This is a genomic window from Enterobacter asburiae, assembly GCF_008080435.1.
GTDB classification, from domain to species: Bacteria; Pseudomonadota; Gammaproteobacteria; order Enterobacterales; family Enterobacteriaceae; genus Enterobacter; species Enterobacter asburiae_C.
Genome location: NZ_VRKN01000001.1, coordinates 285625 through 343295 on the forward strand (window position 1 = coordinate 285625; position 57671 = coordinate 343295).

The 57671-nt window shown below is 54.5% G+C and carries 46 protein-coding genes, 2 tRNA genes and 3 pseudogenes (1 of these 51 running past the window's edge); 21 read left to right on the top strand and 30 right to left on the bottom strand.

Annotated elements, in window-relative coordinates:
- The 3 genes from oppB to FU672_RS01355 all read right to left on the bottom strand — a co-directional run.
- A protein-coding gene (oppB, locus tag FU672_RS01345; RefSeq protein ID WP_008502786.1) for an oligopeptide ABC transporter permease OppB crosses the window boundary here: on the bottom strand, positions 1-796 show its 5' portion. The gene continues 125 nt to the left of window position 1, outside the view; only the first 796 of its 921 coding nucleotides appear in the window; its start codon is at positions 794-796; the stop codon falls past the left edge of the window.
- 84 nt (positions 797-880) lie between these two features.
- The gene (gene oppA, locus FU672_RS01350) at positions 881-2512 is read right to left on the bottom strand and encodes an oligopeptide ABC transporter substrate-binding protein OppA (protein WP_023335974.1); all 1632 of its coding nucleotides are present in this window, start codon (positions 2510-2512) and stop codon (positions 881-883) included.
- A gap of 770 nt (positions 2513-3282) precedes the next feature.
- Complete coding sequence (locus tag FU672_RS01355; protein ID WP_023312098.1) at positions 3283-3930, bottom strand: YchE family NAAT transporter; 648 nt, start codon at positions 3928-3930, stop codon at positions 3283-3285.
- 478 nt (positions 3931-4408) lie between these two features.
- On the opposite strand from FU672_RS01355, the gene adhE reads away from it, so the two are divergent.
- Complete coding sequence (gene adhE / locus FU672_RS01360; RefSeq protein WP_148241859.1) at positions 4409-7087, top strand: bifunctional acetaldehyde-CoA/alcohol dehydrogenase; 2679 nt, start codon at positions 4409-4411, stop codon at positions 7085-7087.
- Between the two features lie 67 nt (positions 7088-7154).
- Here adhE and tdk read toward each other — a convergent pair whose 3' ends face one another.
- Complete coding sequence (gene tdk / locus FU672_RS01365) at positions 7155-7769, bottom strand: thymidine kinase (RefSeq protein ID WP_148241860.1); 615 nt, start codon at positions 7767-7769, stop codon at positions 7155-7157.
- A gap of 550 nt (positions 7770-8319) precedes the next feature.
- On the opposite strand from tdk, the gene hns reads away from it, so the two are divergent.
- Complete coding sequence (hns, locus tag FU672_RS01370; RefSeq protein ID WP_008502781.1) at positions 8320-8733, top strand: histone-like nucleoid-structuring protein H-NS; 414 nt, start codon at positions 8320-8322, stop codon at positions 8731-8733.
- A gap of 202 nt (positions 8734-8935) precedes the next feature.
- Here hns and galU read toward each other — a convergent pair whose 3' ends face one another.
- The 3 genes from galU to rssA form a co-directional block, all read right to left on the bottom strand.
- Positions 8936-9844, bottom strand: a complete 909-nt coding sequence (galU, locus tag FU672_RS01375) for a UTP--glucose-1-phosphate uridylyltransferase GalU (protein WP_045329415.1) — start codon at positions 9842-9844, stop codon at positions 8936-8938.
- Positions 9845-10044: 200 nt separating this feature from the next.
- Positions 10045-11058 carry a two-component system response regulator RssB gene (rssB, locus tag FU672_RS01380; RefSeq protein WP_063143897.1) on the bottom strand — a complete coding sequence of 338 codons (1014 nt, stop codon included), beginning with the start codon at positions 11056-11058 and terminating at the stop codon, positions 10045-10047.
- A 91-nt stretch (positions 11059-11149) separates the two neighbouring features.
- Complete coding sequence (gene rssA, locus FU672_RS01385; RefSeq protein WP_148241861.1) at positions 11150-12052, bottom strand: patatin-like phospholipase RssA; 903 nt, start codon at positions 12050-12052, stop codon at positions 11150-11152.
- 115 nt (positions 12053-12167) lie between these two features.
- Here rssA and FU672_RS01390 point away from each other — a divergent pair, with 115 nt between their 5' ends.
- The 4 genes from FU672_RS01390 (at position 12168) to FU672_RS01405 (ending at position 13879) form a co-directional block, all read left to right on the top strand.
- Entirely contained in the window at positions 12168-12626 is a 459-nt protein-coding gene (locus FU672_RS01390; protein ID WP_148241862.1) for a YchJ family protein, read from the top strand.
- A 46-nt stretch (positions 12627-12672) separates the two neighbouring features.
- Complete coding sequence (gene purU, locus FU672_RS01395) at positions 12673-13515, top strand: formyltetrahydrofolate deformylase (protein ID WP_148241863.1); 843 nt, start codon at positions 12673-12675, stop codon at positions 13513-13515.
- 159 nt (positions 13516-13674) lie between these two features.
- Positions 13675-13759 (top strand) — tRNA-Tyr (locus FU672_RS01400).
- Between the two features lie 35 nt (positions 13760-13794).
- A tRNA-Tyr gene (locus tag FU672_RS01405) sits at positions 13795-13879 on the top strand.
- A 76-nt stretch (positions 13880-13955) separates the two neighbouring features.
- Here FU672_RS01405 and FU672_RS01410 read toward each other — a convergent pair.
- The gene (locus FU672_RS01410) at positions 13956-14399 is read right to left on the bottom strand and encodes an Lrp/AsnC family transcriptional regulator (protein ID WP_148241864.1); all 444 of its coding nucleotides are present in this window, start codon (positions 14397-14399) and stop codon (positions 13956-13958) included.
- Positions 14400-14506: 107 nt separating this feature from the next.
- Between FU672_RS01410 and FU672_RS01415 the strand changes: the two genes are divergently transcribed.
- Positions 14507-15403: a DMT family transporter gene (locus tag FU672_RS01415; protein WP_148241865.1), complete on the top strand. Its 897-nt coding sequence runs from the start codon at positions 14507-14509 to the stop codon at positions 15401-15403.
- Here FU672_RS01415 and narI read toward each other — a convergent pair.
- The 5 genes from narI to FU672_RS01440 form a co-directional block, all read right to left on the bottom strand.
- Positions 15400-16077 (bottom strand): respiratory nitrate reductase subunit gamma, encoded by a 678-nt coding sequence (gene narI, locus FU672_RS01420; RefSeq protein WP_023312107.1) that lies wholly within the window; start codon positions 16075-16077, stop codon positions 15400-15402. The two genes, FU672_RS01415 and narI, sit on opposite strands and share 4 nt — an antisense overlap.
- On the bottom strand, positions 16077-16787 hold the full coding sequence (gene narJ, locus FU672_RS01425; RefSeq protein ID WP_148241866.1) for a nitrate reductase molybdenum cofactor assembly chaperone: 711 nt from the start codon (positions 16785-16787) through the stop codon (positions 16077-16079). Before narJ ends, narI begins: the two co-directional genes overlap by 1 nt.
- A complete protein-coding gene (gene narH / locus FU672_RS01430; RefSeq protein ID WP_148241867.1) occupies positions 16784-18319 on the bottom strand; it encodes a nitrate reductase subunit beta in 1536 nt (511 codons plus the stop codon). Before narH ends, narJ begins: the two co-directional genes overlap by 4 nt.
- Complete coding sequence (locus FU672_RS01435) at positions 18316-22059, bottom strand: nitrate reductase subunit alpha (protein WP_148241868.1); 3744 nt, start codon at positions 22057-22059, stop codon at positions 18316-18318. The genes narH and FU672_RS01435 overlap by 4 nt, the downstream gene beginning before the upstream one ends.
- Positions 22060-22439: 380 nt before the next feature.
- A complete protein-coding gene (locus FU672_RS01440; RefSeq protein ID WP_148241869.1) occupies positions 22440-23837 on the bottom strand; it encodes a NarK family nitrate/nitrite MFS transporter in 1398 nt (465 codons plus the stop codon).
- A 309-nt stretch (positions 23838-24146) separates the two neighbouring features.
- Between FU672_RS01440 and narX the strand changes: the two genes are divergently transcribed.
- A complete protein-coding gene (gene narX / locus FU672_RS01445) occupies positions 24147-25943 on the top strand; it encodes a nitrate/nitrite two-component system sensor histidine kinase NarX (RefSeq protein ID WP_148241870.1) in 1797 nt (598 codons plus the stop codon).
- Entirely contained in the window at positions 25936-26586 is a 651-nt protein-coding gene (gene narL / locus FU672_RS01450) for a two-component system response regulator NarL (RefSeq protein ID WP_008499531.1), read from the top strand. Before narX ends, narL begins: the two co-directional genes overlap by 8 nt.
- A gap of 3 nt (positions 26587-26589) precedes the next feature.
- Here the strand turns inward: narL and FU672_RS01455 are convergent, their stop codons facing one another.
- Positions 26590-27996 carry a YchO/YchP family invasin gene (locus FU672_RS01455; protein WP_148241871.1) on the bottom strand — a complete coding sequence of 469 codons (1407 nt, stop codon included), beginning with the start codon at positions 27994-27996 and terminating at the stop codon, positions 26590-26592.
- A 177-nt stretch (positions 27997-28173) separates the two neighbouring features.
- Here FU672_RS01455 and FU672_RS01460 point away from each other — a divergent pair, with 177 nt between their 5' ends.
- The 3 genes from FU672_RS01460 to FU672_RS01470 all read left to right on the top strand — a co-directional run bounded on the left by FU672_RS01460 (position 28174) and on the right by FU672_RS01470 (position 30852).
- Complete coding sequence (locus FU672_RS01460) at positions 28174-28527, top strand: DsrE/DsrF/TusD sulfur relay family protein (RefSeq protein ID WP_008499522.1); 354 nt, start codon at positions 28174-28176, stop codon at positions 28525-28527.
- A 106-nt stretch (positions 28528-28633) separates the two neighbouring features.
- Positions 28634-30418, top strand: coding sequence for a methyl-accepting chemotaxis protein (locus FU672_RS01465; protein ID WP_148241872.1), 1785 nt, complete (start codon positions 28634-28636; stop codon positions 30416-30418).
- A gap of 194 nt (positions 30419-30612) precedes the next feature.
- Complete coding sequence (locus FU672_RS01470) at positions 30613-30852, top strand: DUF1883 domain-containing protein (RefSeq protein WP_013096243.1); 240 nt, start codon at positions 30613-30615, stop codon at positions 30850-30852.
- Positions 30853-30882: 30 nt separating this feature from the next.
- Here FU672_RS01470 and FU672_RS01475 read toward each other — a convergent pair whose 3' ends face one another.
- Both FU672_RS01475 and chaB read right to left on the bottom strand, forming a co-directional pair.
- Entirely contained in the window at positions 30883-31578 is a 696-nt protein-coding gene (locus FU672_RS01475; protein ID WP_148241873.1) for a gamma-glutamylcyclotransferase, read from the bottom strand.
- A gap of 177 nt (positions 31579-31755) precedes the next feature.
- Positions 31756-31986 (bottom strand): putative cation transport regulator ChaB, encoded by a 231-nt coding sequence (gene chaB, locus FU672_RS01480; RefSeq protein ID WP_021240355.1) that lies wholly within the window; start codon positions 31984-31986, stop codon positions 31756-31758.
- Between the two features lie 270 nt (positions 31987-32256).
- Here chaB and chaA point away from each other — a divergent pair, with 270 nt between their 5' ends.
- Positions 32257-33357 carry a sodium-potassium/proton antiporter ChaA gene (gene chaA / locus FU672_RS01485; RefSeq protein ID WP_023312122.1) on the top strand — a complete coding sequence of 367 codons (1101 nt, stop codon included), beginning with the start codon at positions 32257-32259 and terminating at the stop codon, positions 33355-33357.
- 115 nt (positions 33358-33472) lie between these two features.
- Here the strand turns inward: chaA and kdsA are convergent, their stop codons facing one another.
- From kdsA to hemA, 6 genes and pseudogenes are all read right to left on the bottom strand, one after another.
- The gene (gene kdsA / locus FU672_RS01490; RefSeq protein WP_148241874.1) at positions 33473-34327 is read right to left on the bottom strand and encodes a 3-deoxy-8-phosphooctulonate synthase; all 855 of its coding nucleotides are present in this window, start codon (positions 34325-34327) and stop codon (positions 33473-33475) included.
- 36 nt (positions 34328-34363) lie between these two features.
- Positions 34364-35173, bottom strand: a complete 810-nt coding sequence (gene sirB1 / locus FU672_RS01495; protein WP_148241875.1) for an invasion regulator SirB1 — start codon at positions 35171-35173, stop codon at positions 34364-34366.
- A 41-nt stretch (positions 35174-35214) separates the two neighbouring features.
- A pseudogene (locus tag FU672_RS25065) lies at positions 35215-35304 on the bottom strand (siroheme synthase); the annotation flags it as partial.
- A gap of 2 nt (positions 35305-35306) precedes the next feature.
- A complete protein-coding gene (prmC, locus tag FU672_RS01505) occupies positions 35307-36137 on the bottom strand; it encodes a peptide chain release factor N(5)-glutamine methyltransferase (protein WP_148241876.1) in 831 nt (276 codons plus the stop codon).
- Positions 36137-37219 carry a peptide chain release factor 1 gene (gene prfA / locus FU672_RS01510; RefSeq protein WP_021240360.1) on the bottom strand — a complete coding sequence of 361 codons (1083 nt, stop codon included), beginning with the start codon at positions 37217-37219 and terminating at the stop codon, positions 36137-36139. Before prfA ends, prmC begins: the two co-directional genes overlap by 1 nt.
- Before the next feature lie 41 nt (positions 37220-37260).
- Positions 37261-38517, bottom strand: coding sequence for a glutamyl-tRNA reductase (hemA, locus tag FU672_RS01515; RefSeq protein WP_148241877.1), 1257 nt, complete (start codon positions 38515-38517; stop codon positions 37261-37263).
- A 201-nt stretch (positions 38518-38718) separates the two neighbouring features.
- Between hemA and lolB the strand changes: the two genes are divergently transcribed.
- From lolB to dauA, 4 genes are all read left to right on the top strand, one after another.
- Positions 38719-39330 carry a lipoprotein insertase outer membrane protein LolB gene (gene lolB, locus FU672_RS01520; RefSeq protein WP_023336000.1) on the top strand — a complete coding sequence of 204 codons (612 nt, stop codon included), beginning with the start codon at positions 38719-38721 and terminating at the stop codon, positions 39328-39330.
- Positions 39327-40196 carry a 4-(cytidine 5'-diphospho)-2-C-methyl-D-erythritol kinase gene (gene ispE, locus FU672_RS01525; RefSeq protein WP_148241878.1) on the top strand — a complete coding sequence of 290 codons (870 nt, stop codon included), beginning with the start codon at positions 39327-39329 and terminating at the stop codon, positions 40194-40196. Before lolB ends, ispE begins: the two co-directional genes overlap by 4 nt.
- 125 nt (positions 40197-40321) lie before the next feature.
- Complete coding sequence (gene prs, locus FU672_RS01530; protein ID WP_003856663.1) at positions 40322-41269, top strand: ribose-phosphate diphosphokinase; 948 nt, start codon at positions 40322-40324, stop codon at positions 41267-41269.
- Positions 41270-41393: 124 nt separating this feature from the next.
- Positions 41394-43073: a C4-dicarboxylic acid transporter DauA gene (gene dauA / locus FU672_RS01535; protein WP_148241879.1), complete on the top strand. Its 1680-nt coding sequence runs from the start codon at positions 41394-41396 to the stop codon at positions 43071-43073.
- Here dauA and FU672_RS01540 read toward each other — a convergent pair.
- Positions 43059-44117: a MerR family transcriptional regulator gene (locus FU672_RS01540; RefSeq protein ID WP_148241880.1), complete on the bottom strand. Its 1059-nt coding sequence runs from the start codon at positions 44115-44117 to the stop codon at positions 43059-43061. The genes dauA and FU672_RS01540 overlap by 15 nt on opposite strands.
- Before the next feature lie 121 nt (positions 44118-44238).
- Positions 44239-44514: a stress-induced protein YchH gene (gene ychH / locus FU672_RS01545; RefSeq protein ID WP_148241881.1), complete on the bottom strand. Its 276-nt coding sequence runs from the start codon at positions 44512-44514 to the stop codon at positions 44239-44241.
- A gap of 274 nt (positions 44515-44788) precedes the next feature.
- Here ychH and pth point away from each other — a divergent pair, with 274 nt between their 5' ends.
- Both pth and ychF read left to right on the top strand, forming a co-directional pair.
- Positions 44789-45373, top strand: coding sequence for an aminoacyl-tRNA hydrolase (gene pth, locus FU672_RS01550; RefSeq protein ID WP_134350590.1), 585 nt, complete (start codon positions 44789-44791; stop codon positions 45371-45373).
- Positions 45374-45499: 126 nt separating this feature from the next.
- On the top strand, positions 45500-46594 hold the full coding sequence (gene ychF, locus FU672_RS01555; protein WP_148241882.1) for a redox-regulated ATPase YchF: 1095 nt from the start codon (positions 45500-45502) through the stop codon (positions 46592-46594).
- Positions 46595-46896: 302 nt separating this feature from the next.
- Here the strand turns inward: ychF and FU672_RS24830 are convergent, their stop codons facing one another.
- Positions 46897-47076, bottom strand: a complete 180-nt coding sequence (locus FU672_RS24830; RefSeq protein ID WP_187360775.1) for a hypothetical protein — start codon at positions 47074-47076, stop codon at positions 46897-46899.
- Positions 47077-47095: 19 nt separating this feature from the next.
- Between FU672_RS24830 and FU672_RS01560 the strand changes: the two genes are divergently transcribed.
- The gene (locus FU672_RS01560) at positions 47096-50911 is read left to right on the top strand and encodes a S6 family peptidase (RefSeq protein ID WP_508610034.1); all 3816 of its coding nucleotides are present in this window, start codon (positions 47096-47098) and stop codon (positions 50909-50911) included.
- A 112-nt stretch (positions 50912-51023) separates the two neighbouring features.
- Here the strand turns inward: FU672_RS01560 and FU672_RS25430 are convergent.
- Positions 51024-51246 (bottom strand): annotated as a pseudogene (locus tag FU672_RS25430) (RHS repeat-associated core domain-containing protein); the annotation flags it as partial.
- Positions 51247-51498: 252 nt separating this feature from the next.
- Between FU672_RS25430 and FU672_RS01570 the strand changes: the two are divergent.
- Positions 51499-51609 (top strand): annotated as a pseudogene (locus FU672_RS01570) (DUF933 domain-containing protein); the annotation flags it as partial.
- Positions 51610-51664: 55 nt separating this feature from the next.
- On the opposite strand, the gene FU672_RS01575 reads toward FU672_RS01570, so the two are convergent.
- The 4 genes from FU672_RS01575 to FU672_RS01590 form a co-directional block, all read right to left on the bottom strand.
- The gene (locus FU672_RS01575) at positions 51665-52102 is read right to left on the bottom strand and encodes a hypothetical protein (protein ID WP_148241884.1); all 438 of its coding nucleotides are present in this window, start codon (positions 52100-52102) and stop codon (positions 51665-51667) included.
- 172 nt (positions 52103-52274) lie between these two features.
- Positions 52275-52757, bottom strand: a complete 483-nt coding sequence (locus FU672_RS01580; RefSeq protein WP_148241885.1) for an SMI1/KNR4 family protein — start codon at positions 52755-52757, stop codon at positions 52275-52277.
- A gap of 11 nt (positions 52758-52768) precedes the next feature.
- Positions 52769-57139 carry an RHS repeat-associated core domain-containing protein gene (locus tag FU672_RS01585; RefSeq protein ID WP_148241886.1) on the bottom strand — a complete coding sequence of 1457 codons (4371 nt, stop codon included), beginning with the start codon at positions 57137-57139 and terminating at the stop codon, positions 52769-52771.
- A gap of 3 nt (positions 57140-57142) precedes the next feature.
- Positions 57143-57583 carry a DcrB-related protein gene (locus FU672_RS01590; RefSeq protein ID WP_148241887.1) on the bottom strand — a complete coding sequence of 147 codons (441 nt, stop codon included), beginning with the start codon at positions 57581-57583 and terminating at the stop codon, positions 57143-57145.
- Positions 57584-57671: the final 88 nt, after the last annotated feature.

Genomic DNA, 57671 nt, shown 5'->3' on the forward strand with positions numbered 1-57671 from the left:
CGTTAACGAACAGCTGACCAATGCCAGGCAGGCCGTAGATTGTTTCGATAACCATAGAGCCGGTGATGATCCCGACGAATGCCGGTCCCATGTAGGAGAGCACGGGCAACAGCGCCGGTTTGAGCGCGTGGCGGAAGATAATCCGACGCATCGGCAACCCTTTAGCGCGCGCGGTACGAATGAAGTTCGAGTGCAGCACTTCGATCATTGAACCACGGGTGATACGCGCGATACTGGCGATATACGCCAGAGATAATGCCACCATTGGCAAAATCATGAACTTCAATGCCCCGCCGTTCCAGCCGCCACCAGGCAGCCACTTCAGCGTGATGGCAAATATCATCACCAGTAATGGCGCGACAACAAAGCTGGGTATCACTACCCCGGTCATTGCCACCCCCATTACGGCATAATCCCATTTGGTATTTTGTCTGAGCGCAGCGATAACGCCTGCGGTGACCCCGAAAACGATGGCCAGAATGAATGCCGCAGCACCCAACTTAGCCGAAACCGGAAAGCTGGACGCGACCAGGTCGTTAACGGAATAGTCTTTATATTTAAATGACGGTCCAAAATCACCATGGGCCAGCTGCTTCAGGTAATTGAAGTACTGGGTGGAGATAGGATCGTTTAAGTGGTATTTCGCTTCGATATTCGCCATGACTTCAGGCGGCAGCGTACGCTCACCGGTAAATGGACTTCCCGGCGCAAGACGCATCATGAAGAAGGAAATCGTGATGAGAATAAATAGCGTTGGAATCGCTTCAAGACAGCGACGTAGGATAAATTTCAACATTGCCCGTACCTTCTGGCGTGTGCCTATATTATGTGACGTTGGTTAGACACCGTGGGGCGAGCACGCCCGCCCCACTCATTGCCATTAATGCTTGATAATATACAAGTTTTTAACGTAGATATTATCCATCGGGTCTTTACCGGTATAGCCACCTACCCACGGTTTCACCAGACGGGCGTTAACGTAGTAGTAAACCGGAACGATCGCGGAATCTTTATCCAGCTGCTGCTCAGCTTTAGAGTACAGTTCTGTGCGCTGTGCTTCGTCAGTGGTTTTCAGCGTGTCGCCAATCAGCTTGTCGAACGCCGGGCTCTTATAGTGAGCGGTGTTGTTCGAGCTGTCGCTCAGCATGGTGTTCAGGAAGGAGGTCGGTTCGTTATAGTCCGCACACCAGCCAGCACGTGCCACATCAAAGGTGCCCTGATGACGGCTGTCGAGGAAGGTTTTCCACTCCTGGTTCTCCAGCTTCACGTTCGCACCCAGGTTCTTTTTCCAGATCGAGGCGACGGCGATAGCCAGTTTTTTGTGCAGATCGGAGGTGTTGTACAACAGGCTGAAGGTCAGCGGCTTATCTGCGGTGTAGCCCGCTTCGGCCAGCAGTTTCTTCGCTTCTGCGTTACGCTGTTCCTGGGTCTGTTTGAACCAGTCTGGCTCAGTCAGTTTTGCGCCATCGGTGTATGGAGGGGTATAGCTGTATGCCGGCAGATCGCCCTGGTTTTTCACTTTGTTCACGATGATATCGCGATCCAGTGCCAGCTTCAGCGCGGTACGTACACGTACGTCGGTAAACGGTGCTTTCTGGTTGTTGATTTCATAGTAATAGGTGCACAGGTACGGATCGACGTGAACTTCTTTAGGGATCTCTTTTTTCAGTTTCTGGAACAGTTCAATCGGCATGTTGTTATACGTCATGTCGATCTCACCGCTGCGATAGCGGTTAACGTCGGTCACTTCGGACGAAATTGGCAGGTAGGTCACCTGGTCAATCACGGTTTTCGCGTTATCCCAATACTGCGGGTTACGATCAAGCACCATACGTTCGTTGACCACCCAGTCTTTCAGCTTATAGGCACCGTTGGTCACGATATTGGCAGGCTGCGTCCATTTTTCACCAAATTTCTCCACGGCGGATTTTGGTACCGGGGAGACGGACGGGTGAACCAGCAGCTTATAGAAGTACGGAACAGGTTCGCTCAACGTCACTTCAAAGGTATTGGCATCAATCGCTTTTACGCCAAGGTCAGTAATGGGTTTTTTGCCCGCGATGATGTCATCAATATTGGCGATGTGGCCATATTGCAGGTAGCTCGCATACGGAGAGGCGGTCGTTGGATTCGCCAGACGCTGCCAGCTATAAACGAAATCTTCGGCTGTGACCGGTGTACCGTCGGACCATTTCGCATCTTTACGCAGATGGAAGGTCCAGACTTTGAAATCTTTGTTTTCCCATTTTTCTGCTACACCCGGCGCCGGGTGGCCGTCTACGTCTGTCACCAGCAGGCCTTCGAACAGGTCGCGGTTAACGTTAGACTCCGGAACACCTTCGATTTTGTGCGGGTCAAGAGACTGAACTTCCGCACCGTTGTTACGCACCAGCGTCTGTTTCTCAGCCAGTTGAACACCTGCAGGAACGTCCGCAGCCATTGCAGCGTTGCCCGCGATTAGCGCAGTTAAAATCCCCGCCGCTACCAGATTTTTTTTTGTGATGATGGACATTGTGTTGGTACTCCACTCATTATAATGACTGGCCTTCGCCAGCTGTGTAATCCCCTGTTGGGGCCTGTACAGCGCAGGAGTTTTTTTTGCTGCTGTCAGGTTCTTCTTTTACTGCTTGCTATCACCGACTTTTTTATTACTGACCGCTCGTATGGCCGTCTTGCGTCGATTCTTTACAGGCCTCCCCTGTTTGAGACCTGCGCTGGATATCTGAGAAGAGAACCATATGAAAATAATTCTCATCTGCTTGTTTTATGCTGCAAAATATTAGGCCGGAAAGTATCAAATGGCGTAAACGCGCGCCAATACATTTTGCAAATTTGTTAAGCAATTCTCTTTTACGGTGAGTACCGCATCGTTGAGGGCAGCCATGCCGGACATCGAACACCACCGAAAAAACATGATATTCAACAAGATAGAGAAATTTTTCTCTACAAGCGCGTCGCTGCGCTATCATCGAGTGATTTTGTACAAAAATTTAACAACTGGTTATTATTTAGCACATTCATCTAGGGGAATGTTGAAATTACTAATATCATTTCGGTTATCTCTCAGCAAGCCCCAGAGTATCATGTGAGTAAAATAACAGAGCGATCGCAGATTTTCTGCGCAGGCGGGTTTAAGGGGAATTAATAACTTGTTGAAATACAAGCAATGAACATTATCAGTAGAATTTATTATGATATGTGAGCATTTCAACTTTAGTTATAGGATTTACTGATAATGACGTAAAAAAACGGAGCCGTTGCTCCGTTCTTTCATACGAAATATCAGTGCAGCAAACCGGGGAAAATGCTTTTAATACCCGTCACGATGAATTCAATCCCTAACGCCATCAACAGCAGGCCCATGATACGCGTTATGACGTTAATGCCTGTCTGCCCCAGCAGGCGCACCAGCCAGGGTGCCATGCGGAATACGCCCCAGCAACAGAGCGCGAAAAGGGCAATGGCGACGGAAAAGCCAATCAGGTGCATCAGGCTGTGGTAACGCGTGCCCCAGACAATAGTTGAACTGATGGCGCCTGGACCCGCCATGAGCGGTAGGGCCAGCGGCACTACGCCAATACTTTCACGGATGGCGGTTTCTGACTTCTCCTGTTTGTTCTGTTTATCCTCGCCCAGCTTACCGCTGATCATGGACATGGCGATGGTCACGACCAGGATCCCACCCGCAATACGGAAAGAGTCAATCGAAATCCCAAAGAGCTGGAGAATAGCGTCACCCAGAAAAAGGGAGGTGAGCAATATGATAGCCACTGACAGGTTAGCGGTGAGGTTGGTCTTATTCCTGGCCGCCGCCGTCTGGTAACTCGTCATACTAATGAAGACAGGAATGATCCCCACCGGGTTGACCAGGGCAAACAAACCAATAAAAAATTTAAAATACGTTGGAAAATCAAAGAGCGTTTGGATCACGTTTTGCTCCGCTTATACACATGCCCGGGACTGACAATTTGTCATGAGAAATCGCGCTGAAGATACCCTTTTTATTAGCACACTTCACTCGAAATCTGTGCCAAAACGACATCATTTCAGGATGTTAAACATATGTAGAATCAATGATAGCGGCGCTTCCAATACTTACGTAATTATTTAACACTGGAAAAATCTCAACAAAATAACCCTGCTGAAAGGTATCAGCTTGGGGGAAAATTGACGCAGATCATGATTTCCGTACTCAGAAGTGAGTAATCTTGGTTACGCCCCCAGGGAGATCGCCTGACAAAAAGGGATGATGCTAAGGTAAGGCTCTTTTAGTAAATTAGTGTGCAGACGCAGAAAGTAACTCTTTGTTTTACTTTGTGTTACGCAAGTCGTATCGGCTCTGTCTATACTGTGTGACGTATCGAGCGCTGGTTTACTAAAAGAGTTTAAACATTATCAGGAGAGCATTATGGCTGTTACTAATATCGCTGAACTGAACGCACTCGTCGAGCGCGTTAAAAAAGCCCAGCGTGAATATGCCAATTTCACCCAAGAACAGGTTGATAAAATCTTCCGCGCGGCCGCACTGGCTGCTGCAGATGCTCGAATCCCTCTCGCTAAAATGGCCGTTGCCGAATCTGGCATGGGTATCGTGGAAGATAAAGTGATCAAAAACCACTTTGCTTCTGAGTATATCTACAACGCCTATAAAGATGAGAAAACCTGTGGCGTGCTGTCCGAAGACGACACCTTCGGTACCATCACCATCGCTGAACCTATCGGCATCATCTGCGGTATCGTTCCGACAACTAACCCAACGTCTACTGCTATCTTCAAATCACTGATTAGCCTGAAGACCCGTAACGCAATCATCTTCTCTCCACACCCACGTGCGAAAGACGCGACCAACAAAGCTGCAGATATTGTCCTGCAGGCGGCGATCGCTGCTGGCGCACCAAAAGATCTGATTGGCTGGATCGACCAACCGTCTGTTGAGCTCTCCAATGCGCTGATGCATCACCCCGACATTAACCTGATCCTGGCGACCGGTGGTCCTGGCATGGTTAAAGCCGCATACAGCTCCGGTAAACCAGCCATCGGTGTGGGCGCCGGTAACACCCCTGTTGTTATCGACGAAACCGCTGACATCAAACGTGCTGTTGCGTCTGTACTGATGTCTAAAACCTTCGATAACGGCGTGATCTGTGCATCTGAACAGTCTGTTGTTGTTGTCGATTCCGTGTACGATGCCGTTCGCGAACGTTTCGCCAGCCACGGCGGCTACATGCTGCAGGGCAAAGAGCTGAAAGCGGTTCAGGACATCATCCTGAAAAATGGCGCGCTGAACGCCGCTATCGTGGGTCAGCCAGCGTACAAAATTGCTGAACTCGCAGGCTTTACCGTTCCGGCAACAACCAAAATCCTGATCGGTGAAGTGAAAGTTGTCGACGAAAGCGAACCGTTTGCCCACGAAAAACTGTCTCCAACGCTTGCAATGTATCGAGCGAAAGATTTCGAAGACGCGGTAGAGAAAGCCGAGAAACTGGTTGCCATGGGCGGTATCGGTCACACATCTTGTCTGTACACCGACCAGGATAACCAGCCAGAACGTGTTGCTCACTTCGGTCAGATGATGAAAACTGCACGTATCCTGATTAACACCCCTGCTTCTCAGGGTGGTATCGGTGACCTGTACAACTTCAAACTCGCACCTTCCCTGACTCTGGGTTGTGGTTCCTGGGGTGGTAACTCCATCTCTGAAAACGTTGGTCCAAAACACCTGATCAACAAGAAAACCGTTGCTAAGCGAGCTGAAAACATGTTGTGGCACAAACTTCCGAAATCTATCTACTTCCGCCGTGGCTCACTGCCAATCGCGCTGGATGAAGTGATTACTGATGGCCACAAACGTGCGCTCATCGTGACTGACCGTTTCCTGTTCAACAACGGCTACGCTGACCAGATCACCTCTGTGCTGAAAGCGGCTGGCGTTGAAACTGAAGTGTTCTTTGAAGTTGAAGCTGACCCTACCCTGAGCGTTGTGCGTAAAGGTGCTGAGCTGGCTAACTCCTTCAAACCAGATGTGATTATCGCACTGGGTGGTGGTTCCCCAATGGACGCCGCGAAAATCATGTGGGTCATGTACGAGCATCCTGAAACCCACTTCGAAGAACTGGCGCTGCGCTTTATGGACATCCGTAAACGTATCTACAAGTTCCCGAAAATGGGCGTAAAAGCGAAAATGATCGCGGTAACCACCACTTCCGGTACCGGTTCAGAAGTTACGCCATTCGCGGTAGTAACAGACGATGCAACAGGTCAGAAATACCCACTGGCTGACTATGCACTGACCCCAGACATGGCTATCGTTGATGCGAACCTGGTCATGGAAATGCCGAAGTCACTGTGTGCGTTCGGTGGTCTGGATGCGGTAACTCACGCCCTGGAAGCCTACGTTTCTGTACTGGCGTCTGAGTTCTCTGACGGTCAGGCTCTGCAGGCTCTGAAACTGCTGAAGGAAAACCTGCCAGCGTCCTACAACGAAGGGTCTAAAAACCCGGTAGCACGTGAACGCGTTCACAGTGCAGCAACCATCGCCGGTATCGCGTTTGCGAACGCCTTCCTGGGTGTTTGCCACTCTATGGCGCACAAACTGGGTTCTCAGTTCCACATTCCTCACGGACTGGCGAACGCCCTGTTGATCAGCAACGTTATCCGTTATAACGCTAACGACAACCCAACCAAGCAGACTGCTTTCAGCCAGTACGACCGTCCGCAAGCACGTCGTCGTTATGCTGAAATCGCAGACCACCTCGGTCTGAGCGCACCGGGCGACCGTACTGCTGCGAAGATTGAGAAACTGCTGGCATGGCTGGAAAGCCTGAAAGCTGAGCTGGGTATTCCTAAATCTATCCGCGAAGCAGGCGTACAGGAAGCTGACTTCCTCGCTCATGTAGATAAGCTGTCTGAAGATGCATTCGATGACCAGTGTACTGGTGCTAACCCGCGCTACCCACTGATCTCCGAGCTGAAACAGATTCTGCTGGATACCTTCTACGGTCGTGAGTTCAAAGAAAATGACGTTGCCGCTGTGAAAACAGAAGTTCCTGTCATCAAAGCTGACAAGAAAGCGAAGAAAAGCGCTTAACTGACAGCAGATGAAAAAACCCGCCTTTATGGCGGGTTTTTTTATGTCTGAATAACAAGGGCTGATGTTATTTCCTGTTGTCGTGCTGAATGGCCGTAAGCGAGCCCACAGACAACGCTTCTTTATAGTGCTTACGGCAGACTGAAACATAGCGTTCATTGCCGCCTATCACCACCTGCTCACCATCGGCATAAGGTTTACCGGCCTGGTCGAGACGAAGCACCATACTGGCTTTGCGACCGCAGAAGCAGATCGTTTTCAGTTCGACAAGTTTATCCGACCAGGCGAGCAAATACTGACTCCCGGCAAAGAGCTCACCGCGGAAATCCGTGCGCAGCCCGTAACAAAGCACGGGGATATCAAGCTCATCAACCACCTCGGAAAGGCTATGAACCTGTTCACGCGTCAGAAACTGGCTCTCATCTACCAGGACACAGTGAATCGGCTGCGCAGCATGTTCTGTGCGAATGTCCTCAAACAGATCGGTTTTCGGGTTAAACAGCCTGGCAGGCGACGAGAGCCCTATTCTGGAGCTCACCTTCCCTGCGCCAAAGCGATCGTCAATTTCAGCCGTATAAACAACGGTACGCATCCCACGTTCATGGTAATTGTATGAGGATTGCAACAACGCGGTGGATTTACCGGCATTCATCGCCGAATAGTAGAAATAAAGTTGTGCCATTGGCCGTAAAACCCTAATCAATGTGTAATATTCCCGATGAGTCATTGTACCATATTTTGTCAGGTCATCAGCGATACAGCGCACAGAGGATGCGGCTCAGCGCGGAGTTCAGAACCTTCTGTTGGCGAAAATAATCCGTTAAAACATGAAGTAAACGCCTTCAGCCAGGCCAATATGTTATATGTTCAGCCAAACATAACACTTCTTTTTATAGTGGAATCACCGTTCATTAAAATTCACCATTTATTAACTATTTCAGGCTTAACATCACGGGTGGGAACTAATACAAAAGGCTGATATTTATCCGCCGCAACTATAATTCCTGCGGTAAATGTCACAAAAAAAAGAGGCAATCAACCGGGCAAAGCAGGTTTACGTGATAACAAGCGAGACTGTCGGGTGAGGAAATTTAAGTTAGCGTAATTAATAATAGCGGCATTATTTAGTATTTTTTGAATTCCTTACATTCCTGGCTATTGCACATCTGAATTTATGGCTCTATTATTAGGTCAACAAACCACCCCCCCATTATAAGTTTGAGATTACTACAATGAGCGAAGCACTTAAAATTCTGAACAACATCCGTACTCTTCGTGCGCAGGCAAGAGAATGCACCCTCGAAACGCTTGAAGAAATGCTGGAAAAATTAGAAGTTGTAGTTAATGAACGTCGCGAAGAAGAAAGCGCTGCTGCTGCTGAAATCGAAGAGCGTACTCGTAAACTGCAGCAATATCGTGAAATGCTGATTGCTGATGGTATCGATCCAAATGAATTGCTGAACAGCATGGCTGCAGCTAAAACCGGTACCAAAGCCAAGCGTGCTGCTCGTCCTGCTAAATATAGCTACGTTGACGAGAACGGCGAAACTAAAACCTGGACTGGCCAGGGTCGTACTCCTGCTGTTATCAAGAAAGCCATGGATGAGCAAGGTAAACAGCTGGATGATTTCCTGATCAAGGATTAATCACGCCACATTCAGAAAAATCCCGCGTAATGCGGGATTTTTTTTAAACAAAATTTGTCGCAAACATCCCCTTACACTCTGTCATAAAGCATTATTTAACAATTTTATCGACTGTACTTTCAGACAGGTTTTCGGGAGTAGTATAGGCATAAAAAAACCGGTGGGCAGCGCCTCACCGGTTTCGAACATCTGCTGCCCTGGCTTATTTCTTAATACCTGCGCTCTCTTTGAGCCAGGTTTTAAATTCTTCACCAAGGGTATTGTGGCGAATACCATATTCAACAAATGCCTGCATATAACCGAGCTTATTACCGCAGTCGTGGCTCTTACCTTTCATATGGTAAGCCTCAACGGTCTCTTTCTCGATCAGCATATCGATGGCATCCGTCAGCTGGATCTCATCACCCGCTCCTGGAGGCGTTTTCGCCAGCAGAGGCCAGATTTCCGCACTCAGGACGTAGCGACCTACAACGGCCAGGTTTGAAGGCGCTACGTCGGCTTTAGGCTTCTCTACCACGCCAACCATTGGCACGCTTTCGCCCGGCTCAAGGTTAACGCCTTTGCAGTCAACCACACCGTATGCCGTCACGTCTTCAACGGGCTCAACCATGATCTGGCTGCTGCCGGTTTCGTCGAAACGTTTGATCATCTCAGCCAGGTTATCCTGAGAAAGATCGGATTCGTATTCGTCCAGAATAACGTCAGGCAGAATTACCGCTACAGGCTCATCACCCACAACAGGATGTGCACACATAACAGCGTGGCCCAGACCTTTAGCCAGGCCCTGACGAACCTGCATAATGGTAACGTGTGGAGGACAAATAGACTGAACTTCTTCTAACAGCTGACGCTTAACACGCTTTTCCAGCATGGCTTCAAGTTCAAAGCTTGTATCGAAATGGTTTTCGATAGAGTTTTTTGATGAATGCGTAACCAGCACAATTTCAGTAATGCCGGCGGCGATACATTCATTAACGACATACTGGATTAATGGCTTATCAACCAGAGGCAGCATCTCTTTAGGGATCGCCTTAGTTGCTGGTAACATCCTGGTCCCCAATCCCGCTACCGGGATGACGGCCTTTCTGACTTTCGAATTTAGGGCAGCCATTCAAATTCTCCTGAGCTGTTCAAGTTTTGAACTTTTATGCAATAAATAACGCGTTGAGTATATCAGCCTCGCCTCGCAGTCCGGGTCTGAAAAGAACGCGTTGCCGATCAATTAGGATAAATACGCATGAAACTGGGCAGCGATAGTAGCACTCCCCGTAAAACACAGGTAAAGCAATCTTAAAATTAAGATCCAATTGCTTATTCCGTGGACAACATTAAGCGTAGCCGTCCCCCGGCACCCCAAATTTGGCACTGCCAGGAGGAACAGCGGTGGCTAATTTGATTAAGATACGCCGTTCCCAATGTCCCAAGCGGCACACCGTTACTCACCTGAATATGATGTTCACCGGTATTCAGTGAAGCATTGAGACCTGCTGAAACGAGGATCAGATTCTTTAAACCGCTGTGGTAATAGCCGACCAGCAGCGGGAACTGTCCCGGCAAATTGGCCTGACGAAAAAGCTGGTTTACCTGTTTGAGTAAACTGCCTAACTCAGGCAACCGTTGTCCCTGATGCGATAACTGTTCCTGCAGCAAACCATTAAATAGCGCACGAAGAAGCAACGCGGCTAATACACCATTATCCCCCGCACGGGTGACATCCAGAGAATAAAACGCAAGGTCGGAATCCGAAAGTGGTGCGATATCCAGCACCAGTCCTGGTTGGTCAGCCGCCACCAGCTGGCGATAATTTACGCGACAGTGTGAAATAGTTTGCTGTACGGGCGGCTGAAGTTCTTGCAACAGTTTCGCTGCGGCAGGCGGATTACTCACCAGGGCATCCCAGTCCTGGAAAAGACGCTCCTCTTCCTCTACCCGGGAATTAAACATATTCGGATAAAGGCACGCTAAGACCGTTTCTCGCAGCCGATTCAGATCCTTAACCGGTTTAAGCAGAATATCCTGTACGCCAAGACGTAATGCTTTGGCGATATCCGCCATATTCTCTGTGGCAGAGATCACCAGAATCGGCGTCTGGTTGCCTTCGTTACGCAGATGTTCAACCAGCTTCAGCCCATTCATGCGCGGCATTGCAATGTCGCAAATCATCAAATCGGGGGTAATGCTGATCATTTTTTCCAGGGCGTCGATGCCATCTTCAGCCAGTGAAGTGATTGCGCCCAGCGAGGATAACCACGAATCCAGTAGCGATCGGAAAACGGGCTCGTCTTCAACAATCAAAATGTGTTTTCCGGCCAATGGCTGCGTCATGGTTCCTCCCCTGGCTGACAGTAACTAAATAGTGGCATGCGATCGGCACTATCGCCTGTCAGATTTTGCTGAAGTAATCAAAAAAAGGTGCTTAACGTGCGGTCTGCACAAAAGGCAACAATTCGTCCATTTTCTTTTCGACGGCTAACGAGCCCGCTGCGATGGCGGCCTCAGCCCGATGGAAATCAAGGGTAGAGATTTGCGGACAGTAAGGCTGAATAAGAATATCCGGAGGGTCGCCAGCCATACGATTACGCTTAAGGCGATTCTCCAGTACCTGGATTGACGTGGTCATGATTTCTATCGCCGTCGGCGCGGCAAGCGAGCGACGTGCGGCCATACGCCCGATTCTGCCACGCAGGCGCTCATGCCAGGCCAGTTTCTCGCCCTCGGCATCTTCGCTCTGGAGATTGACCGGCATGAGGTCCTGTTGCATCAGGTGGGCGTCGTGCTGCAGGTCGACGGCAATCACGATATCCGCCCCCATTGCACGCGTCAGAGAAATGGGAACCGGGTTAACGACGCCACCATCGACAAGCCAGTAGCCGTTATGTGGGACAGGTGCCATGAGCCCCGGCATACTGCAGGAGGCACGCACAGCAAGATGGATATCCCCTTCGGTTAGCCAGAGTTCGCGTCCTGTACTGAGGTTCGTCGCGACGGCGCCGAAAGGCATCTGACAATCAGTGAAGTCTTCAAGAGGCATAACCTGGCGGAACTGGTTAAAAACGCGTTCGCCGCGCAATAGCCCACCACGCTGCCATGAGAGGTCCATCAGACGCAGCACGTCCCAGTAACTGAAGGAGCGCACCCACGTCTCGAGTTCCGGAAGCTTCCCGCACGCGTAAGCGGAGCCGACAAGCGATCCGATTGAACATCCTGCGACAATATCAACGTCAATGCCCATCTTGTTTAAGGCATTAATCACGCCGATGTGTGACCATCCCCGGGCTGCACCTGAGCCCAGCGCCAGTCCAATTTTAACCTTTCTCATTAGCCCTGTTTTACTTCCCCTGGATTCCTGACATAGCGTCAACGCAACAGCTCAGTTAACATAGTGCTACCCGAAGCGTTTTACGCCTTTAATTTTTTATTCCAGGAAGAGAATCGTGTCTCAACTCTGCCCTTGTGGTAGCGCTCTGGAGTATAGCCTATGTTGCCAGCGATATCTTTCTGGCGATCAGGTTGCACCAGACCCGTCACACCTCATGCGTTCACGGTACACTGCTTTTGTGATCAAAGACGCAGACTACCTGATCAAAACCTGGCATCCCTCCTGCCACGCTGCCGAATTCAGGCGGGACATCGAAACCGGGTTTGCGAACACGCAGTGGCTCGGCCTTACCGTCTATGAATCTTCAACCGGCAGTCATGTTGAAGAAGGTTACGTCAGCTTTGTTGCCCGTTTTACCGAGAATAATAAACCGGGCGCCATTATCGAGCGTTCCCGGTTCTTAAAGGAAAGCGGGCAATGGTATTATATTGACGGAACGCGCCCACAGTTTGGTCGTAACGATCCCTGCCCATGTGGTTCAGGTAAAAAATTTAAAAAGTGTTGCGGGCAGTAGTGCCTGACAACCCAGACTTCGCAAATACAAACAGGATTTCCAGGCGATGCAATCATTACAACGTAAAGTTCTGCGCACCATCTGTCCCGATCAAAAAGGACTGATCGCACGAATTACCAACATTTGCTACAAACATGAACTGAATATCGTGCAGAACAACGAGTTCGTTGACCACCGTACCGGCCGCTTCTTTATGCGTACCGAGCTGGAAGGTATTTTCAACGACACCACCCTGCTTGCCGATCTGGACAGCGCGCTGCCGGAAGGTTCCGTGCGCGAGCTGACCCCAGCCGGTCGACGCCGCATCGTGATCCTGGTGACCAAAGAAGCACACTGTCTGGGCGACCTGCTGATGAAAGCCAACTACGGTGGCCTGGATGTCGATATCGCCGCCGTCATCGGTAACCACGAGACGCTGCGTACGCTGGTTGAGCGTTTTGATATTCCGTTCGAGCTGGTGAGCCACGAAGGCCACACGCGTGAAGAACACGACGATCTGATGGCACAGGCTATTGAAGCGCATAGCCCGGACTACGTGGTGCTGGCGAAATACATGCGCGTGTTAACGCCATCCTTCGTGTCGCGCTTCCCTAACAAGATTATCAACATTCATCACTCGTTCCTGCCCGCCTTCATTGGCGCACGCCCTTATCACCAGGCCTACGAGCGCGGCGTGAAAATCATCGGTGCAACCGCCCACTACGTAAATGACAACCTGGACGAAGGTCCAATCATTATGCAGGACGTGATCCATGTGGATCATACCTATACCGCAGAAGACATGATGCGCGCAGGACGTGACGTTGAGAAAAATGTGTTAAGCCGTGCGCTGTATCAGGTGCTGGCCCAGCGCGTCTTCGTTTACGGCAACAGAACGATTATTCTTTGATCGACTGAGAAATGAATTGGTTAGCTTTACAGCTTTACGTGTAAAAATCAGGCAACCGGTACATTTTTGTTGTGGTATCGCTTTACAGGGGCGCCTCATTTGATATGATGCGCCCCGCTTCCAGCAGGAAGCAGGCCAGTAAAAAAAGCATTACCCCGTGGTGGGGTTCCCGAGCGGCCAAAGGGAGCAGACTGTAAATCTGCCGTCATCGACTTCGAAGGTTCGAATCCTTCCCCCACCACCATCTCTCAGCATGACCTCAAAATTTGAATTACCCCTGGTGGGGTTCCCGAGCGGCCAAAGGGAGCAGACTGTAAATCTGCCGTCATCGACTTCGAAGGTTCGAATCCTTCCCCCACCACCATTACTTCCCCAACATAAAAAACCGCGTCCGCCTTCGTAGGCTGGGTAAGGCGTAGCCGCCACCCGGCGACAGGCGACTACATCGGCGGCAAACGGCGCTTTACCGGCGAACTTTTCACAATCGACGTATTACACTGGGCATGCTCTGCCAGGCCGTCCAGCAACATATCCAGTTGCTCTATCGAGCGCACCACCAGCCTAATCACAAAGCAATCTTCCCCGGTGACTTTGTCGCTCTCAATACACTCCGGCATCGCCTGAATGTGCTTGTCCACCTTATGCAACAACCCCGGCAAAGGCCGCACGCGCACCAGCGCCTGCAGCGTATACCCCAGCGCCGCCAGATTCACCCGTGCGCCATACCCCTGAATCACACCGCGCTCTTCCAGCCTTTTCAGGCGCTCTGCGGTGCTGGGGGAAGTCAGACCGATGCGTCCGCTGAGCACCTTTAAAGACATGCGCGCATCCTCGACCAGACAGGCTAGAATTTGTCGGTCGATATCATCGAGAAGGTATTCCATCTTTTTCGCCTAATTTTAAAAAGCCATTAACCTATTTAACCTTATATCACCCCTGTAAAACCCGACAGCAATTTTCGACAATAGCGTCATTAATCAGGAGGTGGGTGATGCGTGATTTCCATAAAGGCGTCTGGCAAATGAGCCTGGCGATGTTAATTTCCGGCTCTATCGGTGCGTTTGTTTTACTCAGCGGCCTGCCGGTAACGGAAGTGGTGTTCTGGCGCTGTCTTATCGGGGCAATGGCGCTTTTTATTTTTATCCGGGTAAGTCAGAAGCCCTTTAGCCCCCTCACCCGCACCACGCTGCTGTTGGCCATTCTCGGCGGCGTAGCGCTCGTGGTGAACTGGCTGCTGCTCTTCGCAGCCTATGAACGGATCTCTATTGGTCTTTCTACCGTGGTCTATAACACCCAGCCGTTTATGCTGGTCTTGATGGGGATGTTTTTAGGGGAACGCGTCAGCCTGGTGAAATGGAGCTGGCTGGTCCTCGCCTTTGGCGGCGTGGTGATATTGCTCTCCAGTGAGCTAACCGGCGCGCATGGCAGTGAATGGCTCGCCGGAATCGGTCTGGCGTTGGCCGCGGCTTTCTTCTACGCGGTCACGGCCATTATTGCCCGCAAACTCAGATCCGTTGCGCCACAGCATATTGCCTTTATCCAGGTGCTGACTGGCGTCGTGATGCTTTTACCGTTTGCCAGCATGCCGTCATTTTCCGGTGATTTTCCCTGGCCGATCCTGCTGACGCTGGGCATCGTCCATACCGGCATTATGTACCAGCTGCTCTACAGCGCAATTCAGAAGCTGCCTACGCCCATTACCGGCTCCCTGTCGTTTATCTATCCGGTGGTGGCGATCGTTGTCGATAACCTGGTGTTCGGACACTCGCTGAACCTGACGCAGCTGGCGGGCGGAGCACTGATCCTCTTTGCTGCAGCGGGCAACAACCTGGGCTGGGACGAAAAAAAACCCCGCGAGTGCGGGGTGAGTATCAAAACGGTGAATTAGCGACGGGCGCGTACAATCTGGTATTTGCGCGTCAGGTACTCCACCGGCGCGCTCCAGATATGCACCAGACGAGAGAACGGGAACAGCACAAACAGCGTCATCCCCAGCACCAGGTGAACGCGGAAGATAAACGCCACGCCGTCCAGGTGCGCGGACGCTCCGCCGTGGAAGGTCACCACGGACTGCGCCCAGCCGACCAGCTTCATCATTTCGCTCCCGTCCATATGCTGCGCCGAGAACGGAATGGTCAGCAGGCCCAGCGCACACTGCACCATCAGCAGGGAGAGGATCAGAATGTCCGCTGCGGTAGTGGTTGCACGCACGCGCGGGCTGAACAGACGACGTTTCAGCAGCAGCAGGCCACCGACCAGGGTCATCACGCCGCAGGCACCGCCGGCAATCATCGCCATCTTCTGCTTCACCTCGATCGGTAGCCACGCTTCATACATCCAGTGCGGCGTCAGCATCCCAAGGAAGTGACCGGCAAAAATCCCCAGAATACCGATGTGGAACAGGTTAGAGCCCACATGCATCCCTTTACGATCCAGCATCTGGCTGGAGGCAGCACGCCAGGTGTACTGGCCGTAGTCGTAACGCAGCCAGCTTCCCACCAGGAACACGGTGCCCGCGATATACGGGTAAATGTCAAAGAAGAACATATTCAGGAAGTGCATTAGTGCCGTCCTCCGTTAGAGATATTCAAATATTGCGGGGCAACCGCGCCGGCAAAACGACGCTGGTGAGCGGAGATTTCAGACTCGCCGCAGTTCTGGTCAGCAAAGAATTTCACCTGCTCTTCTTCCCAGACCGCATCCAGCGCTTGTGGCGTATCATCGCGGGCTTCATCCGCGATTTTCTCCGCCACTTTTTCACTGTCGACCGCGGCGTTGGCCAGCTTCACCAGCAGATCGAACAGCACCGCATAGCGGCTCTCGCGCTGCTGAAGACGCGCACCGAGCAGCGCCAGGATCGGCGCGATGTCCTGCAGACCGCCCAGCGCCTCTTCTTTCGGCAGCTGCGCCAGGTACTCCAGATACAGCGGCAGATGATCCGGCAGCTCACGGCTGTCGAGCTGCAGGCCGTGCTGTTCGTACTGGGCCATCAGGTCTACCATCGCCTGACCGCGGTCACGGGATTCACCGTGCACGTGTTCAAACAGCAGTAACGAGGTCGCACGACCACGATCAAACAGCTGGCTGTAGTCCGACTGGGCATCCAGAAGGTCGCGCGCTAGCAGATCGCGGAGGAAGACGCTCAGCTTCTGGGCATCGTCTTTATCCAGGTTTTCAGATGACGCGAGTGCATCAAAGAGTTCCTGCTGATGCTGCGCAAGCGCAGCATCCGGGTACTCGAGCAGACGCGAAACAATGACGAGTTCAATCATTGGTGCGGCTCCGTTTTGCTGGTCACATCCATGGCATCGATGCGGCGGCTGTTGAACAGGTTGAATTTGCTGTCTGACCCGTGGCAACCGTCGCCAAAAGTAAAGCCACAGCCATTTTTTTCCGGGAAGGCTTCGCGGGCCAGTTCACGGTGGCTGCTCGGCACCACGAAACGGTCTTCGTAGTTGGCAATCGCCAGATAGCGGTACATTTCCTGCGCCTGCGCTTCGGTCAGACCGACCTCTTCCAGCGCGCGGGTATCGGTTACACCGTCTACGGTTTCCGCACGTTTGAAGTGACGCATCGCCAGCATACGTTTCAACGCGAGCAGTACCGGCTGGGTGTCCCCTGCGGTCAGCAGGTTGGCCAGGTATTGAACCGGGATACGCAGGCTTTCCACGTCCGGCAGGATGCCGTTGCTGCCCAGTTCACCTGCGTCAGCTACAGACTGAATCGGCGACAGCGGCGGCACGTACCAGACCATCGGCAGGGTGCGGTATTCCGGATGCAACGGCAGCGCGAGCTTCCAGTCCATCGCCATTTTGTACACCGGAGACTGCTGCGCCGCGTCGATGACGCTCTGCGGCACGCCGTCTTTCAGCGCCTGCTCAATCACCTTCGGATCGTTCGGATCGAGGAACACGTCCAGCTGACGCTGATACAGATCTTTCTCGTGCTCGGTGCTGGCGGCGTTTTCAATCGCGTCCGCGTCATACAGCAGCACGCCGAGGTAACGAATACGGCCTACGCAGCTTTCGGAGCAGACGGTTGGCATCCCGGCTTCAATACGCGGATAGCAGAAGATGCACTTCTCAGACTTGCCGCTCTTCCAGTTGAAGTAGATTTTTTTGTACGGGCAACCGGTGATACACATACGCCAGCCGCGGCACTTGTCCTGGTCGATCAGCACGATGCCATCTTCTTCACGCTTGTAGATGGCGCCGCTCGGGCAGGTTGCCACGCACGCCGGGTTGAGGCAGTGTTCGCACAGGCGCGGCAGGTACATCATGAACGTGTTTTCAAACTGGCCGTACATCGCCTTCTGCATGTTCTCGAAGTTTTTGTCTTTCGACAGCTTCTCAAACTCACCGCCCAGATCGTCTTCCCAGTTCGGGCCTTTCTCGATCTTGTCCAACCGCTTCCCGGTAATCAGTGAGCGAGGACGGGCAACCGGCTGATGCTTACCTTCCGCGGCGGTATGCAGATTCTGATAGTCAAAATCAAACGGCTCATAGTAATCATCAATGCCCGGCAGATGCGGGTTGGCGAATATTTTACCCAGCAGCATGGCACGGTTACCCATGCGCGGCTGAATTTTGCCGTTGATTTTGCGGATCCAGCCGCCTTTGTATTTTTCCTGATCTTCCCAGTTGGTCGGGAAGCCGGTGCCTGGCTTGGTTTCAACGTTGTTGAACCAGGCGTACTCGGTACCTTCGCGGCTGGTCCAGACGTTTTTACAGGTGACTGAGCAGGTATGACAGCCGATGCATTTATCCAGATTCAGCACCATGCCGACTTGTGAACGAATTTTCATTTTACGCTCTCCTGTACCTGGTCATTACCTTCACCATCTAACCAGTTAATATTCTTCATCTTACGAACCACCACGAACTCGTCGCGGTTCGATCCTACGGTGCCGTAGTAGTTAAAGCCGTAGGCCAACTGCGCATAACCACCGATCATATGGGTTGGCTTCGGCGTAATACGGGTGACCGAGTTATGAATACCGCCGCGCTGCTCTGTGAGTTCTGAGCCAGGAATGTTCACGATACGTTCCTGCGCGTGGTACATCATGGTCATCCCGGCCGGGACGCGCTGGCTGACGACTGCACGCGCAGTGAGTGAACCGTTGCTGTTAAACACTTCAATCCAGTCGTTATCCACAATACCCAGATCTTTCGCATCCGCTTCGCTCATCCAGACAATCGGACCACCGCGACCCAGCGTCAGCATCAGCAGGTTGTCGCTGTAGGTGGAGTGGATACCCCACTTCTGGTGCGGCGTCAGGAAGTTCAGCGCTTTCTCAGGGTTGCCGTTGGACTTCTCGCCCATCACGGCTTTCACCGAACGGGTGTCGATGGGTGGACGGTAAACCAGCAGGCTTTCACCGAAGTCACGCATCCACTGGTGATCCTGATACAGCGACTGACGGCCGGTCAGGGTGCGCCATGGGATCAGCTCGTGAACGTTGGTGTAGCCCGCGTTATAAGAAACGTGCTCATCTTCCAGGCCTGACCAGGTCGGGCTGGAGATAATCTTACGCGGCTGCGCCTGAATATCGCGGAAGCGGATTTTCTCTTCCTCTTTATTCGTCGCCAGATGCGTATGGTCGCGGCCGGTGAACTCGCTCAGTGCCGCCCAGGCTTTCACGGCAACGTGGCCGTTGGTTTCCGGCGCCAGGGTCAGGATCATCTCTGCCGCATCAATGGCCGTGTTCAGCATGGGCTGGCCTTTTGCCGGGCCGTCCGCTTTGGTGTAGTTGAGCTTACGCAGCAGATCCATTTCGCTCTGGGTGTTCCAGGCGATCCCTTTCCCGCCGTTACCGATTTTCTCCATCAGCGGGCCGATAGAGGTAAAGCGCTCGTAGGTTGCCGGGTAGTCGCGTTCAACCGGAATAATGTGCGGTGCGGTCACGCCAGGGATCAGGTCGCATTCGCCTTTTTTCCAGTCCTTCACGTCCAGCGGCTGCGCCAGTTCGGCGGCGGAGTCGTGCTGGATTGGCAGCGTCACCACGTCGGTCTCTTTGCCCAGGTGCCCAACGCAGACTTCGGAGAATTTCTTCGCGATGTCTTTGTAGATATCCCAGTCGCTTTTCGATTCCCACGCCGGGTCAACGGCCGCAGACAGCGGATGAATAAACGGATGCATATCCGAGGTATTCATGTCGTCTTTTTCGTACCAGGTCGCGGTTGGCAGCACGATGTCGGAGTACAGGCAGGTGCTGGACAGACGGAAATCGAGCGTCACCACCAGATCCAGCTTGCCGTCGAGACCGTTATCTTTCCACTCCACCTCTTCCGGCTTCACGCCGCCCTGCTTGCCGAGATCTTTACCCTGAATACCGTGCTCGGTACCGAGCAGATACTTCAGCATGAACTCGTGACCTTTACCGGATGAACCCAGCAGGTTGGAGCGCCAGATGAACAGGTTACGTGGATGGTTTTTACCGTTTTCAGGCTGTTCCGCCGCAAAGCGAATAGAACCTTCTTTCAGAGACTTAACGGTATAGTCCACCGGTGTCATGCCCGCTTTCTTCGCCGCTTCCGCAATGCGCAGCGGGTTAGTGCCCAGTTGCGGCGCCGACGGCAGCCAGCCCATGCGTTCAGCGCGCACATTGAAGTCAATCAGGTGGCCGCTGTAGCGGGATTTATCCGCCATCGGCGACAGCAGTTCCTGCGCGGTGACCGTTTCGTAGCGCCACTGGCTGGAGTGGTTATAGAAGTAAGAGGTGCTGTTCATATGGCGTGCAGGTCGCTGCCAGTCGAGGGCAAATGCCAGCGGCTGCCAGCCGGTCTGCGGACGCAGTTTTTCCTGGCCTACATAGTGCGCCCAGCCGCCGCCGCTCTGACCGACACAGCCGCAGAAGATCAGCATGTTGATCAGTCCGCGATAGTTCATATCGAGGTGATACCAGTGGTTCAGACCCGCACCGACGATGATCATCGAACGTCCATGCGTTTTGTCCGCGTTTTCTGCGAACTCACGTGCGATACGGGTAATGTGTGCGCGAGGAACACCGGTAATCTGTTCCGCCCAGGCCGGGGTGTAGGCTTTCACATCGTCATAGCCGGTTGCGCAGTTTTCATCGCCCAGACCGCGTTCCAGACCATAGTTCGCCATGGTCAGGTCATAAACGGTGGTGACCAGTGCGGTAGAACCGTCGGCCAACTGCAGGCGTTTAACCGGCAGTTTGTGCATCAGAACGTTTTTCAGTTCAACCTTGTTGAAATGCTCAGAACCTTCACCGCCGAAGTACGGGAACCCGACTTCAGCGATCTCGTCCTGGCTACCCAGCATGCTCAGGCGCAGCTCCGTCTCTTCGCCGGTGGTGCCGTTACGTTGTTCAAGGTTCCACTTGCCCTTCTCGCCCCAGCGGAAGCCGATAGAGCCGTTTGGCGCCACCAGCTCGCCGTTGCTGTTATACGCAACGGTTTTCCACTCAGGGTTATTGTCCTGGCCCAGCGAATCCACCAGATCGGCAGCGCGCAGCGTACGGCCGGCGGCATAGTAACCCTCACGCTCTTCCAGCATGACCAGCATTGGCATGTCGGTGTAGCGGCGAACGTAGTCGGTGAAGTACTGGCTTGGCTTATCAAGATGGAATTCGCGCAGCATAACGTGGCCCATCGCCATCGCCATCGCCGCATCGGTACCCTGTTTCGGCGCCAGCCACAGATCGCAAAGCTTGGCGATTTCCGCGTAGTCAGGGGTCACCGCCACGGTTTTGGTGCCTTTGTAACGGACTTCGGTGAAGAAGTGCGCGTCAGGCGTACGGGTCTGAGGAACGTTTGAGCCCCAGGCGATGATGTAGCTGGAGTTGTACCAGTCCGCAGATTCCGGCACGTCGGTCTGCTCGCCCCAGGTCTGTGGAGACGCAGGCGGCAGGTCGCAGTACCAGTCGTAGAAGCTCAGGCAGGTACCGCCGATAAGCGACAGATAGCGCGCCCCGGAGGCGTAAGAGACCATCGACATCGCCGGGATGGGCGAGAAGCCCGCCACGCGGTCAGGGCCGTAGGTTTTGACGGTGTAAACGTTGGAGGCGGCAATCAGCTCGTTCACCTCTTTCCATGAGGAGCGAACGAAACCACCGCGACCGCGAGCCTGCTTGAAGCTTTTTGCTTTGTCCGCGTCTTCGATGATGGACGCCCAGGCATCCACCGGATCGCTGTGCTGCACTTTCGCCTCACGCCACATCTTCATCAGGCGCTTGCGCATCAGCGGGTATTTCAGACGGTTCGCGCTGTAGAGATACCAGGAGTAGCTGGCGCCACGCGGGCAGCCGCGCGGTTCGTGGTTTGGCATATCCGGGCGGGTGCGCGGATAGTCGGTCTGCTGCATTTCCCAGGTCACCAGACCGTTTTTAACGAAAATCTTCCAGCTACATGAGCCAGTACAGTTCACGCCGTGGGTCGAACGGACGACTTTGTCATGCTGCCAGCGCTGACGGTAACCGTCTTCCCAGTCCCGGTTGGTATCCAGAACCTGGCCGTGCCCATCGGCAAAAGTTTCACCCTTCTGTTTGAAGTAGCGAAACCGGTCCAAAAATTTGCTCATCGGGTATCTCCTGTGTGGAGCCTGTGGCTCTCTAAATCGACATTGCTGATTTGCAGCGAAGGTAACGCCCTGAAAGAGGGGGAGAATTGATAACGATCAAGACGACGAGGGACTTTCAGGCGTGGAGTGGTTCCGAATACCACCAAAGCGGTATCTTCAAAAAAATTCTATCCGCATGAAATTTAGAGTTATTTCTGTTTTATCGTACAAAAAGCCAGTCAACATTTAACATCTCAGGTATTAAGGGGTAGAGCGACCTGTAAAGCGATGGCGATCGCAGCGTTACCCGCAGGCTTCCTCTGTAAACCCATCAGTATGTTGTAACTATTTTAAGCCCAAAAAAAACGCGGCCCGAAGGCCGCGTAAACGGATAATCACACTTACTTATTTTTCTTAGTATTACGGCCATATACCAGCCACGTAATCACAACGCAGGCGATATAGAAGACGAGGAAGACTTTCATGGCGCCCGCCGGAGAGCCGGTCAGGTCCAGAGAGATACCGAACGCTTTCGGGATAAAGAAGCCGCCAATCGCGCCGATGGCAGAGATAAAGCCCAGCGCCGCGGCCGTATCCGTCGCCGCTTCGCGCATCGCCTGCTCTTCGCTCCCGCCCTGCGCTTTCACGCGGTCCATGGTCAGCTTGCGGAAGATCACGGAGATCATCTGGAAGGTAGACGCACTCCCCAGCCCGGCCGTCAGGAACAGCACCATAAACACGCCGAAGAAGGCGATGAAGTTACCGCCCTGCCCGTCGGCTGGCAGCGTAAGGAACAGCAGCGCGCAGAAGACCGCCATCACGATGAAGTTCACCAGCGTCACGCGGGTACCGCCTAGGCGGTCAGACACCATGCCGCCCAGCGAACGCGCCAGAGCACCAATGAACGGCCCGAAGAAGGCAAAGTGCAGGATCTGAATCTCCGGGAACTGCGTTTTCGACAGCATCGCGAAGCCCGCAGAGAAGCCGATAAACGAGCCGAAGGTGGCCAGATACAGCAGCGCCATCACCCAGAGGTGTCCTCGCTTCAGCACCGGCAGCTGTTCGCTCAGCGATGCCTTCGACGCGGACAGGTCATTCATAAAGAACCAGGCTGCGAGGGTGAAGACCACCAGGAAAGGTACCCAGATCCAGGCTGCGTTTTGCAGATAGAGGGAAGAACCATCCGCCTGCTCAACGCCACCGCCGCCAAAGGCCGCAAAAATGGAGACCGAGATCGCCAGCGGAGCAATCAGCTGCATCACGCTGACGCCCATGTTCCCCAGACCGCCGTTAATCCCCAGCGCGCCGCCCTGCTTCGCTTTCGGGAAGAAGAAGCTGATGTTCGCCATGCTGGAGGCGAAGTTCGCACCCGCAAAACCGCACAGCAGGGAGATAATCACGAACACGCTAAACGGCGTAGAGGTATCCTGCACCGCGAAGCCAAGCCACACGCACGGGACGATCATGATGCCCGTACTGAACGCCGTCCAGCGACGACCGCCAAACACCGGCACCATAAACGCGTAAGGTACTCGCAGCAGCGCGCCTGACAGCGACGGCAGTGCGGTCAGCATGAACAGCTGATCGGTCGTAAACGTAAACCCAACTTTTGGCAGATTGACCGCCACCGCACTAAACAACATCCATACGCAAAACGCTAATAACAGACACGGCACGGAAATCCACAGATTCCGGCTTGCTACACGATGGCCGCGCTGTTGCCAGAACGCCGGATCCTCTGGACGCCAGTCTGTAATAACGGCACCATTTTCCCTTTCGGGAGCGGATGAGTGACTCATAGACACCTCTGATTCTCGAATGATGCTGCAAACATTAGGGTTTTAGGGCGGCGGTAAGTTGATATAAATCAAAGGAAAAGTGGGGGGATTTGCGGTGCAAAATAAGGCCTCACCCTTAGTGAGTAGGCTAATTCGGTAAAAAAGACGTGGTTTTTCACGGTACTGACGGTTCCTGGCTACCCCCACCTTCTTCCCTCTACTTCGCTGGCAATTTAGGGGTAATCCTTTATTGGTATGGGTATACTCCTGAGTATGCACCAGAATAGCGCCATTCCTGCAAGCAGGCCACGTCAGGAGCACGCCACCTCTATGTTAAAAAGATGTTTATCTCCGCTGACACTCGTGAATCAGCTAGCCCTGATTGTTTTGCTGTCCACCGCCATCGGCGTGACCGGCATGGCGATCTCCGGCTGGCTGGTACAGGGCGTACAGGGTAATGCGCATGCCATCAACGAGGCAGGCTCGCTACGCATGCAGAGTTATCGTCTGCTGGCATCTGTTCCCCTGACGCAGGACGATCGGCCCCTGATTGATGAAATGGAGCGTACGGTCTTCAGCCCCGAACTGGAAAACGCCGCTATCCGCGCCGGTCAGCAATCCCAGCTTAACGCCCTTCAGGGCTACTGGCACACCCAGCTGGCGCCCGGGCTGAAACAGGCGCGCAGCACAGAAACCGTTGCGCAGGACGTGGCGGGGTTCGTCTCACGCATTGATGCGCTGGTCTCCTCTTTCGACCAAACCACCGAATTACGCATCGACCGGGTGGTGATGGTGCACCGCGCGATGGCGCTGTTTATGGGTCTGCTGCTGATCTTCACCATCGTCTGGCTCCGCGCGCGGCTGCTGAATCCCTGGAAACAGCTGCTGGCAATGGCCCGCGCGGTCACCGCACGCGATTTTACCCAGCGCACGCACATCAGCGGGCGCAACGAGATGGCCATGCTCGGCCAGGCACTTAATACCATGTCGGCAGAGCTCTCCGAGAGCTACGCGGTGCTGGAGCAACGTGTTCAGGAAAAAACGGCCGGACTGGAGCAGAAAAACGAGATCCTCTCCTTCCTGTGGCAGGCCAACCGTCGTTTGCACATGCAGGTGCCGCTATGCGAACGCCTCTCGCCGGTGCTGAATGGCCTGCAAAATTTGACCCTGCTTCACGACCTGGAGCTGCGGGTTTACGATGTGGAAGACGAAGATAACCATCAGGAATTTACCTGCCAGTCCGATATGTCCTGTGATGACAAAGGCTGCCATCTTTGCCCTCGCGGCCTGCCGCTGCTGGCGTCCGGCGGCACCACCCTGAAGTGGCGCCTGACCGACAGCCACACCCAGTACGGTATTCTGCTGGCAACGCTGCCAGCCGGGCGTCACCTGAGTCACGACCAGCAGCAGCTGGTTGATACACTGGTTGAACAGTTAACGGCCACGCTGGCGCTCGACAGGCATCAGGAAAAACAGCAGCAGCTGATCGTCATGGAAGAGCGCGCGACTATTGCCCGCGAGCTTCACGACTCTATCGCCCAGTCGCTCTCCTGTATGAAAATGCAGGTGAGCTGCCTGCAGATGCAGGATGCGCAGATGCCGGAAAGCAACAAGCAGCTGCTCAGCCAGATCCGCAACGAGCTGAACACCTCCTGGATACAGCTTCGCGAGCTGCTGACCACCTTCCGCCTGCAGCTGACCGAGCCGGGCCTGCGCCCGGCGCTGGAGGCCAGCTGTCACGAATTTAGCGCCCGGCTGGGGTTCCCGGTAAAGCTGGACTACCAGCTGCCACCGCGGTTTGTCCCCTCCCACCAGGCCATACATTTACTGCAGATCGCCCGTGAAGCGCTGAGCAACGTGCTCAAGCATTCCGGCGCGACGGCGGTAACGGTCACCGTCAGCCAGCACAACAATCAGGTGAAGCTCACGGTTCACGACAACGGCCGCGGCGTGCCGGAAAATGCCGAACGCACTAACCACTATGGTTTAATTATTATGCGAGACCGCGCCCAAAGCCTGCGCGGTGATTGCCAGGTTCGCCGGAGAGAGACGGGCGGCACGGAAGTTGTCGTCACCTTTATTCCCGAGAAACCGCTCACAACTGCTCAAGGAGAAACCCATGACTAATCAGGAACCGGCATCCATCCTGTTGATCGACGACCATCCGATGCTGCGTACTGGCGTGAAACAGCTGGTCAGCATGGCACCCGATATTACCGTGGTTGGCGAAGCCAGCAACGGTGAACAGGGCATTGAGCTTGCCGAATCCCTCGATCCCGATCTGATCCTGCTCGATCTGAATATGCCGGGCATGAACGGTCTGGAAACCCTCGACAAGCTGCGGGAGAAATCGCTTTCCGGGCGCATCGTCGTCTTTAGCGTGTCGAACCATGAAGAGGATGTGGTCACGGCGCTGAAGCGCGGAGCGGATGGTTATTTGCTGAAGGATATGGAGCCGGAAGACTTGCTTAAGGCACTGCAGCAGGCTGCGGCGGGCGAGATGGTTCTCAGCGAAGCCTTAACGCCGGTCCTGGCCGCCAGCCTGCGGGCAAACCGTGCCACCTCTGACCGTGACGTCAGCCAGTTAACGCCGCGTGAGCGCGATATTCTCAAACTCATTGCCCAGGGGCTGCCGAACAAAATGATCGCCCGCCGCCTGGATATCACCGAAAGCACGGTCAAAGTGCACGTGAAGCATATGCTGAAGAAAATGAAGTTAAAATCCCGCGTTGAGGCCGCCGTGTGGGTGCATCAGGAACGCATTTTTTAAGGACTACTCCTCCGGCAGAAGCTTCCAGCGCGGGTCGTTGTCCGGCAATGCGACCAGCGGCTGCACGACGGTCAGCACGATCTCATTGGACGAGACGCGCTGGCCTTTCTCATCTTCCACCACCGCCGACAGGTGCCAGCGGTTTGTCGCCCCTTGACGGTCATCCCAGGCAGGCATAATCACACTCCAGCCATCGCTGCTGTTGCTTTTGGCCGGCGACGTCAGGCTCAGTACCTGCGTATCCCCCTGCCAGTGGATCTGACGAATGCCGTGTGTGCTGCGAACCTCAAGCTTCAGCATAACGGTCTCGCCCCCTTTCAGATCCCACGGCGGCGTTGCCAGCCAGACGGACAGCGTTTTACGCTGGCGGAACTCCATCACCGGCAGGCTATTGCGCTCCGGCGAGTCATAGCGGCTTCCGCGCAGGGAACGCGTGGCGGCAACTTCACCGGCGGAAAGCTGCTTAACCAGCGGCACGCCAAAGCGGTAGTTGAGCTTCAGTCCGAGGTTATTCTGGCTCTCGCCACTTTCGCCCTGCTTATGCGCGGCGGTCAAGGTGACCAGCGGAACGGGGGTATAGTTAAGCCCCAAATTCACCGCCACGGGATTGTGATAGCCGGTTCCGCTGTTGAAGAGGTCGACGTTATCGCCAAAGTATTGCTCGAAGCTGACGCTGGTATTCAGATGATGGAGCCACGGCAGCCAGGCTTTAGCGGTGACGTCATATCCACGCGCCATGCGCTGCTCCTGGACGTCGGTGCGCTCGCGCCAGCCGGCAAAGGGCTGATAATAGTTGGCTGACAGGCGCAGATTTTCCCCCCACATTTCCGCACCCAGCCCGGCACGCTGCAGGTTTTCATCCAGAAGGTTATCGTAAAAAGTGTTGTAACCCAGCAGCCATTTCCCGGCGACCCAGCGCTGACCGATTCCAGCGTTACTGACCAGGCCATCCGTCTGCTGGGTCAGGCCAAGCTGGCTCCAGCTCAGATAGCGGTTGTTATCGTTCCAGGGGATAAACCAGCTCCCGCTGCTGCCGTTAAATTTGCCATCGTTATCCACCAGTAAGTTCACGCTGGCGTTCCCCCAGGGCGAAAGCCAGGACTCAATCTGCTGGTTCACTTCGCCGCTCACCGCGTCGCGCACCTGACCAAACGCAAACTGACGCGCCTGCTCGCCCGTTGTCAGGCCGTTGTCGGTCATGCTGGCTTCACCGAAGGCTTTTGCCATTTCGGCCAGGTGTTTTTCCCCCTCGCCGGTTGGGGCGGCCATGCCGAGATCGGGCAGAGTGTCCCCATTATTATCAAAGGGATGTTCTGCCTGCTGGATAAAGGAATGCGGCGCACCGTGAACGGCTCCGGCCGCAAGAAGGGAGAGTAATAACAGAAAACGAATGCGGGACGATACAGCCATCAACGTCGGGATTAGCGCCTGAGTTTTATAAAAGACCCTCTTACCTTAACGTCATTGGGAAAGAATTGCAGCCTTACAGGACATTTCAGGAATATCCTGAAGTTTATTGTCGGCTGCAGGCAGCGTACACTCGCTAAACCCTATATTATTCGTGCCTTTATAAGAACAGGAGTCAACATGCAAAAGATTGTGATCGTCGCCAACGGTGCGGCCTACGGCAGCGAGTCCCTTTTTAACAGCCTGCGCCTGGCCATTGCGCTGCGTGAAAAAGAGAGTGACCTGGCGTTACGACTCTTTTTAATGTCGGACGCGGTCACCGCCGGGCTGAAGGGCCAAAAACCGGCAGAGGGCTATAACATTCAGCAGATGCTGGAGATCCTGACCGCGCAAAACGTGCCGGTGAAGCTGTGCAAGACCTGCACCGACGGTCGCGGCATTACCGGACTGCCGCTGATTGATGGCGTAGAAATAGGTACGCTGGTTGAGTTGGCCGAGTGGACGCTGTCCGCTGATAAAGTATTAACTTTTTAATAATAAACCCGTAAAAATATTATTTTCTTATGGACGCGGTTTCAGCATCAAGTTTACCTGCAGGGTTGCCGATAGGCATGGAAACAACACAGCAGGTATTTCACTTATGTTCAGATCGATTCGTGCACGCATCATCGTTGCGACGGCAGGCTGTCTGGTCGTCGCCCTTCTCCTTAATACCGTTATCAACTTCCAGGTCACACGTCAGGATAACCAGCAGTCTCAGCGCGATATCCTGACCAGCACCAGCGCCAGCCATAACATGGCGATTGCCGACTGGGTAAAAAGCAAGATGACGGTGATCGCCTCCGCGCAGACCGTTGCGCTGAGTGACGATCCGGTTCCGGTGTTTAAACAGCTTGCGCAGGCGGGTGGATTCACCAACGTCTATGTTGGCTACGCCAGCAAAACGGCGAAATTCTCTGAACCAGCGGGCGTTCCGGCGGATTATGACCCGACCATTCGCCCGTGGTATCAGCAGGTGGTCAGCACAGACGGTCCGGTTGTTACCGCGCCCTACGTTGACGCGGGAACCGGTAAACTGGTGGTGACCTTCGCCGTGCCGGTGAAAGAAAATGGTACCCTGAAAGCGGTTGTGGCGGGCGATGTGGCCATGGACAGCGTGGTGGCAAACGTGCGCGGGATCCATCCAACCCCTGCCAGCAGCGGGTTGCTTTTGAACAGTGACGGCAGCGTGATTGCCGCTAACGATCCGGCCCTGACGCTTAAACCGTTTGCAGAGACGATCAAAGGCATTGATTTTGCGGCGCTGAAAAGCGGTAACCCCGTCGACGGAACGCTGAACGACGCTGAAAAAACCTTCGTGGCGACAGCCGTGCCGGGCACAAACTGGCTGCTGGTCGTCGCGCTCGACAATGGCGACGCCACCTCCGGCATGCGTTCCCTGCTTAAAGCATCGGCGATTTCGCTGGTGATCCTGGCACTCCTGAGCGCGGCCATTGTTCACTTCCTGATTGCCCGCCTGCTGAAGCGTCTGTCCGACATTCGTGACGCGATGCACAACATTGCCAACGGCACCAACGATCTGTCGCAGCGCCTGCCGGACAACGGCGAGGACGAGGTCGCGCAGATTGCCCAGGCCTTTAACGCCTTCAGCGATAAGCTGTCGGTGGTGATGGTTCAGCTCCGTGATGCCAGTGAATCGGTAAAAAACGCTGCGCAGGAGATTGCCGCAGGTAACCAGGATCTTTCCGGACGTACCGAGCAGGCGGCATCCAGCCTGCGCGAGACGGCCAGCGCCGTGGAGCAGATCACCGCCTCCGTGACGCAGTCGAATGAATCGGCGGCAGAAGCCAACGATCAGGCGAGCAAAGCCTCAGCGGCCGCTGCGCGCGGCGGCGAGGTGGTATCGCAGGCGATCAGCACCATGCAGTCCATTGAAGTCGCGTCGGCAAAAATTGGCGATATCACCAGCGTGATTGACGGCATTGCTTTCCAGACCAATATTCTGGCGCTGAACGCCTCCGTCGAGGCGGCGCGTGCCGGTGAGCAGGGTCGCGGGTTTGCCGTGGTGGCAGGCGAAGTGCGTAACCTGGCGAGCCGTAGCGCTCAGGCGGCAAAAGAGATCAAATCCCTGATTGATTCCACCACCGACAGCGTGGCAACCGGCTCCCGTTACGTGCATCTGGCAGGGGAAAGCATGGATGAGATCCGCTCCAGCATCGGCAGCGTCTCTGGCATCATGCGCGAAATTTCCATCGCCACCAGCGAGCAGATGAAAGGCATTCACGAGATCAACCACGCGGTGACCCATCTCGACCGCATGGTCCAGCAGAACGCCGAGCTGGTGGTGGAATCCGCCGCCGCTGCGGGTGCACTGCAGAGCCAGGCGGGCGACCTTGCTGAAACAGCCGGCCATTTCCGTATTTAATTTTATTCCGGCGCGGGTTTACCGGGTAAAACCCGCGCCAGCTGAATGCTTTCAGGTGTTTTGTCATTTTTGTTTAAACGTTATGCCATTTTTTGATCAAAATCATCATCCCTCGCCCCCCGCTTTGGTGTTATGCAATGAGTAATTTGTGAACAATATCACGCTCGGGATGGGCAAAATCGACGGGGTAAAAAATGGCACTGGTAAAAACAAGTTTGAAACTGTTTGGCGGGGATACGGTAGTGGTGCGTTGCTCAGAGCGCTGTCGTATTCATCTGATGAGTGCGAAAGCACAAAAACAATCCCAGGCGGATATTCTGACCGTGCAGGATGATAAAGCGTGGCTTACTGTGCCGTATACCGGCACATGGGATGTGCTGATCGACAGCCACAGTCAGTCGCTGGAGCATTCCGTCAGCTACGTGGCCGCATAACATTAAACGCCCGGCAAGCCGGGCGTATTATCAGGCAAAACCTGCTCGCAGCGTGCTGTTGAGCGGGTTCCCTTCCAGCAGCGCCTTCACCTTCACCACCAGCTCATTCAGACAATCGTCCTTCATGCCGAGGCGGGTTAGCTCCTGATCGAGGGAGAAGAGATACTGCGCGTTGGTGCCCAGCGGCCCGCTCGCGGTGGCAATCAACGGGGCAATCACCTGCGTACGGGTATCCGCTTCATACAGTGGATGGCGCGGGTCCATAATAAACACCAGCGCATTGACGGTACGACCGTCGTCCAGTTCCAGCTTGCACCAGCTCGGCATATAGCAGCCGGTGATCATCTCGCGCTTCCAGAGCAGCGTGAGCTCCTCTTCCAGCGTGGCATCCGGAAGGCGATACGCTACGCCCGTGGTGCGTCCGCCCTCTTTCAGTGCAAGCATGCGCCCCGGCTGGCACGCACTACCGCGTCCGGCTGTCAGGCGCAGACAAAATGCGCGATGCCAGCCAGGCAGCGTTCCCGTTGCCGATTCGACAAATTCCAGAGCCGGGTTCCACATCAGGGAACCGTAGCCAAAAATCCATACCGGGCCATCATCCGGGCGGCAGGCAAGCGTGGCAGCGAGTGACGCCGCACGTTGTTCAGCTGACCAGAGAAGCGATTCCTCAATAGCACCAAATGCCGTCTTACAATCTGCCTTCATTAAGAAATCACGCGTTAACACTTTACACCTCCGCCACTGCATGCTTCCTTGCGACATCTGTAATTCGCCTTCCCGGCCTTAGGTGCTGGTCATTTTGCCAGCAGTTAAATAACGATAAGCAATTAGCGGACCAGTTGCAATACAACGGAAGTTCAACCGCCTGAAAAGTCAAAATGAAGGCAGCGAATTATTTCACGGCTATTTCTTTTTATGCCATTTATCGTCGTCTCCTTTCTCATATTCATGTTTTACGGCGGCCCAGGCGACTTTGTGCGCCGTTTCTTCACGGCTGGCATCATCCCGGCGATCGTCCTTATCTTTGTATTGTTCCCAGGCACTGTTAAACGCCTCTTTGTAGATATCCTGCGCGTGAGCGGGCAGCACGTTTTGCACGTTATCGGGTAATTCGCGTTTCGTTTTATAAGGCATCACTAACCTCTCTTTTGGTTAAAGAGATAAGTGTGGACGATGATGTGGCATGGTGCCACCCGGCGATCATTTATGAATATATGATATTTATAATTTATTGTTATTTAATAAATATTAAATAAAGACAGCGTATTATAGCCATCAAGAATGAAAATAATAGCAAAGGGTAAAATTAAGTAAAAAATAAAGGGTATTTAACAGAGATCTGTTAGTTTAATGACCTCAAAAATCTATCTATAATTACAAGCACCTGCATTGATGGAGAAGCACATGACAGCAACACACGAGGCGGTAAAGACCCGCCACAAGGAGACGTCACTCATTTTCCCGGTTCTGGCACTGGCTGTGCTGCTCTTCTGGGGAAGCAGTCAGTCACTGCCAGTGGTGGTTGGTATCAATATTCTTGCCCTGGTCGGCATCTTAACCAGCGCATTTAGCGTTGTTCGCCATGCGGACGTCCTGGCACACCGTCTGGGCGAGCCGTACGGATCGTTAATTCTCAGCCTATCCGTCGTTATTCTCGAAGTCAGCCTGATCTCCGCGCTCATGGCGACCGGCGATGCCGCGCCGACGCTGATGCGCGACACGCTCTACTCGATCATTATGATTGTGACGGGCGGTCTGGTGGGTTTCTCTCTGCTACTGGGCGGCCGCAAGTTCGCAACCCAGTATATGAACCTGTTCGGCATTAAACAGTATCTGATTGCCCTCTTCCCGCTGGCCATTATCGTACTGGTCTTCCCGATGGCGCTGCCGGGCGCGAATTTTTCTACCGGTCAGGCACTGCTGGTCGCACTGATTTCCGCCGCCATGTACGGCGTATTCCTGTTGATCCAGACCAAAACGCACCAGAGCCTGTTTGTGTACGAGCATGAAGATGACGGTGACGATGATGACCCGCACCATGGTAAGCCGTCGGCCCACAGCAGCGCGTGGCATACGGTTTGGCTGATCGTGCATCTGATTGCGGTGATTGCGGTCACCAAGATGAATGCCAACCCGCTGGAAACACTGTTAACCGAGCTGAACGCGCCGGTAGCGTTTACCGGCTTCCTGGTGGCCCTGCTGATTCTGTCCCCTGAAGGGCTGGGCGCGCTGAAAGCGGTGTTGAATAATCAGGTGCAGCGTGCAATGAACCTGTTCTTCGGCTCCGTACTGGCGACGATTTCACTCACCGTACCGGTGGTGACGCTGATTGCCTTTATGACGGGCAACGAGTTGCAGTTTGCGCTGGGTGCGCCGGAGATGATCGTGATGGTGGCATCATTGCTGCTGTGCCAGATTTCGTTCTCAACCGGACGCACCAACGTGCTGAACGGCGCAGCGCATATGGCGTTGTTTATTGCGTACTTAATGACGATTTTTGCGTAGCCTTTTTTGCCCAGCGGCGCTTCGCTTGCAGGGCCTACGGGTTTTGTAGGCCGGGTAAGCGCAGCACCACCCGGCAATATGCCCCATAAAAAAACCCGCCGAAGCGGGTTTTTTATTAGTTGCTGGTATCCAGCTCGTCGAAGCTCTTCACCAGATCGTCAATCGCTTTGATCTGTTTCAGGAACGGCTCCAGCTTATCCAGCGGCAGCGCAGATGGGCCGTCGCATTTCGCATTAGCCGGATCCGGGTGCGCTTCAATAAACAGACCTGCCAGACCGGTCGCCATACCGGCACGCGCCAGCTCGGTAACCTGGGCACGACGGCCACCGGACGCGGCGCCGAACGGGTCGCGGCACTGCAGGGCGTGGGTCACGTCGAAAATCACCGGAGACTGGTTAGAGACGTTCTTCATCACGCTGAAGCCCAGCATATCCACAACCAGGTTGTCGTAACCGAAGTTAGCACCACGGTCACACAGGATGATTTTATCGTTGCCGCCTTCGATAAATTTATCGACGATGTTACCCATCTGGCCAGGGCTGACGAACTGTGGTTTTTTCACGTTAATCACGGCACCGGTTTTCGCCATCGCTGCAACCAGGTCGGTCTGGCGAGCCAGGAACGCCGGGAGCTGAATCACGTCCACCACGTCTGCCACCGGCTGCGCCTGTGAGGCTTCATGCACGTCGGTAATCACCTTCACGCCAAAGGTCTGCTTCAACTCCTGGAAAATTTTCATTCCCTCTTCCAGGCCCGGGCCACGGTAAGAGTTGATGGAGGAGCGGTTGGCTTTGTCAAAAGAGGCCTTAAACACGTACGGGATGCCCAGCTTCTGGGTCACGGTCACGTAGTGTTCGCAGATACGCATGGCGAGGTCGCGGGATTCCAGTACGTTCATGCCGCCAAACAGTACGAACGGCAGGTCGTTTGCTACCTTGATATCACCAATGCTAACCACTTTTTGTTTCATAGGATCGCCTTATTCAGGTGTGAATCGGAATTAAGATTAATGCAGTGTAATTTGTTTGTGCGAGATCGCGTTGATCTGCGCACGAATCATTTCGCTAATAGGGTCTTCCGGACACTGCTCGACGAAATAATTCAAATCATTCAGCGCCACATGCTCACAGTCGAGCTGCGCATAGATCAGCCCGCGATCGCGAATTTCGTACGGGTCTTCCGGGTTGAACTGCAGCAGCACTTCACTGGCGCGCAACGCCAGCTCCATCTGCCGCTCTTCCATTAACGCAGACTTCAGCGTATCCAGCAGCTTGCGAATGACCTCTGCATTATCCGCCTCGTCAAGATCTTCGTTGAAGAGTTCAGCCACCGGGCTGATATTGCCTTTCAGCCACACGTCCAGCGTATGTTCATCCAGCGTGTCGCCGTTGAAGGGATTAATGAGCCACATTTCGCCGTCCAGCCACTCTGCACGCAGGATCATCTGCGTCGGGAAAATGACCGGGACCAGCGGAATATCCAGACGGTGCGCGACCCACAGCAAAATAGAACCCAGCGCCACGGCGCTGCCCTGACGATTTTTTAAGACCTGGTCCAGCCATAACGCGTCAGACAGGCGATACACGCCACGCGTGTCGCAGAAACCCCATTCGCCGTAGAAAAGCTCAAGCAGCTTCTCTAATTGCCAGTCTTGCGGGCGAGCCTGATTAATCTCTTCACGCGCGAGGCTGACCAGATTCTCCAGCTCATCGTAGACAAATTGCGACGTAAAATCGTCACGAATCATCTCAGAAATCAGGACCATGCCATCGCAAAGCGGCACTTTATTAAATTCGAAATCGGCTAAGGACCTCATGACTTACCCCAGTAACGACTGAGCGTACAATGACGCTCAGGCGCGATAAAACTCAAAACGATGTAGATGATAACGCCAAACTGCCTTTCAGTCAGCCTTACGCCTTTATCAGTAAATGGCAGATACCCGGAACTCAAGACCACTGCCCCAGCGTCAGGCGTTCGTTGCCGCCGTAGTCGCGGCAGGTTTCGACAGCGGCGTAACCTGCTTGCGTAAACAGTGCCCGCACGGCTTCTCCCTGCGTCCAGCCATGCTCCACGAGCAGCCAGCCGCCGGGAAGTAAATGTTCTCGTGACGTTGTCACAATGTGATCAAGATCGGCTAATCCCGCGTTGGCAGCAACAAGCGCCGTCAGCGGTTCGAAGCGAACATCTCCCTGCGCAAGGTGCGGGTCATGTTCGTCGATGTAAGGAGGATTGCTGACAATCATCGCAAATGAGCGATTCTCCAGCGCGGCAAACCAGCTGCTTTGCAGCACAGTCACGTTGCGGAGCGCAAGACGTTCCACGTTACGCTGCGCCAGCGCCACTGCGTCGGGCATTACATCCACCGCCGTCACCGCGCAGTCTGGCCGCTCAGTGGCGAGCGCCAGCGCGATAGCACCGGTCCCCGTCCCGAGATCGAGAATGCTGCAGGCCGCCGCCGGTAAACGCGCAAGCGCCTGCTCAACCAGACACTCGGTGTCCGGACGCGGGATCAGCGTCGCCGCCGAGACGTAAAGCGGTAACGACCAGAACTCACGTTCACCGACAAGGTGCGCCACCGGCTCGCCGGTTTTACGACGGGCAAGCAGCGTGGCGAGCTGCGCTTCCTGCTCCGCGGTCAGTTCGGTTTCGCCAAAAGCCAGCAGATACGTGCGGGCTTTACCCGTCACATGCTCAAGCAAAATTTCGGCGTCACGTTTCGGGCTTTCGCTTTCTGAAAGCTCACCGACCGCCTCACGTAACCAGCGCTGAAAATCCATTATTCCTGCTCGGACAGTGCCGCCAGCTGGTCGGCCTGGTATTCCTGCACGATAGGCTCAATCAGCATATCCAGCTTCCCTTCCATCACCTCGTCCAGACGGTACAACGTCAGGTTGATACGGTGGTCGGTGACGCGGCCCTGCGGGAAGTTGTAGGTGCGGTTACGGTCGCTGCGATCGCCGCTGCCCAGCAGGTTACGACGCGTAGACGCTTCCGCCTGCTGGCGTTTCGCCATTTCGGCTGCGTGGATACGCGCGCCCAGCACGGACAACGCTTTGGCTTTGTTTTTGTGCTGTGAACGCTCGTCCTGACATTCGACGACGATGCCGGTTGGCAGGTGGGTAATACGGATGGCGGAGTCGGTGGTGTTAACGTGCTGACCGCCCGCGCCAGATGAGCGGAATGTATCAATACGCAGATCCGCCGGATTGATGTCCGGCAGTTCTGCTTCCGGCAGCTCCGGCATCACCGCCACCGTACAGGCTGAGGTGTGAATGCGTCCCTGAGACTCGGTGGCCGGTACGCGCTGCACGCGGTGACCGCCGGATTCAAACTTAAGACGACCGTACACGCCGTCGCCGCTGATCTTGGCGATAACCTCTTTGTAGCCACCATGTTCGCCTTCGTTGGCGCTCATGATCTCCACACGCCAGCGACGCGATTCGGCGTAGCGGCTGTACATGCGGAACAGATCCCCGGCAAACAGGGCCGCTTCGTCACCGCCGGTACCGGCGCGCACTTCCACAAACGCGTTACGCTCATCGTCCGGATCTTTCGGCAGCAGAAGCACCTGAAGCTGCTGCTCCATCTCTTCAGAACGCGCTTTCGCATCCTGTAACTCTTCCTGCGCCATCTCGCGCATTTCAGGATCGTCGAGCATCATCTGCGCAGTTTCGATATCTTCCTGAACCTGTCGCCAGTCGGTAAAGCATTTAGAAACATCACTTAACTGCGCATATTCACGTGAGAGCGCGCGAAAACGTTCCTGGTCCGCGATGGTCCCGGCATCCCCGAGCAGCGCCTGTACTTCTTCATGGCGCTCGTGCAGAGCTTCCAGTTTAGCGACGATAGAAGGCTTCATAGGCGTAAGTGCACCTTGTCTTAGAAAATGGGTATAGGGCGCTATTCCAGCCCGAGGCTGTTGCGCAGAATAGTCAGGCGTTCATCATCCCCGTCACGGGCGGCCTGCTGAAGAGATTTGGTTGGTGCATGGATCAGGCGGTTGGTCAGTTTCCACGCCAGGTCCTGCATAATCGCATTTGCGTCGCCGCCCTGTTCAAGGGCCGCTAACGCTTTGGCAGTCAGGTCATCACGCACCTGCTCCGCCTGCCCGCGGTACTCGCGGATGGTCTCGCTGACGCTTTGCGCGCGCAGCCAGGCCATAAACTCACTGGTTTCCTGCTCAACAATGGTTTCCGCCTGAACCGCCGCTGCTTTACGCTGGGCGAGGTTGTGCGAAATGATGCTTTGCAGGTCATCCACGCTGTAGAGGTAGGCGTTTGCCAGCTTGCCCACTTCCGGCTCAACATCACGCGGGACGGCAATATCCACCAGCAGCATCGGCTGATTACGGCGGGACTTCAGCGCACGCTCCACCATCCCTTTCCCGATAATCGGCAGCGGGCTGGCGGTAGAGCTGATAATAATGTCCGCCTCTTTCAGACGTTCATTGATGTCGCTCAGGGCAACCACCTCTGCGCCCACTTCATCCGCCAGCACCTGCGCGCGTTCGCGGGTGCGGTTAGCGATAATCATCTTTTTAACTTTATGCTCGCGCAGATGGCGCGCCACAAGTTCGATGGTTTCGCCCGCCCCCACCAGCATCACGGTGACGGTAGACAGGGATTCAAAGATTTGGCGTGCAAGGGTGCAGGCCGCGAAAGCAACAGAAACCGCACTGGCACCAATGTCGGTTTCGGTTCGCACACGCTTCGCCACGGAAAACGACTTCTGGAACATGCGCTCCAGCTCGCTGGCCTTCAGATGCCCTTTTTGCGAATCCGCAAACGCTTTTTTCACCTGACCCAGAATCTGCGGCTCGCCCAGCACCAGCGAATCCAGCCCGCTGGCGACGCGCATCAGATGGCTGACGGCATCGTTGTCCTGATGCCAGTACAGGCTATTGCGCAGCTCGTCTTCGTTGAGATTGTGGTAGTCGCATAACCAGCGGATCAGCGCTTCATGCAGGTTGTCCTGCTCTTCCACGCTTAAATACAGCTCGGTACGGTTGCACGTCGAGAGCACCACGCCACCCTGCACCATCGGCTGTGCAAGCAGGCTGTCCAGCGCCAGGTCAAGCGTATCCGGCGAAAACGTCACGCGTTCTCGCAGCGAAACCGGAGCCGTTTTGTGGTTGATGCCGAGTGCTAATAGGGTCATGTTGAGCGGGAGTAGTACCAGCGTTAATAAGGTTAGCAGAACGCATCATACAGGATGCGCGAGATCAATAAAAGAGACTGCCCCCTTTCGGAGTAATAGGTTACACAACGCTTTGAGATAATTTGAACGTAGACGGTAGCACTGCGGGACGCTAGCATTAACAGTTATAACTGCAACGTATCTCAAGGATTTGTCCTCATTATGACCCGACTGATTCGCCTGCTGCCGCTGGCAGCACTGGTTCTGACCGCGTGTACCGTCACTCAACCAAAAGGCCCGGGCAAAAGCCCTGATTCACCGCAGTGGCGTCAGCACCAGCAGGACGTCCGTAATTTGAACCAGTACCAGACCCGCGGCGCCTTCGCTTATCTCTCTGACGAACAAAAGGTTTATGCCCGCTTCTTCTGGCAGCAAACGGGGCAGGACAACTACCGTCTGCTGCTGCTGAACCCGCTGGGTAGCACCGAACTGGAGCTTATCGCTAAGCCGGGTGAGGCGCAGATCACCGACAATAAAGGCCAGCACTACACCGCGACCGATGCCGAAGAGATGATTGGCAAGCTGACCGGGATGCCTATTCCACTCAACAGCCTGCGCCAGTGGATCCTTGGTCTGCCGGGTGAGGCTACTGACTACAGCCTTGACGATCAGTACCGTCTGAGCCAGGTGAACTACACCCAGAATGGCAAAACCTGGAAAGTGGTGTACAGCGCCTATGACAGTAAGAGTAAACCGTCGCTGCCATCGAATATGGAACTGACCCAGGGCAGCCAGCGTATCAAGCTGAAAATGGACAACTGGATCGTTAAATGATGACCCACTGGCCTTCTCCGGCAAAGCTGAACCTGTTTTTATACATCACCGGCCAGCGTGCTGACGGTTATCACACCCTGCAGACGCTGTTTCAGTTTATTGACTATGGCGACACGATCTCCATTGAACTGCGCCAGGACGGGCAGATTTGCCTGCTAACGCCGGTCGAAGGCGTGGCGCACGAGGACAACCTGATCGTGCGCGCCGCGCGCCTGCTGATGAAAGCCGCAGCGAAATCGGGCCGTCTGCCCGCAGGCAGCGGTGCAGATATCCGTATCGAGAAGCGCCTGCCGATGGGCGGCGGTCTGGGCGGTGGCTCATCTAACGCCGCCACCGTGCTGGTTGCGCTGAACCATCTCTGGGGCTGCGGGCTGTCGAAGGACGAACTGGCAGCCTTAGGCTTGACGCTGGGGGCGGATGTCCCGGTGTTTGTGCGCGGTCATGCGGCCTTTGCTGAGGGCGTAGGTGAGATCCTCTCCCCGGCAGAACCGCCGGAGAAGTGGTATCTGGTTGCCCACCCTGGCGTGAGCATTCCAACCCCGGTCATCTTTAAAGATCCTGACCTGAAAAGGAATACCCCGGTTCGGTCAATAGAAACGTTATTAAATTGTGAATTCAGCAACGATTGCGAGGATATCGCAAGAAAACGTTTTCGCGAGGTTGATGCGGTGCTTTCCTGGCTGTTAGAATACGCGCCGTCGCGCCTGACTGGTACAGGGGCCTGTGTCTTTGCTGAATTTGACACCGAATCCGCCGCTCGTCAGGTGCTTGAGCAAGCGCCGGTTTGGCTGCATGGTTTTGTAGCACGTGGGATGAACACCTCCCCCCTACAGCAGGCCATTCTGGCGCAGACTGAGTTTCGGTGACAACGTCACCCTGTTCCAGACGTTGCATCGCGCTCTTTAATACACCGCCTGGATAGCCTTCGCCTGGCCCGCACAGTTTGCGGCGAACGCTATCCACCACTGGACGCATGCCTGAGGTTCTTCTCGTGCCTGATATGAAGCTTTTTGCTGGTAACGCCACCCCGGAACTAGCACAACGTATTGCCAACCGCCTGTACACTTCCCTCGGCGACGCCGCCGTAGGTCGCTTTAGCGACGGCGAAGTCAGCGTACAAATTAACGAAAATGTACGCGGTGGTGATATTTTCATCATCCAGTCCACCTGTGCTCCAACGAACGACAACCTGATGGAACTGGTTGTTATGGTCGACGCCCTGCGTCGCGCTTCCGCAGGCCGTATTACTGCTGTAATCCCTTACTTCGGCTATGCCCGTCAGGACCGTCGCGTCCGTTCCGCGCGTGTGCCAATTACCGCTAAAGTTGTCGCTGACTTCCTGTCCAGCGTCGGCGTTGACCGCGTACTGACCGTTGACCTGCATGCAGAGCAGATCCAGGGCTTCTTCGACGTTCCGGTTGATAACGTATTCGGCAGCCCAATTCTGCTGGAAGACATGCTGCAGCTGAACCTGGATAACCCAATCGTGGTTTCTCCGGACATCGGCGGCGTGGTACGTGCCCGTGCTATCGCTAAGCTGCTGAACGATACCGACATGGCGATCATCGACAAACGCCGTCCACGCGCTAACGTTTCTCAGGTGATGCACATCATCGGTGACGTTGCTGGCCGCGACTGCGTGCTGGTTGACGACATGATCGATACCGGCGGTACGTTGTGTAAAGCAGCTGAAGCGCTGAAAGAGCGTGGTGCCAAGCGCGTGTTCGCTTACGCGACCCACCCGATCTTCTCCGGTAACGCGGTCAACAACCTGCGCAACTCCGTCATTGACGAAGTGGTGGTGTGCGATACCATCCCACTGAGCGACGAGATCAAAGCACTGCCAAACGTGCGTACGTTGACCCTGTCCGGGATGCTGGCCGAAGCGATTCGTCGTATCAGCAACGAAGAATCCATCTCAGCAATGTTCGAACACTAATCGAACACGGCCGAAAAACCCGCTGCGGCGGGTTTTTTTGTCTCTGGGTTTTATTTGTATGATTAATGCCTCCTTCACCTGCCATTCACATGACAGATGATGCGCATACGGATGATAGATAATTGTGAAAAACGTAACCTCCTCACATGTTCTGCCCTTTCGCGCCCTCATCGACGCCTGCTGGAAAGAGAAGTACACCTCATCACGCTTTGTACGTGACCTGATTGCCGGGATCACCGTCGGCATTATTGCCATTCCGCTGGCGATGGCGCTGGCGATTGGCAGCGGCGTTGCGCCGCAGTACGGTCTGTACACCTCGGCCGTTGCCGGGATAGTCATTGCCCTGACGGGCGGCTCGCGCTTCAGCGTCTCCGGCCCGACGGCTGCCTTTGTGGTGATCCTCTACCCGGTTTCGCAGCAGTTTGGTCTGGCAGGCCTGCTGGTCGCCACCCTGATGTCCGGCGTCTTTTTGATTCTGTTTGGCCTGGCCCGCTTTGGGCGGCTGATCGAGTACATCCCCCTTTCCGTGACGCTGGGATTCACCTCGGGGATTGGTATCACCATCGGAACCATGCAGATCAAGGACTTCCTCGGTCTGCAGATGCCTCACGTACCGGAGCACTATCTGCAAAAAGTTGGGGCGCTGTTTATGGCGCTGCCGACGGCCAACCTGGGCGATGCCGCCATCGGGATTGTGACGCTGGGCACGCTGATCGTCTGGCCGCGTCTGGGGATCCGCCTGCCGGGCCATCTGCCCGCGCTGCTGCTGGGCTGCGCGGTGATGGCCATCGTCAATATGTTCGGTGGTCATGTCGCGACTATCGGCTCGCAGTTCCACTATGTTCTGGCGGACGGTTCACAGGGTAGCGGCATTCCGCAACTGTTGCCGCAGCTGGTGCTGCCGTGGGACATGCCCGGCTCCAGCTTTACCCTAAGCTGGGATTCCCTGCGTGCTTTGCTTCCTGCCGCGTTCTCAATGGCGATGCTGGGGGCGATTGAATCCCTGCTCTGCGCCGTCGTTCTGGACGGCATGACCGGTACCAAACACAAAGCCAACAGCGAACTGGTCGGTCAGGGATTAGGCAACCTCGTCGCGCCGTTCTTCGGCGGTATTACCGCAACGGCAGCCATCGCCCGTTCTGCTGCAAACGTGCGCGCGGGGGCAACCTCACCCGTTTCGGCGGTTATCCACTCCGTGCTGGTGATCCTCGCCCTGCTGATCCTCGCCCCACTGCTCTCCTGGCTACCGCTTTCCGCCATGGCCGCCCTGCTGCTGATGGTGGCCTGGAACATGAGTGAGGCGCATAAGGTCGTTCACCTGCTGCGTCGTGCACCGAAAGACGACATCATCGTGATGCTGATCTGCATGTCGCTGACCGTGCTGTTCGATATGGTTATCGCCATCAGCGTTGGGATCGTGCTGGCTTCCCTGCTGTTTATGCGCCGTATTGCGCAGATGACACGCCTTTCTCCGGTTAACGTTGAGGTGCCCGACGATGTGCTGGTTCTGCGCGTGATTGGTCCGCTTTTCTTCGCCGCAGCGGAAGGTCTGTTCAGCGATCTGGAGTCCCGCATCGCGGGCAAACGGGTTGTGGTGCTGAAATGGGATGCCGTACCGGTGCTGGATGCAGGTGGCCTGGATGCCTTCCAGCGCTTTGTTGCACGTCTGCCGGAAGGCTGTGAGCTACGGGTGAGTAACCTGGAATTTCAGCCACTGCGCACCATGGCGCGCGCGGGTGTGCAGCCTATCCCTGGCCGACTCTCCTTCTACCCTAACCGTGAAGCCGCGTTAGCGGATCTGTGAGTCACCTGATACAGAGAAACGTCTCTGCATCATCACCCCAATCGCCTGCTGGAGCCATGCAAGCACGGCAGGCGTCATCCATGTTCCTTTCATCAGATGCGGCTCCTGCTGCATGGCAGTACGAAACTTTTGCTGAGTTTCCGGGTTGGTACCCGCGTAAGACTGGAACAATGCCAGCCAGTTTTCAGCCAGCTTTTGTGCCTCCTCAGAGGCAGGATCGATATTTTTCCGCTGCGCATGATGCAGTTTCGCCACCAGCGGCGGCCACTCCATCATGCGGTCAAAGTAGTGTGCCCGGGTAAAGGCCATCTCTTCGGCAGTGAGATACTTCTCCCATATGCTGAGCTTAGATTCAGCAAACGCACGCGTGATGTAATCCGTCATCTCCGGCGTGATGCCGGTCTGCGCCTGCATCTGCGGTTCAACGCTGTGCATCTCGTTCAGCCGGGTGAGAAACTCCGGCTTGCCCGCCGTGTCCTGCTCCAGGCGTTCCATCCAGCGCCTCGCCAGGTCCATCGCCCGCGCGTCCGTAACGGGTATAGGTTGCTCCAGTAGCGTGTTGGCCTCTGCAACCAGCCCTGACCAGATAGCCGCCAGCGCATCCTTCTGCACCGCAAACGGCAGCTGCTGTAACTCTTCTTTGCTAAACCAGCGATCGTACATATTCATTAACTCCAGAGTCTGTAGCCAGGATTCCAGATTCGGCGTCGCATCGTCGAGAAGCCCGGTGCGTAAATCCATCAGTCGGTCGCGCAGCGTATGTATGCTGCGCAGCTGTTTATCCAGCAACGTGATTTGCGCATCGAGTAACTCGGTTAACGACAGCGACTCCTGTTCCAGGAAATCCCTGATTTCAGCAAGTTCCAGCCCCGCTTTTGCCAGCGCCTGGATCATGTGCAGACGCTGAACATCCGCCAGGTTGTAAAGCCGGTAACCTGCCGCGCTTCTGGCAGAAGGCAGCAACAACCCTGTTTGCTCATAGTGGTGCAATGTCCGCACGGTGATCCCGGCACGTTTCGCCAGCTCACCCACCTGAATCAACATAACTGCTCCTTTTTCTTTGCCAGTGGCATCACTCTGGAGCCTTACGTTACGTGAGGGTCAACCCTTGATGCAAAAAAAAACGACTCCCTCGGGAGCCGTTTCGGTGTTCTTTATCGTAGCACTAGCTGTGCTTATGCTGGTCGCGACGACAGCGTTTATCGTAGTGGCGCACCCACCAGTATTTGTCACACACTTCCTCATGGCCGCTCACGCGAGCCCCCGCCAGCCACAATACCGCACCAACGAAGATGCTCAATATCGCGCCATGCGCAAAGTATTGCGGGAGGTCAAGCTGCGGTAGCTGGTTTAAAATTGAATAACCCACACCGGCTACCATCACGAACAGCCCCAATCCCATCAGTACGTTACCGAGTAACGAAGCGTTTTTGCGTCTCATGTGTCACCTCCGGAACTTTGGGTTGTCAGGGGAAAAGCCCCTAATCCTTGTGTGTAAAGTATAGACAACGCCCCTTTTATGAGTTGCGTGAATGATCACAATTACAGATAACTCCCAAACAAAAGTTTACAAATAAGACGTTGAACAGCTTGAAATTCTAATTGTTCAAATCAGAAATTATTCGTATTTCGCTGAGAAGATCGCAGAATTTTGTCAAGCGGCGCGCCAGACAGTAAACTACGCGCCAGATCTGGAACCCATTAGGAATTGAATCGTGACGATTAAACTGATTGTCGGCCTCGCCAACCCAGGCGCAGAATATGCGGCCACCCGCCACAACGCCGGGGCTTGGTACGTCGATCTGCTGGCCGAGCGGTTACGTGCTCCCCTGCGTGAAGAACCTAAATTCTTCGGATATACCTCACGTATCAACCTTGCTGGCGCGGATGTTCGTTTACTGGTGCCCACCACCTTTATGAACCTGAGCGGTAAAGCCGTGGCGGCAATGGCAACATTTTATCGCATCAATCCGGATGAAATTCTGGTGGCTCACGATGAACTGGATCTCCCGCCCGGCGTGGCAAAATTCAAACTGGGCGGCGGGCACGGCGGCCACAACGGTCTTAAAGACATCATCAGCAAGCTGGGCAATAACCCGAATTTCCACCGTTTGCGTGTAGGAATCGGCCATCCGGGCGATAAAAACAAAGTTGTCGGTTTCGTACTCGGTAAACCCCCGATTTCTGAGCAGAAACTGATTGACGAGGCGGTAGACGAAGCCGCGCGTTGCACTGAAATATGGCTGAAAGACGGGTTAACCAAAGCGACAAACCGCTTACACGCTTTCAAAGCGCAATAATCCGCCCGATACGGCTTTTTTACCGCGCGTCATGCGGGTTACGTGTATAATAGGCGTAGTTATTTACTTTTCATCAATCGGTTATCGTTAACGGATTGATTATCAAGACATTAAGGTGATTTAGAAATGGGATTCAAATGCGGTATCGTCGGTCTGCCAAACGTGGGCAAATCCACCCTGTTTAACGCGCTTACCAAAGCGGGTATCGAAGCGGCGAACTTCCCGTTCTGTACCATCGAACCTAACACCGGCGTTGTGCCAATGCCTGACCCGCGCCTGGACCAGCTCGCGGAAATCGTGAAGCCGCAGCGCATTCTGCCAACCACCATGGAATTCGTGGACATCGCGGGTCTGGTAAAAGGCGCATCCAAAGGTGAAGGTCTAGGTAACCAGTTCCTGACCAACATCCGTGAAACCGAAGCGATCGGCCACGTTGTGCGCTGTTTCGAGAACGACAACATCATCCACGTAAACAATAAAGTGGATCCGGCTGACGACATCGACGTCATCAACACCGAGCTGGCGCTCTCTGACCTCGACACCTGCGAACGCGCTATTCACCGCGTGCAGAAGAAAGCCAAAGGCGGCGACAAAGATGCGAAAGCAGAACTGGCTGCACTGGAGAAATGTCTGCCGCAGCTGGAAAACGCCGGCATGCTGCGCGCGCTGAAAAACCTGACGGAAGAAGACAAGGCAGCAATCAAATACCTGAGCTTCCTGACCCTGAAGCCAACCATGTACATCGCCAACGTTAACGAAGACGGTTTCGAGAACAACCCTTACCTGGACAAGGTGCGTGAAATCGCAGCGGCTGAAGGTTCTGTGGTTGTGGCGGTTTGCGCTGCCGTTGAATCCGATATCGCTGAGCTGGACGACGCCGACCGTGAAGAGTTCATGACCGAGCTGGGTCTGGAAGAGCCAGGCCTGAACCGCGTAATTCGCGCAGGCTATGAGCTGCTGAACCTGCAGACCTACTTCACCGCTGGCGTGAAAGAAGTGCGTGCGTGGACGATTCCTGTAGGTGCGACTGCGCCTCAGGCGGCCGGTAAGATCCACACCGACTTTGAGAAAGGCTTTATTCGTGCACAAACTATCGCGTTTGAAGACTTTATCACCTACAAGGGTGAGCAAGGCGCGAAAGAAGCAGGCAAGATGCGTGCGGAAGGGAAAGATTACATCGTTAAGGATGGCGATGTGATGAACTTCTTGTTTAACGTCTAAATAAAATTCGTTGTCTTATGAGGTGTCGCTGAATCTCATAAGGATCGCTAAAACATATAAAATCCACGCAGTTGCGTGGATTTTTCATTTCATAGAGTCTCAAGTTATCTCGTAATAACGCAATCAAAATTGCATCGGTAACGCATATGCCATAACGATTGGTGGTTCACGATTCAGTTCGTATTTTCAGACCAAACTAACTGCCAGGGCACCTGAGATATTAAATCCACGAACAAATACTGACTGTCATAACAGGAGATGCCATTTCACTCACCCTCCATATTGGATATTCTCGCAATAGATTAATCCATCCGGCGCCATGAATTAATAGAGGAAACTTCTGATTTTTTAGCTTTAACATTGATTTCACCACTCAAGTCTGGAATATGATTAATTAAAAATATTATTTTATAATTAAAAAACGGACTTTGAATGAAATATAAAGCTTTATCAATAATGTGTTTCACAGCAATCCATTCCACAAATGCCTTCGCAGGGTTGATGAGCGATAAATTTACTGTTCAGGAATTTCGGGATTTTGCAGAAAACCTTGGCCGCTATACACCGGGTATGACAGGAATAAGCATTCCGGAAAAAGACGCTATGACGTCTCATACGTTGAATTTCCCAATGCCAGATTTTGGCTCTGTCATTTCAGGGGGATATGCCACGCTTTACTCCCCTTCTTATCTTGCCAGCGTAAAACACAACAGCGGCTATAAGTCCGTCGACTTCGGTAACAGCGCTAAATATAAAACGACCTATGTGCTGATCAACCGTAATGAGGATAGCAGCCAGGATTTTCACCTGCCGCGTCTGAATAAAGTGGTTACGGAGGCCGCTGCGCTACCGCAGGTAGTCACCGGCTCGGATCTGAAGGCACATCCGGAGCGTTACGTTTATTATGCCCGCGCAGGTGCCGGTACACAGGTGCAACTCGATGCTGAGACCGGAGCTGAACAAAATCTGACCGGAGCTTATAACTGGAAAACCGGCGGAACGTTTAATAAGGTCGTATTTGAAAATGCGCGACTTCGCTGGTACATGCATGGTCCGGACGATCCCAACGTTGCCCCCCTTGAAATAGGTGGTAAAGGCGGCGACAGCGGTAGCCCGGTTTTGGTTTATGACAACGTGGATAACGTCTGGAAGCTGGCTGGCGTCACCACGGCGATAGGTGACAGCGGTTATAACCAACGTACTTATGCCCTGTTTTTACAAAGCGATTTTGCCCAGGCGGTGATCGCGGCCAATACATCTCCTGACGTTAAAGATAGTGATGGAGAGGGAGATATTCACTGGACGCAGGAGGTCATTACCCAGGGAAACCACCGCTGGGGCTGGACTGGACTGGCCGATCGCTATAAAAATCTCGCGCCTTCACAGGCAAGCTACGAGGAACTTGATTCCACCCGGGATCTGCGCTTTAGCGGCGACGGGGGCAGCCTGATACTTGATGATGCCATTAACATGGGGGCCGGAAAGCTGCAGTTCTCGGCTAACTACGTGGTTCAGCCGGGCCGTGACCCGGCCGCAACCTGGGCTGGCGGCGGAATTGAAGTTGATGAACGGCGCACGGTGTACTGGGGGGTAAACGGCGTTGCCAATGATGCGCTGCATAAAATCGGTAAGGGTACGTTGTGGGTAAACGCAGTCGGCGATAATCCAGGGTCGCTTAACGTTGGAGACGGTACCGTGGTACTTGACCAGCAGGCCGATGATGCAGGTCATAAGCAGGCCTTTTCCTCGGTCACGCTCGTCAGCGGTCGTCCTACCGTGGTGCTCAGCGACGCCGGGCAGCTCAGCACCGATAACATTTTCTTCGGTTACCGGGGCGGCACGCTGGATCTCAATGGTAATAACCTCGGTTTTCGGGAAATAAACCACACCGACAGCGGCGCTGCACTCGTAAACAGAAATTCTACTGTGGCCTCCACCGTGATGCTGACGGGCTATTCTCCGGATGACATCGCGCTGAACCGCTGGAGTTCGACCAGAAAAGGCAACCCCGGAGATCTCTACCTCTATAACAACCCCTACAACCATAAAACAGAATATTTCCGACTGAAGACAGAATCTTATGGCTATTTCCCGACCAGTCAGACCAGTAATTCATCATGGGAATACATGGGCAACGATCGGGATCAAGCCGCGCTGGCGATAACGACAGAGCGTAATCGGCTGGTGTTCCGCGGTTTCCTGGGCGAGCGGGATAGCGCGAAGGCACAGGGCAAGCTCAATATCACCCTGGCCATGCCTGACGTCTCATCCGTGATGGCCCTGACGGGTGGAGCCAACGTCACGGGGGCCATGGACGTTAAGTCCGGGACGCTGCTGCTTTCCGGTCAGCCGGTTCCTCATGCAGGGGGAGTGGTATATGACGATGACTGGCAGACTGCCTCGTTCAGAGCGGACACGATCGACGTGCGGTCGGGTGCGGTACTTCAGGTCGGAACGTGGACGCAGGTCTATGCCGATATTAAAGCCGCCGATGGCGCGCAGGTGCTGCTGGGTTATCACGACGCCCAGGACGGTGGAACGCCGCTCTGGCGTTGTGCTGAGGTGATAAACACTGATACAGGCAGATGCAGTCAGGAGCCCCTTTCGCAGGAGGTGGCTGACGCACTGCCGGAGAGCACCGTCGAGGGCGATATTACCCTGGGCAGCGGTGCGCATCTTCAGCTTGGAAAAGTGGTCTGGCAGGGTAGTCTCGCCGGGCAGGCACAGAGCAGCATGAGCCTGGCGAGTACGTCCTTATGGCGAATGACAGACAGCAGTGTCGTCGACACGCTGGTTGCCGCGCCCGGAAGCCGCATCTCGACATTACCGCTTCAGGACAACACCTGGCATGCCAAAACGCTTACGGTCGACGCACTGCATGCCACGGGCACGCTGCTGAATCTTGGTCTGAATATCTCTGCCGGCACCGGCGATAAGGTGGTTATCACCAGCGAGGCAACCGGTCAAGGCAACATGCTCAATATCGTTCCGCTGGCCGAAGATGGGACGCTATTGCCGCCGAAGCAGGGTGCGGTATTTGCCGACGCGCCGGGAGGCACCGATCACAACTACTTCACCCTGGCTTCGCTTTCACGCGGTTTTACCCTCTATACGCCTGACTATCAGGTTAAGGATGAAAACAATCGAGTTCTCTGGGTGCTTGAACGCAAGCAGAATAACGATCCGGTGACACCGGTAGAGACGCCGACCGCTCCGGATGTCTCCGCGGCACCTGAAGAAACACCGGACGCCCCGGATATCCCGGCGGTTTCAGAAGAGAAACCTGTCACTTCCGCTGAGCCGGTGATACTGGAAGAAAAACCGGCCACATCGCAGACAGATACAGAAGACTCAACGGATGAACAAACGTATAAGACAGAAGATGTTAAACCAGGCTCCATCAATGACTGGTTTACCATTGAAGATAACCGGCCTCTGATTCATCACACGCGTGCACTAATGGCTTCACGGCAGTACCTGGTGAGTGAAGCCGTCAGCCAACTGTATAACCGGACGAACGTCCTGCACAACGCGCCTGAAGACGCTGGCTCGTGGGTCACCCTTGAACAACGTAAAGGCAATTTTCTGGGACTGGATGCCAGCCAGCAGACGCTGGCGCTGGGCTGGGATCGCCACGATGGAATCCAGGGCGGGGGAATCGGTGTCAGCTATACCCAGGGCAAAATAAAAGGGGCTGGTGATGAAAGCCACCGCATGGCGACGGCGGGAGCATACTATACCCGGGGATGGGGTAAAGGAGGGTTTGTTGACGTTTCGGGTCAGTATATGCACCTCCTCCAGGATATCACGCTCGATCCGCTGACGGGCATACAGGGGCAAAAACGCAACAGTCATATTCTGACAGGCGGAGTAAGAACAGGTTATCAGTTCGGTTTCTTCAGCGATGCACTGCAGCTCAAACCATTTGCTGGGGTAAGTACAGCGCATCTTTCGGGGTATTCCCTGCAGGGTGATAATGCTGACGTCAGACTCAGTTCCGCGACACCTTATTACGCAAGTGCAGGGCTGCAGTTGCAGAAGCGTGGTTTTGGCAAGAGTCTGGAAAACATTAACCTGACGGCCAGCATGGAGTATTTGTACTCGCCGGGTAAAAATGGTTCGCAGACAACACTCGCAGACCGGCAGTCAGTTCGCCACTACGCCTCCTGGTCTGACAACCGTTACCGTGTGAAAGTGGGGCTGGATGGAGATATCTCTCAGGATGTAATGGTCAGTGCAAAAGGTGAAACCAGCTTCGGTGGTGTCTTCAGGACGGATTACAGTGGTTCCGTCAATCTGATATACCGCTTCAGGTAACCAGGGAGCCGGCAGTAGGTTGGAGGGATGTCAGGCTTTAATCTTTTTCCTGACATGATTAGGTTTAATAAACCCTGCCGGTCCTGCTCACTGGATAGCGTATAACGTCTTCTTGTTTTAACCCCACAGGATCTATTCTGGTGAGACTATTTGCACCATACTGGTAAAGATCTATCCTCCCGCCAACCCTGTCAGGCCCTGCTGCGTAAACCGCCCGCAGTCCGGGTCAGAATACCGGAACAGATTGTAGTGCTGCCTTTCTCACGGTCCAGATATTGCCCCTGCATGCGCTGGTTCTGAGAATATCCTGATACCTTCTTCTCGTTTTCCCGCACCTGGTTATTGCGGTAGTCGTAATCCCAGTGGCACGGTAATGGGTGTTGGGTGTTGGGTGTTGGGTGTTGGGTGTTGGGTGTTGGGTGTTGGGTGTTGGGTGTTGGGTGTTGGGTGTTGGGTGTTGGGCATTGCGGGTAAAATCGTCCCGGCGATGCAATCGGCCAAGGCGGTCATACTCGTTGCGCGTGGTCAGCAACCCCTGAATACGGTTGGTCTCAAGGTGGAGGTCGTCGCGAATATACTGGCAGCTTATCAAAGGCAAGGGTGAGCAAGGTGCGAAAGAAGCTGGCAAGATGCGTGCGGAAGAGAAAGATTACATCGTTAAAGATGGCGATGTGATGAACTTCTTGTTTAACGTTTGATTTTTTTGCGTGTGATCTATCAATAGATAACTAGTTTGCCCGCTGGCCAAGTACCTCACCATCCACAGGGCATATGCCCTGCTTCATAAACATTAATTAATCTGTCAAAAAAGAAAGGCCCTTGCAGTAAAGAACTATACGCATCTTCAAGCAAATAATTCACAAGATCCCATTTTAGGTTCTCAATCATTGAGCTTTTCTCAAATTCTGGGAAAGTTATTTTGAGGATAATATCATTCTCCACAACTTTCTTAGCTTCTGTAACCAAAGAGTTCCAGCATTGATATTTGTTAGTATGTTTTTTTGCGAGATAACCCGTTATTTCATTACCAGCCTCCAAGGTGGCACTCTCCCATTCATCACTATTCAGCCCTTTTATAAATAAGCTAAGGGACTGAGCCTGGATAACACCAGTGAGTGTCGTTGCCACACCAAGATTAACAAACCAATTAATATTATTTAACCTATATGTTGCTAACTGGGATATCTTCATGTTTTAACCTGATTTATTCCACCAGGAATCCTAGGTACGTTCATACCACCAAGCGCGCCATGCTGATTTATAATAAAACCCTATGATTTGTGTCACAGAGTTTTATTAAGAATATGAATATCAAAACAACAGCGATCGAATTAAATAAATCGATTGAATTTTTAAGTATCCTTTAAGAAAGATCCTCATCTGCTACTAATCCGTTAACAAAGTTGGCAAATGAATTTGTCAGATATCTTTGAAGTTTTGTGTGATTCTCTTGCATAGTCAAATCTTCATCAAAAGAATCTGTAGCAAAATATACAATTGAGTAATTATCTAAATCCAGACAGAAGAAATTCCCTCCCCAATCATTTGCGAAAGGAAGCAGGTTTTTAGGAATCACTTCCCTATCCACCATGCTGATATAGCAACCGTCAATTAAAGATCCAGGATCATCATTTGTCTGACTATTATAAACAAACGGTTTAAACGCAGCCACCTCTACTGGCTCAAAATCTTCATCATCGTCCCACCAACTTTTCTCTGGCGTGCCACCATTGAATTGCAGATAATGTGAAACGAAATCATCAGGAAGAGTAAAAGATAATTTCTCTTCCGTTTTAGCAATATCTGCACGTCCAATCTTTTTTTCACAGTTACTGAAATGATTCATAGATTTATACCTCACTGGTGACAGTTTGCACGCAATTTTTTCGGGACACGCCCCTTCAACCAGCCTTTAGAATGAGAAACAGCAATGGCTTCTTGGGAACCATATTTTACACCAAAATATTTCTCGAATTGTGAGACTGAGCCTTTATGTGGGAAAGTAGCTTCATGCGCAGAAGTTTTTACTAATTGCATTGTTGTCCTTCCTGTGGCTGGGTCAAAATCATCGACATGATGCCATGTATATCCGGTTGCTTCGCTTTTAGAAATACCGGCTGCTTTGAAAGCCTCGGTGAAATCTCTATCTCGAGTTCCTTGCATTGTAATAGATACAATATTCTGTTTCGTTCCATTAATTGGGAAAAGATCTGGGCTTCCTGTAAAGTCGACTCCCTTTAATGCCAACCCCCACGGATCCACCCACCCCAGCGCATTCGGCGCATACTGGTAGAGGTTTATCCCCCCCGCCAGCCCTATCGGGTCCTGCTGCGTAAACCGCCCGCAGTCCGGGTCATAATACCGGAACAGATTGTAGTGCAGCCCTGTCTCACGGTCCAGGTATTGCCCCTGCATGCGCAGGTTCTGAGAATATCCTGATACCTGCGTCTCGCTTTCCCGCAGCAGCTTGCCCCATGCGCTGTTCACCCCTTCCCAGCGCACCTGCCCTTCGACATCCGTCATTCGCTCCGGCGTGCCGTTGGGCTGACAGTGGAACCAGAAGATCTCAGGCGCTTCCACGCCGTCAATACGCGCCAGCGGGTCGTAGCTGTCCTGATCGCTGTAGACGTAGGTCAACGGCACATCCCCGTGCACCTCCTGCAGCAGACGGAACCCTTCCCAGATAAACCGGGTGGTGACTGCCCTGCCCGTTGGCTGTCCGCTCAGCATCTGGCGGCGCGTTTTGCTGATGCGTCGTCCGAGCGGATCGTAGCGGAAGCTGACCTGCGTCTGCGGTTTGTTGCGGTCCCGCGGCTGGCTGATGACCTCCGTCAGGCGATGTTCACCGTCGTAGCGGTAGTGCCAGCGCGTCTGGCCGTTATCTTTCTCCACGGTGCGGCCGTGGATGTCATAACGCCAGCGAATGCCGTTCAACTGCATCAGGCGGTTGTGCGTGACCTTCTCAGCAGATCCTTCGAGCGGGTTACCGGCAACATCCCAGCGCCACTGCTCCTGTCCGGGCAGCGTGCCGTCCTGAACGAGCAGACGCCCGGCGCTGTCGTACTGCCAGCGGTACCAGCTGAACGGGTTATCGTCCTGCTCTTCCCGCACCAGGTTATTGCGGTAGTCGTAATCCCATCGGCGAGACCAGCGGCGCGGCGACGGGCGCTGGGCATTGCCGGTAAAGACGTCACGGCGATGCAGTCGCCCAAGACGATCGTATTCGCTGCGGGTGGTCAGCAGCCCCTGGGTGCGGCTGGTCTCGCGGTGGAGTTCATCGCGGGTAAAATCGGAGACCGACAGCTTATCAAGAGCAATGCTGAGCAGATGCCCGCTGCCGTAGTAGAACTGCTTTAACTCGCGGCCATCGGGCAGCGTGATGGAGGTGCAGTTACCCAGCGCGTCATACTCCCACGCCAGCTCGCCGTGCTCGCCCGCCTCGCGCGTGACGCGACCAAGCGCGTCATAGTCAAAGGCGAGCTCCTGCTCTGCCTCGGTGGTCCAGGCATCGGCTGAAAGCGCAGGATGCAGCCCTATCCGGCTTAAAAGCCCGGACGGAGTGTAGTGGTAGCGGGTCTGCCCTTCCGGCGTGGTGCGGGCGACCAGCTGGCCGCTCGCGCTCCAGGCGAAGGCGTGGGTGATGGCCTCCGGATGACCGGCGGCGAACGTGCGGGCTATCGTGCGCCCGCAGGCGTCGTAGCGATACTGCGAGGTTACGCCATCGAGCCCCACCTCTTCCAGCAGCAGCGAGTCCGCGCCCCAGCGGAACTGATACGCTTCGCCGTTTTCGTTTTCCAGGGCAATCAGACGCCCGCGGCTGTCCCAGCGGCGGCGCACCTCTTCGCCCTGGGTATTGCGGGTGGCAGTTAAGCGCCCTGCCTCATCGTATCTGAACTCACTTTCTTTACCGTCAGCGCCCGCATGCTTCACCGGCAGGCCACGTTCGTTCCATTTGAGCGATTCCGTCCAGCCTTCCGGGCGATCGAGCTGTACCGGACGCCCTGCAGCGTCGTAGCGATAGCGCGTCTCTTCACCGTCGGCGCTCATCTCGGCCACCAGCCAGCCCAGCGGATGATAGCGGTAGCGGGTAATACGCCCGGAACAGTCCGTCGCGCGAATAATCTGCCCGGCCTCGTTGTACTCCTGGTAGCGGCTGTTTCCGGCGGCATCGACCTCTTCAACGACCTGGCCGAACGCGTCCCGGCGCAGTTGCGTAGTCTGCCCTATCGGATCCACCACGCGCTTCAGCCCGTGATGTTCGTCGTACCAGAACCGGGTGGCGCTGCCGTCGGCTTCGATAATGGCCGCAGGAAGCGCGCGGTGCTCCAGCCAGGTGGTAGTGCGGGTATTGCCGTCGGCATCGATCTCCTGAACCCGGTTGCCCATTTCGTCGTAGACGAAGGTAACGGCGTTGCCGAGCGGATCGATGCGACGCGTCAGAAGTTCGTTGTCATCCCACTCGTAGCGCCAGTTTTCACCGCGCTCGTCAACGTAGCGGACAATCAGATTTTGCGCGTTCCAGTAGTGGCGACGCGTCTGACCGTCGTAGTGCTCGACGGTCGTCATCCCGGCGGCTAAATCGTAGCTAAAGCGGCAGCCATCGCCGGTGCTGGTGCGGTTTTCCACCACGCGCCAGTGGTCGAGTTTTTTCCAGCGGTATTCGCTCTCCAGACCACCCGGCATCCGGTGCCAGACCATCAACCCGTGCTCGTTATAGCGGTATTCACGCGTCACCACGCCGGAGGCATCCGTCGCGCTCGCCAGTTGGCCGCGCACATCGTAGCCCCACTGCATCAGCGGCCATGTCTGGTTGCCGTCGAAATGGCTGGCAGCGGTAACGCGCTGTGGGAATCGTGCGTCCTCATAACTCAGGGTGACGTCTATCGCCCGCGGCTCGTCGTGAAGACCGACCAGCCTGTCCTGCTCGTCCCACTCCGTCAGCAGTGCGTTGCCGTATTCGTCGCTGAGGGAGGCCAGACGCAGGATGGATGGATTCGCCCGGGTCGGTTTATACAGACGCCATACTGCGCCGTCATCGTCAGCAATCGCCACGTCGCCGTTCTCATTGCGGCGGATAATGATGCCTTCGCTGATGCTGTAAAACGCGCGGTCGACAGGCGGCAGCTCGAAGCTTAGCTCACGCCCGGTTTCGTCGAACCAGGTGGCATTGTTTTCTTCCAGCGTCAGATAGCTGTCAAAGGTGGTTGCCCAGCCAAAACCAAAAAGTCCTTCGCGGGTGGTCAGGCTGTTGTAGCTGCGCTGCCAGCGAAGCGGGAAGCGCCCCGGCAGCGAGAAATCGAGTTCGTCGTCGTCATTCAGCACCTTCACACCGGTGGCGGCGTGAACCGGGTGCGAGGAGCCAAACACGGCATTCACTGCCATATCGGCCAGCATCCCGCCGCCAGCCGCCGCCAGCGCACAGGGCATGTTTTTCAGGATCTTGCCCGGACGCCCGCGCAGCAGGGAGAGCGCAATCATCCCCAGCGCCAGACCCGGTGTTTTACCGCTTTTGATATCGCGGACCGTGAGCGTGTCCCCGCCGATGATCACGTTGGGGGAGACATCGTCGGAAACGGTGCCTTCGCAGGTGGTGCGATCTTTCGCGCGCACCGCGGGCTGCCCGTTGATGAAGACGCTTTTAGAGCCTTCCGCCAGATACTGCGGCCCGGAGTGCTTTTCGCACGCCACCTTGTCTTCTTCCAGCGGCGAGGTTCCCGCGGCGGCAGAGGCCACGCTCGGCTGCCACATTTCACTGCCAAACTGTCCGGCGGCGGAAAGCAGCATGCCCGCGTAATCTGCAAAGCTGCCCGGCGACTGCGGCTCAGGGGACGGTGTATCGGCAGGCGTCAACGTTCCTGCCGCACGTGCGGCGGGGATGGCGTTGGTCAGAACGTTATTCGAACCGGTGGTGATTTTACCCGCAGGCGACGGCGGGAAAAGTGCATTGCCTAATCCTTCCGCGGCGTTGCTGATATCGTCAGTGATCCCCGCCACGTTCGCCAGCACGCCACCGATAATCCCGCTTAACAGACAGCTGGATCCAACCGCCGCCACTCCCGCTGCGGCGGCTCCGGCACCGAGCAGTGGCGCGGCTGCCGTAGCCGCCAGCCCTACCGCCGCACCGATCACCGCATAGGCGGCACCTTCCGCCACAATGCTGGTGATGTCAGCAAAAATGCTGGAGTGAATAATCTCGTCGCCCTTACGGGCCGCGTTGTTATCGCTCATGCCTTACACATTCCGGTTGTCGTTTAGCGTCAGACTCTGCTTAAGCGCGCTCCAGCGCACCTCGTCCTCTTCGGTGAATGCTCTGAGTGCCGAGAGGGTAAAAATCATCAATACCGGTTTGCCCGGCGTCTCAACGGCCAGCTGTTTTTGCCACAAGCGCTGTCCATTACGGTCAAAGGTGGTCTCAACTTCCAGCCCGTTAATTTTTCCGTCAGGCCCGGCTTTTACGTTCCGGAATTCACTCTGGGCAATTTCACCCATCTGAGGGCGCAGCACATCCCACTGGCGGTGGAACTCTTGTTCGTAGTCGCTGCCATCCGGGATAACGCCGCGACTGACCACCACGGACAGCCCGCTTTCGTCATCGCGAATAATGTTCATGCTGTTATCCTGCCAGGCAGCAGGAAAAAGGGAAAACGAACCTTCCTGGAGGGTGTATTTCATAAGTGAACTCGGGATGATTAATATTGAGAGAAACAAGAAGGCCTATCCATGTAGGCCTTTTGGCTGGCTTTTTTATTTAAGCCACTGA

What these genes read in the sequence shown, in the direction of transcription:
- narH (WP_148241867.1), bottom strand. Translation starts at nt 18,319, where the DNA reads ATGAAAATTCGTTCACAAGTCGGCATGGTGCTGAATCTGGATAAATGC.
- narX (WP_148241870.1), top strand. Translation starts at nt 24,147, where the DNA reads ATGTTAAAAAGATGTTTATCTCCGCTGACACTCGTGAATCAGCTAGCC.
- narL (WP_008499531.1), top strand. Translation starts at nt 25,936, where the DNA reads ATGACTAATCAGGAACCGGCATCCATCCTGTTGATCGACGACCATCCG.
- ychF (WP_148241882.1), top strand. Translation starts at nt 45,500, where the DNA reads ATGGGATTCAAATGCGGTATCGTCGGTCTGCCAAACGTGGGCAAATCC.
- rssA (WP_148241861.1), bottom strand. Translation starts at nt 12,052, where the DNA reads ATGAGAAAGGTTAAAATTGGACTGGCGCTGGGCTCAGGTGCAGCCCGG.
- hns (WP_008502781.1), top strand. Translation starts at nt 8,320, where the DNA reads ATGAGCGAAGCACTTAAAATTCTGAACAACATCCGTACTCTTCGTGCG.
- ychH (WP_148241881.1), bottom strand. Translation starts at nt 44,514, where the DNA reads ATGAGACGCAAAAACGCTTCGTTACTCGGTAACGTACTGATGGGATTG.
- prmC (WP_148241876.1), bottom strand. Translation starts at nt 36,137, where the DNA reads ATGGATTTTCAGCGCTGGTTACGTGAGGCGGTCGGTGAGCTTTCAGAA.
- FU672_RS01415 (WP_148241865.1), top strand. Translation starts at nt 14,507, where the DNA reads ATGCGTGATTTCCATAAAGGCGTCTGGCAAATGAGCCTGGCGATGTTA.
- FU672_RS01440 (WP_148241869.1), bottom strand. Translation starts at nt 23,837, where the DNA reads ATGAGTCACTCATCCGCTCCCGAAAGGGAAAATGGTGCCGTTATTACA.
- galU (WP_045329415.1), bottom strand. Translation starts at nt 9,844, where the DNA reads ATGGCTGCCCTAAATTCGAAAGTCAGAAAGGCCGTCATCCCGGTAGCG.
- chaB (WP_021240355.1), bottom strand. Translation starts at nt 31,986, where the DNA reads ATGCCTTATAAAACGAAACGCGAATTACCCGATAACGTGCAAAACGTG.
- oppA (WP_023335974.1), bottom strand. Translation starts at nt 2,512, where the DNA reads ATGTCCATCATCACAAAAAAAAATCTGGTAGCGGCGGGGATTTTAACT.
- FU672_RS01540 (WP_148241880.1), bottom strand. Translation starts at nt 44,117, where the DNA reads ATGTTGATTCAGGTGGGTGAGCTGGCGAAACGTGCCGGGATCACCGTG.
- hemA (WP_148241877.1), bottom strand. Translation starts at nt 38,517, where the DNA reads ATGACCCTATTAGCACTCGGCATCAACCACAAAACGGCTCCGGTTTCG.
- FU672_RS01470 (WP_013096243.1), top strand. Translation starts at nt 30,613, where the DNA reads ATGGCACTGGTAAAAACAAGTTTGAAACTGTTTGGCGGGGATACGGTA.
- FU672_RS01465 (WP_148241872.1), top strand. Translation starts at nt 28,634, where the DNA reads ATGTTCAGATCGATTCGTGCACGCATCATCGTTGCGACGGCAGGCTGT.
- lolB (WP_023336000.1), top strand. Translation starts at nt 38,719, where the DNA reads ATGACCCGACTGATTCGCCTGCTGCCGCTGGCAGCACTGGTTCTGACC.
- prfA (WP_021240360.1), bottom strand. Translation starts at nt 37,219, where the DNA reads ATGAAGCCTTCTATCGTCGCTAAACTGGAAGCTCTGCACGAGCGCCAT.
- FU672_RS01455 (WP_148241871.1), bottom strand. Translation starts at nt 27,996, where the DNA reads ATGGCTGTATCGTCCCGCATTCGTTTTCTGTTATTACTCTCCCTTCTT.
- ispE (WP_148241878.1), top strand. Translation starts at nt 39,327, where the DNA reads ATGATGACCCACTGGCCTTCTCCGGCAAAGCTGAACCTGTTTTTATAC.
- FU672_RS01560 (WP_508610034.1), top strand. Translation starts at nt 47,096, where the DNA reads ATGAGCGATAAATTTACTGTTCAGGAATTTCGGGATTTTGCAGAAAAC.
- FU672_RS01585 (WP_148241886.1), bottom strand. Translation starts at nt 57,139, where the DNA reads ATGAGCGATAACAACGCGGCCCGTAAGGGCGACGAGATTATTCACTCC.
- purU (WP_148241863.1), top strand. Translation starts at nt 12,673, where the DNA reads ATGCAATCATTACAACGTAAAGTTCTGCGCACCATCTGTCCCGATCAA.
- FU672_RS01410 (WP_148241864.1), bottom strand. Translation starts at nt 14,399, where the DNA reads ATGGAATACCTTCTCGATGATATCGACCGACAAATTCTAGCCTGTCTG.
- FU672_RS01460 (WP_008499522.1), top strand. Translation starts at nt 28,174, where the DNA reads ATGCAAAAGATTGTGATCGTCGCCAACGGTGCGGCCTACGGCAGCGAG.
- FU672_RS01435 (WP_148241868.1), bottom strand. Translation starts at nt 22,059, where the DNA reads ATGAGCAAATTTTTGGACCGGTTTCGCTACTTCAAACAGAAGGGTGAA.
- narJ (WP_148241866.1), bottom strand. Translation starts at nt 16,787, where the DNA reads ATGATTGAACTCGTCATTGTTTCGCGTCTGCTCGAGTACCCGGATGCT.
- adhE (WP_148241859.1), top strand. Translation starts at nt 4,409, where the DNA reads ATGGCTGTTACTAATATCGCTGAACTGAACGCACTCGTCGAGCGCGTT.
- FU672_RS01575 (WP_148241884.1), bottom strand. Translation starts at nt 52,102, where the DNA reads ATGAAGATATCCCAGTTAGCAACATATAGGTTAAATAATATTAATTGG.
- kdsA (WP_148241874.1), bottom strand. Translation starts at nt 34,327, where the DNA reads ATGAAACAAAAAGTGGTTAGCATTGGTGATATCAAGGTAGCAAACGAC.
- FU672_RS01580 (WP_148241885.1), bottom strand. Translation starts at nt 52,757, where the DNA reads ATGAATCATTTCAGTAACTGTGAAAAAAAGATTGGACGTGCAGATATT.
- chaA (WP_023312122.1), top strand. Translation starts at nt 32,257, where the DNA reads ATGACAGCAACACACGAGGCGGTAAAGACCCGCCACAAGGAGACGTCA.
- tdk (WP_148241860.1), bottom strand. Translation starts at nt 7,769, where the DNA reads ATGGCACAACTTTATTTCTACTATTCGGCGATGAATGCCGGTAAATCC.
- FU672_RS01590 (WP_148241887.1), bottom strand. Translation starts at nt 57,583, where the DNA reads ATGAAATACACCCTCCAGGAAGGTTCGTTTTCCCTTTTTCCTGCTGCC.
- rssB (WP_063143897.1), bottom strand. Translation starts at nt 11,058, where the DNA reads ATGACGCAGCCATTGGCCGGAAAACACATTTTGATTGTTGAAGACGAG.
- narI (WP_023312107.1), bottom strand. Translation starts at nt 16,077, where the DNA reads ATGCACTTCCTGAATATGTTCTTCTTTGACATTTACCCGTATATCGCG.
- sirB1 (WP_148241875.1), bottom strand. Translation starts at nt 35,173, where the DNA reads ATGAGGTCCTTAGCCGATTTCGAATTTAATAAAGTGCCGCTTTGCGAT.